This window comes from Thermococcus sp., assembly GCF_026991495.1.
GTDB lineage: Archaea > Methanobacteriota_B > Thermococci > Thermococcales > Thermococcaceae > Thermococcus.
In genome coordinates this window covers 1-53279 of the sequence record NZ_JALXBJ010000050.1, presented here as the reverse complement: position 1 = coordinate 53279, position 53279 = coordinate 1, and the positions used below count along the sequence as shown (strand labels likewise).

Annotated in this window: 69 protein-coding genes and 2 tRNA genes; 45 read left to right on the top strand and 26 right to left on the bottom strand. The window is 52.6% G+C overall.

Annotated features, from left to right (window positions below; all coding sequences use genetic code 11):
• The 19 genes from MVB78_RS06395 to MVB78_RS06305 all read left to right on the top strand — a co-directional run.
• Positions 1–380: hypothetical protein (locus MVB78_RS06395; protein WP_297489460.1), on the top strand; the 380-nt coding region annotated here is incomplete at its 5' end.
• 901 nt (positions 381–1281) lie between these two features.
• Positions 1282–1524, top strand: a complete 243-nt coding sequence (locus tag MVB78_RS06390) for a hypothetical protein (RefSeq protein ID WP_297489458.1) — start codon at positions 1282–1284, stop codon at positions 1522–1524.
• 115 nt (positions 1525–1639) lie between these two features.
• Positions 1640–1942, top strand: coding sequence for a hypothetical protein (locus tag MVB78_RS06385; protein ID WP_297489455.1), 303 nt, complete (start codon positions 1640–1642; stop codon positions 1940–1942).
• 5 nt (positions 1943–1947) lie between these two features.
• Positions 1948–2667, top strand: a complete 720-nt coding sequence (locus MVB78_RS06380) for a hypothetical protein (protein WP_297489452.1) — start codon at positions 1948–1950, stop codon at positions 2665–2667.
• 336 nt (positions 2668–3003) lie between these two features.
• A complete protein-coding gene (locus MVB78_RS06375; protein WP_297489449.1) occupies positions 3004–3915 on the top strand; it encodes an integrase in 912 nt (303 codons plus the stop codon).
• A 17-nt stretch (positions 3916–3932) separates the two neighbouring features.
• Positions 3933–4100, top strand: coding sequence for a hypothetical protein (locus tag MVB78_RS06370; RefSeq protein ID WP_297489446.1), 168 nt, complete (start codon positions 3933–3935; stop codon positions 4098–4100).
• Between the two features lie 220 nt (positions 4101–4320).
• Positions 4321–4470, top strand: a complete 150-nt coding sequence (locus MVB78_RS06365) for a hypothetical protein (protein WP_297489443.1) — start codon at positions 4321–4323, stop codon at positions 4468–4470.
• A complete protein-coding gene (locus tag MVB78_RS06360) occupies positions 4467–4826 on the top strand; it encodes a hypothetical protein (RefSeq protein ID WP_297489440.1) in 360 nt (119 codons plus the stop codon). The genes MVB78_RS06365 and MVB78_RS06360 overlap by 4 nt, the downstream gene beginning before the upstream one ends.
• 4 nt (positions 4827–4830) lie before the next feature.
• Positions 4831–6783 carry a hypothetical protein gene (locus MVB78_RS06355; protein ID WP_297489437.1) on the top strand — a complete coding sequence of 651 codons (1953 nt, stop codon included), beginning with the start codon at positions 4831–4833 and terminating at the stop codon, positions 6781–6783.
• A 4-nt stretch (positions 6784–6787) separates the two neighbouring features.
• The gene (locus tag MVB78_RS06350; protein ID WP_297489434.1) at positions 6788–9016 is read left to right on the top strand and encodes a hypothetical protein; all 2229 of its coding nucleotides are present in this window, start codon (positions 6788–6790) and stop codon (positions 9014–9016) included.
• Between the two features lie 12 nt (positions 9017–9028).
• Complete coding sequence (locus tag MVB78_RS06345) at positions 9029–9529, top strand: hypothetical protein (protein WP_297489431.1); 501 nt, start codon at positions 9029–9031, stop codon at positions 9527–9529.
• An 11-nt stretch (positions 9530–9540) separates the two neighbouring features.
• Positions 9541–9879 (top strand): hypothetical protein, encoded by a 339-nt coding sequence (locus MVB78_RS06340; RefSeq protein ID WP_297489428.1) that lies wholly within the window; start codon positions 9541–9543, stop codon positions 9877–9879.
• The gene (locus MVB78_RS06335) at positions 9879–10121 is read left to right on the top strand and encodes a t26-9p (RefSeq protein ID WP_297489425.1); all 243 of its coding nucleotides are present in this window, start codon (positions 9879–9881) and stop codon (positions 10119–10121) included. The genes MVB78_RS06340 and MVB78_RS06335 overlap by 1 nt, the downstream gene beginning before the upstream one ends.
• Before the next feature lie 3 nt (positions 10122–10124).
• Entirely contained in the window at positions 10125–10946 is an 822-nt protein-coding gene (locus tag MVB78_RS06330) for a hypothetical protein (protein ID WP_297489422.1), read from the top strand.
• A gap of 11 nt (positions 10947–10957) precedes the next feature.
• Positions 10958–11440 carry a hypothetical protein gene (locus MVB78_RS06325; RefSeq protein ID WP_297489419.1) on the top strand — a complete coding sequence of 161 codons (483 nt, stop codon included), beginning with the start codon at positions 10958–10960 and terminating at the stop codon, positions 11438–11440.
• Positions 11440–12600, top strand: coding sequence for a hypothetical protein (locus MVB78_RS06320; RefSeq protein ID WP_297489416.1), 1161 nt, complete (start codon positions 11440–11442; stop codon positions 12598–12600). Before MVB78_RS06325 ends, MVB78_RS06320 begins: the two co-directional genes overlap by 1 nt.
• A gap of 156 nt (positions 12601–12756) precedes the next feature.
• Positions 12757–14214, top strand: a complete 1458-nt coding sequence (locus tag MVB78_RS06315) for a hypothetical protein (protein ID WP_297489413.1) — start codon at positions 12757–12759, stop codon at positions 14212–14214.
• Between the two features lie 10 nt (positions 14215–14224).
• A complete protein-coding gene (locus tag MVB78_RS06310; protein WP_297489409.1) occupies positions 14225–14974 on the top strand; it encodes a hypothetical protein in 750 nt (249 codons plus the stop codon).
• Positions 14974–15249 carry a hypothetical protein gene (locus MVB78_RS06305; protein ID WP_297489405.1) on the top strand — a complete coding sequence of 92 codons (276 nt, stop codon included), beginning with the start codon at positions 14974–14976 and terminating at the stop codon, positions 15247–15249. The genes MVB78_RS06310 and MVB78_RS06305 overlap by 1 nt, the downstream gene beginning before the upstream one ends.
• A 209-nt stretch (positions 15250–15458) precedes the next feature.
• On the opposite strand, the gene MVB78_RS06300 is transcribed toward MVB78_RS06305, so the two are convergent.
• On the bottom strand, positions 15459–16301 hold the full coding sequence (locus MVB78_RS06300) for a hypothetical protein (RefSeq protein WP_297489402.1): 843 nt from the start codon (positions 16299–16301) through the stop codon (positions 15459–15461).
• A 185-nt stretch (positions 16302–16486) separates the two neighbouring features.
• Here MVB78_RS06300 and MVB78_RS06295 point away from each other — a divergent pair, with 185 nt between their 5' ends.
• From MVB78_RS06295 to MVB78_RS06230, 14 genes are all read left to right on the top strand, one after another.
• On the top strand, positions 16487–16873 hold the full coding sequence (locus tag MVB78_RS06295) for a hypothetical protein (RefSeq protein WP_297489400.1): 387 nt from the start codon (positions 16487–16489) through the stop codon (positions 16871–16873).
• Positions 16870–17151: a type II toxin-antitoxin system HicA family toxin gene (locus MVB78_RS06290; protein WP_297489397.1), complete on the top strand. Its 282-nt coding sequence runs from the start codon at positions 16870–16872 to the stop codon at positions 17149–17151. The genes MVB78_RS06295 and MVB78_RS06290 overlap by 4 nt, the downstream gene beginning before the upstream one ends.
• Positions 17152–17207: 56 nt before the next feature.
• Positions 17208–17801, top strand: a complete 594-nt coding sequence (locus MVB78_RS06285) for a hypothetical protein (protein WP_297489394.1) — start codon at positions 17208–17210, stop codon at positions 17799–17801.
• Positions 17798–18346: a hypothetical protein gene (locus tag MVB78_RS06280; protein ID WP_297489392.1), complete on the top strand. Its 549-nt coding sequence runs from the start codon at positions 17798–17800 to the stop codon at positions 18344–18346. The genes MVB78_RS06285 and MVB78_RS06280 overlap by 4 nt, the downstream gene beginning before the upstream one ends.
• Positions 18343–19605, top strand: coding sequence for a hypothetical protein (locus MVB78_RS06275; RefSeq protein WP_297489390.1), 1263 nt, complete (start codon positions 18343–18345; stop codon positions 19603–19605). Before MVB78_RS06280 ends, MVB78_RS06275 begins: the two co-directional genes overlap by 4 nt.
• 4 nt (positions 19606–19609) lie before the next feature.
• On the top strand, positions 19610–19984 hold the full coding sequence (locus MVB78_RS06270; RefSeq protein WP_297489387.1) for an AbrB family transcriptional regulator: 375 nt from the start codon (positions 19610–19612) through the stop codon (positions 19982–19984).
• Positions 19985–20378: 394 nt separating this feature from the next.
• Positions 20379–20549 carry a hypothetical protein gene (locus MVB78_RS06265; protein ID WP_297489384.1) on the top strand — a complete coding sequence of 57 codons (171 nt, stop codon included), beginning with the start codon at positions 20379–20381 and terminating at the stop codon, positions 20547–20549.
• An 11-nt stretch (positions 20550–20560) separates the two neighbouring features.
• Positions 20561–21586 (top strand): hypothetical protein, encoded by a 1026-nt coding sequence (locus MVB78_RS06260; protein ID WP_297489381.1) that lies wholly within the window; start codon positions 20561–20563, stop codon positions 21584–21586.
• The gene (locus tag MVB78_RS06255) at positions 21579–21824 is read left to right on the top strand and encodes a hypothetical protein (protein ID WP_297489378.1); all 246 of its coding nucleotides are present in this window, start codon (positions 21579–21581) and stop codon (positions 21822–21824) included. Before MVB78_RS06260 ends, MVB78_RS06255 begins: the two co-directional genes overlap by 8 nt.
• Positions 21821–22231, top strand: a complete 411-nt coding sequence (locus tag MVB78_RS06250) for a hypothetical protein (RefSeq protein WP_297489375.1) — start codon at positions 21821–21823, stop codon at positions 22229–22231. The genes MVB78_RS06255 and MVB78_RS06250 overlap by 4 nt, the downstream gene beginning before the upstream one ends.
• Positions 22228–22398: a hypothetical protein gene (locus MVB78_RS06245; protein ID WP_297489372.1), complete on the top strand. Its 171-nt coding sequence runs from the start codon at positions 22228–22230 to the stop codon at positions 22396–22398. Before MVB78_RS06250 ends, MVB78_RS06245 begins: the two co-directional genes overlap by 4 nt.
• The gene (locus MVB78_RS06240) at positions 22398–22946 is read left to right on the top strand and encodes a hypothetical protein (RefSeq protein ID WP_297489369.1); all 549 of its coding nucleotides are present in this window, start codon (positions 22398–22400) and stop codon (positions 22944–22946) included. The genes MVB78_RS06245 and MVB78_RS06240 overlap by 1 nt, the downstream gene beginning before the upstream one ends.
• A 47-nt stretch (positions 22947–22993) precedes the next feature.
• On the top strand, positions 22994–23155 hold the full coding sequence (locus tag MVB78_RS06235; protein WP_297489366.1) for a hypothetical protein: 162 nt from the start codon (positions 22994–22996) through the stop codon (positions 23153–23155).
• Positions 23156–23384: 229 nt separating this feature from the next.
• Positions 23385–23738: a hypothetical protein gene (locus tag MVB78_RS06230; protein ID WP_297489364.1), complete on the top strand. Its 354-nt coding sequence runs from the start codon at positions 23385–23387 to the stop codon at positions 23736–23738.
• A gap of 276 nt (positions 23739–24014) precedes the next feature.
• On the opposite strand, the gene MVB78_RS06225 is transcribed toward MVB78_RS06230, so the two are convergent.
• The 8 genes from MVB78_RS06225 to MVB78_RS06190 all read right to left on the bottom strand — a co-directional run bounded on the left by MVB78_RS06225 (position 24015) and on the right by MVB78_RS06190 (position 30015).
• Positions 24015–24092 (bottom strand) — tRNA-Glu (locus MVB78_RS06225).
• Positions 24093–24567: 475 nt separating this feature from the next.
• Positions 24568–24714 (bottom strand): hypothetical protein, encoded by a 147-nt coding sequence (locus MVB78_RS06220; RefSeq protein ID WP_297489361.1) that lies wholly within the window; start codon positions 24712–24714, stop codon positions 24568–24570.
• 131 nt (positions 24715–24845) lie between these two features.
• Complete coding sequence (locus MVB78_RS06215) at positions 24846–24995, bottom strand: hypothetical protein (protein WP_297489358.1); 150 nt, start codon at positions 24993–24995, stop codon at positions 24846–24848.
• Between the two features lie 55 nt (positions 24996–25050).
• The gene (locus MVB78_RS06210; protein WP_297489355.1) at positions 25051–27360 is read right to left on the bottom strand and encodes a TRAP transporter fused permease subunit; all 2310 of its coding nucleotides are present in this window, start codon (positions 27358–27360) and stop codon (positions 25051–25053) included.
• Between the two features lie 2 nt (positions 27361–27362).
• Entirely contained in the window at positions 27363–27818 is a 456-nt protein-coding gene (locus MVB78_RS06205; protein WP_297489352.1) for a DUF1850 domain-containing protein, read from the bottom strand.
• The gene (locus tag MVB78_RS06200; protein WP_297489348.1) at positions 27815–28819 is read right to left on the bottom strand and encodes a TAXI family TRAP transporter solute-binding subunit; all 1005 of its coding nucleotides are present in this window, start codon (positions 28817–28819) and stop codon (positions 27815–27817) included. The genes MVB78_RS06205 and MVB78_RS06200 overlap by 4 nt, the downstream gene beginning before the upstream one ends.
• Before the next feature lie 236 nt (positions 28820–29055).
• Positions 29056–29790 carry a molybdopterin-guanine dinucleotide biosynthesis protein MobB gene (locus MVB78_RS06195; RefSeq protein ID WP_297489344.1) on the bottom strand — a complete coding sequence of 245 codons (735 nt, stop codon included), beginning with the start codon at positions 29788–29790 and terminating at the stop codon, positions 29056–29058.
• 9 nt (positions 29791–29799) lie between these two features.
• A complete protein-coding gene (locus tag MVB78_RS06190; RefSeq protein ID WP_297489342.1) occupies positions 29800–30015 on the bottom strand; it encodes an LSm family protein in 216 nt (71 codons plus the stop codon).
• A gap of 60 nt (positions 30016–30075) precedes the next feature.
• Between MVB78_RS06190 and MVB78_RS06185 the strand changes: the two genes are divergently transcribed.
• A complete protein-coding gene (locus MVB78_RS06185) occupies positions 30076–30903 on the top strand; it encodes a hypothetical protein (protein ID WP_297489339.1) in 828 nt (275 codons plus the stop codon).
• A gap of 4 nt (positions 30904–30907) precedes the next feature.
• Here MVB78_RS06185 and MVB78_RS06180 read toward each other — a convergent pair.
• From MVB78_RS06180 to MVB78_RS06170, 3 genes are all read right to left on the bottom strand, one after another.
• Positions 30908–30995 (bottom strand) — tRNA-Leu (locus tag MVB78_RS06180).
• A 68-nt stretch (positions 30996–31063) separates the two neighbouring features.
• Positions 31064–32140, bottom strand: coding sequence for a Xaa-Pro peptidase family protein (locus MVB78_RS06175; RefSeq protein WP_297489336.1), 1077 nt, complete (start codon positions 32138–32140; stop codon positions 31064–31066).
• Between the two features lies 1 nt (position 32141).
• Positions 32142–33482 carry a DUF438 domain-containing protein gene (locus MVB78_RS06170; protein WP_297489333.1) on the bottom strand — a complete coding sequence of 447 codons (1341 nt, stop codon included), beginning with the start codon at positions 33480–33482 and terminating at the stop codon, positions 32142–32144.
• 105 nt (positions 33483–33587) lie between these two features.
• On the opposite strand from MVB78_RS06170, the gene MVB78_RS06165 reads away from it, so the two are divergent.
• Both MVB78_RS06165 and MVB78_RS06160 read left to right on the top strand, forming a co-directional pair.
• On the top strand, positions 33588–34064 hold the full coding sequence (locus tag MVB78_RS06165; RefSeq protein WP_297489481.1) for a DUF1858 domain-containing protein: 477 nt from the start codon (positions 33588–33590) through the stop codon (positions 34062–34064).
• 26 nt (positions 34065–34090) lie between these two features.
• On the top strand, positions 34091–34480 hold the full coding sequence (locus MVB78_RS06160) for a transcriptional regulator (RefSeq protein ID WP_297489330.1): 390 nt from the start codon (positions 34091–34093) through the stop codon (positions 34478–34480).
• Between the two features lie 39 nt (positions 34481–34519).
• Here the strand turns inward: MVB78_RS06160 and MVB78_RS06155 are convergent, their stop codons facing one another.
• On the bottom strand, positions 34520–35173 hold the full coding sequence (locus MVB78_RS06155) for a hypothetical protein (protein ID WP_297489478.1): 654 nt from the start codon (positions 35171–35173) through the stop codon (positions 34520–34522).
• A gap of 93 nt (positions 35174–35266) precedes the next feature.
• On the bottom strand, positions 35267–35725 hold the full coding sequence (locus tag MVB78_RS06150) for an Lrp/AsnC family transcriptional regulator (RefSeq protein ID WP_297489327.1): 459 nt from the start codon (positions 35723–35725) through the stop codon (positions 35267–35269).
• 127 nt (positions 35726–35852) lie between these two features.
• On the opposite strand from MVB78_RS06150, the gene MVB78_RS06145 reads away from it, so the two are divergent.
• Genes MVB78_RS06145 through MVB78_RS06135 form a run of 3 tightly spaced genes read left to right on the top strand, consistent with a single transcriptional unit; the run spans position 35853 to position 38158 of the window.
• Positions 35853–36911: a Clp1/GlmU family protein gene (locus tag MVB78_RS06145; RefSeq protein WP_297489324.1), complete on the top strand. Its 1059-nt coding sequence runs from the start codon at positions 35853–35855 to the stop codon at positions 36909–36911.
• Positions 36912–36939: 28 nt separating this feature from the next.
• Positions 36940–37773 (top strand): geranylgeranylglycerol-phosphate geranylgeranyltransferase, encoded by an 834-nt coding sequence (locus MVB78_RS06140; protein ID WP_297489322.1) that lies wholly within the window; start codon positions 36940–36942, stop codon positions 37771–37773.
• A gap of 4 nt (positions 37774–37777) precedes the next feature.
• A complete protein-coding gene (locus MVB78_RS06135) occupies positions 37778–38158 on the top strand; it encodes a ribonucleoside-triphosphate reductase (protein ID WP_297489318.1) in 381 nt (126 codons plus the stop codon).
• 20 nt (positions 38159–38178) lie between these two features.
• On the opposite strand, the gene MVB78_RS06130 is transcribed toward MVB78_RS06135, so the two are convergent.
• The 5 genes from MVB78_RS06130 to MVB78_RS06110 all read right to left on the bottom strand — a co-directional run bounded on the left by MVB78_RS06130 (position 38179) and on the right by MVB78_RS06110 (position 41868).
• The gene (locus tag MVB78_RS06130; protein WP_297489314.1) at positions 38179–38985 is read right to left on the bottom strand and encodes an OB-fold nucleic acid binding domain-containing protein; all 807 of its coding nucleotides are present in this window, start codon (positions 38983–38985) and stop codon (positions 38179–38181) included.
• A complete protein-coding gene (locus MVB78_RS06125) occupies positions 38982–39359 on the bottom strand; it encodes a replication protein RepA (RefSeq protein ID WP_297489311.1) in 378 nt (125 codons plus the stop codon). Before MVB78_RS06125 ends, MVB78_RS06130 begins: the two co-directional genes overlap by 4 nt.
• 1 nt (position 39360) lies before the next feature.
• Complete coding sequence (locus MVB78_RS06120; protein WP_297489475.1) at positions 39361–40440, bottom strand: OB-fold nucleic acid binding domain-containing protein; 1080 nt, start codon at positions 40438–40440, stop codon at positions 39361–39363.
• Positions 40441–40563: 123 nt separating this feature from the next.
• Complete coding sequence (scpB, locus tag MVB78_RS06115) at positions 40564–41151, bottom strand: SMC-Scp complex subunit ScpB (protein WP_297489472.1); 588 nt, start codon at positions 41149–41151, stop codon at positions 40564–40566.
• 78 nt (positions 41152–41229) lie between these two features.
• Positions 41230–41868, bottom strand: coding sequence for a CGP-CTERM sorting domain-containing protein (locus MVB78_RS06110; RefSeq protein ID WP_297489308.1), 639 nt, complete (start codon positions 41866–41868; stop codon positions 41230–41232).
• Between the two features lie 93 nt (positions 41869–41961).
• On the opposite strand from MVB78_RS06110, the gene MVB78_RS06105 reads away from it, so the two are divergent.
• On the top strand, positions 41962–42768 hold the full coding sequence (locus tag MVB78_RS06105) for a sugar phosphate isomerase/epimerase (protein ID WP_297489468.1): 807 nt from the start codon (positions 41962–41964) through the stop codon (positions 42766–42768).
• Positions 42769–42782: 14 nt separating this feature from the next.
• Here MVB78_RS06105 and ftsY read toward each other — a convergent pair whose 3' ends face one another.
• Positions 42783–43757, bottom strand: coding sequence for a signal recognition particle-docking protein FtsY (gene ftsY / locus MVB78_RS06100; RefSeq protein ID WP_297489305.1), 975 nt, complete (start codon positions 43755–43757; stop codon positions 42783–42785).
• A gap of 54 nt (positions 43758–43811) precedes the next feature.
• Entirely contained in the window at positions 43812–44261 is a 450-nt protein-coding gene (locus MVB78_RS06095; protein ID WP_297489466.1) for a hypothetical protein, read from the bottom strand.
• Positions 44262–44379: 118 nt separating this feature from the next.
• On the opposite strand from MVB78_RS06095, the gene MVB78_RS11320 reads away from it, so the two are divergent.
• The 4 genes from MVB78_RS11320 to MVB78_RS06070 are packed head-to-tail and all read left to right on the top strand — an operon-like array spanning position 44380 to position 49192.
• Positions 44380–45675 carry a BMP family ABC transporter substrate-binding protein gene (locus MVB78_RS11320; RefSeq protein ID WP_366940154.1) on the top strand — a complete coding sequence of 432 codons (1296 nt, stop codon included), beginning with the start codon at positions 44380–44382 and terminating at the stop codon, positions 45673–45675.
• 42 nt (positions 45676–45717) lie between these two features.
• Positions 45718–47244 carry an ABC transporter ATP-binding protein gene (locus tag MVB78_RS06080; RefSeq protein WP_297489301.1) on the top strand — a complete coding sequence of 509 codons (1527 nt, stop codon included), beginning with the start codon at positions 45718–45720 and terminating at the stop codon, positions 47242–47244.
• Positions 47241–48284 (top strand): ABC transporter permease, encoded by a 1044-nt coding sequence (locus MVB78_RS06075; protein ID WP_297489298.1) that lies wholly within the window; start codon positions 47241–47243, stop codon positions 48282–48284. The genes MVB78_RS06080 and MVB78_RS06075 overlap by 4 nt, the downstream gene beginning before the upstream one ends.
• Positions 48281–49192, top strand: a complete 912-nt coding sequence (locus MVB78_RS06070; protein ID WP_297489295.1) for an ABC transporter permease — start codon at positions 48281–48283, stop codon at positions 49190–49192. The genes MVB78_RS06075 and MVB78_RS06070 overlap by 4 nt, the downstream gene beginning before the upstream one ends.
• Here MVB78_RS06070 and MVB78_RS06065 read toward each other — a convergent pair whose 3' ends face one another.
• The 5 genes from MVB78_RS06065 to MVB78_RS06045 form a co-directional block, all read right to left on the bottom strand.
• The gene (locus MVB78_RS06065) at positions 49193–50176 is read right to left on the bottom strand and encodes a zinc ABC transporter substrate-binding protein (RefSeq protein ID WP_297489292.1); all 984 of its coding nucleotides are present in this window, start codon (positions 50174–50176) and stop codon (positions 49193–49195) included.
• Positions 50177–50249: 73 nt separating this feature from the next.
• Entirely contained in the window at positions 50250–50561 is a 312-nt protein-coding gene (locus MVB78_RS06060) for a hypothetical protein (RefSeq protein WP_297489289.1), read from the bottom strand.
• Between the two features lie 12 nt (positions 50562–50573).
• The gene (locus MVB78_RS06055; protein ID WP_297489286.1) at positions 50574–51221 is read right to left on the bottom strand and encodes a phosphoribosyltransferase; all 648 of its coding nucleotides are present in this window, start codon (positions 51219–51221) and stop codon (positions 50574–50576) included.
• 57 nt (positions 51222–51278) lie between these two features.
• Complete coding sequence (locus tag MVB78_RS06050) at positions 51279–51530, bottom strand: PQ-loop domain-containing transporter (RefSeq protein WP_297489282.1); 252 nt, start codon at positions 51528–51530, stop codon at positions 51279–51281.
• A 99-nt stretch (positions 51531–51629) separates the two neighbouring features.
• Positions 51630–52091, bottom strand: a complete 462-nt coding sequence (locus MVB78_RS06045; protein WP_297489279.1) for a hypothetical protein — start codon at positions 52089–52091, stop codon at positions 51630–51632.
• A gap of 94 nt (positions 52092–52185) precedes the next feature.
• On the opposite strand from MVB78_RS06045, the gene sppA reads away from it, so the two are divergent.
• Positions 52186–53154, top strand: coding sequence for a signal peptide peptidase SppA (gene sppA / locus MVB78_RS06040; RefSeq protein ID WP_297489276.1), 969 nt, complete (start codon positions 52186–52188; stop codon positions 53152–53154).
• Positions 53155–53279: the final 125 nt, after the last annotated feature.

Genomic DNA, 53279 nt, shown 5'->3' with positions numbered 1-53279 from the left:
ACTTTGGGTCATGGAGCGCTATCAGGACAATTGGGGGTTCTGCAGTGGCGTTTATGCTCATGTTATCAATCTGCTGGGCTGGTAGGCGGTTAAATTCTCAGAGTTGCAGGAACGATATAGTGAGATATATAATCGTGAGATATATAATCGGCTATACCAAGCTCTCAGGTGCCAAGGGTAAACCTCGGCAGCTGTTTGCCCTTTTCGTGGGCTATTTTGCCTTCAGCGGGTTGGCTAACCTCCCGCTGGTTGATGGTTCTACGAGGTTCTTCTTATCGCTGTTCCCTCTGGCGGTGGGTTTGGTGGGGGTGACTTATGGTTTGATAGAAAGGAACTGTCAAAAACATCTACCAACCGTTAAAGCCAAAGGGGTAGCGTAAGAACACTAAAGCAAAGTTGAAGTAAAGCCGATGAATGTAGTAAGACTTAGATCAGGAAGGTGTGGAGTTAATGATAACCTACAAAATATCCGACCTTCGGTTGAATCTGAAATTCAAACTTGGTTTTGACCAATGGGCGTTTGTTTGGAGTAGTTTCTTAAAGCCCTTATACTGGAGTACACATAAGAGAGGTGAGCAGAGTGGAGTTTCACTGGAGGTTTTTGTGGTTCACCTTGATCCTTTTCTCTTTACTGTCTCAGGGCATTTATTTTGGGGTGTTCCCTGCTATCAAAACCTCAGTTGGGGTCTCCTTGGGAGTGCTGGTGGTGTGGATTATATGCGCCACAGGAACAAAGATTAAAGCCTGACAAGTATGCCCGCTGGCTCATTTTGCATATAATGGGATATTATTATACCTCAGGCGCTAAGGGATTTGTTAGACAGCTGTTCGATCTGTTCGTCTGGTACTTTAGCTTGGGACTACTCCTAAATTATCCCCTAGTTACTGAGTCAGTTGAGTTTTCTCTCTCGGTATTTATCTTTGTGGTAGGATTAATCGGAATTACGATTCCGTGGGTGAGGATGGAGTGCCATGACGTTACACATCCCTAAATTTTGCCAATGCTGGGAGATAGAACATGCATGACCGGAGCTGCAGCGAGGGGTGTTATTGGAGGTACTCTGAGATTTATAATATGGGGTAGTGTGGCATGGAATATTAGGAAGACCATAGGGGGGAGATAACAAATGAAATGGAAAGGTGTTGCTGTTTACTCCGCGTCTCTTTTCCTTTTGTATTTCTCTTCAGGCATTGGGGTGACCCTTACTATAACCAGCGTAGGCCTCTCAGTGATGTACGTTTGGACGATGATCCTCTGGTTAATCAGACGGGGAGATAGAAATGCGTGGAAAATTGCAAACGGTTTTTCTCGCGGCCAACTTGGTTGCAATCCTCGCCAGCCTCATTGTCATCAAGCCTACCGCCGCAGCTTTGCTCCTGACAATCCTTCTCGTCCTCTCAGGTTTCATACTGCTCGTCGGTTATGGCCTTAGGAAGGGACCCGCAATAGAGAACGCTGATTCAAGGCTCAGATGGTTTGGAGTGCTCCTTTTGGGGTTCTTTTCGTTGGATCCTTTTATTTGAAGCATTTCAGCCCACAATTGGATTGAAGGAATTTCCACAGTGCTACTCGTGTGGGGTGGTTATCTAATGTTCGAGGAGGTGAGGACATCTATTCAAAGCAGGCAGAAGCATCACAATGAAGAAAAACAAAGTAAGGGACTACCGCAGAGATGATGGGCTTCGCGAAGTTTCAGAAGATCAGGGCGACCCATTAATTGTAAAGGCTGGAGGGGTTGTAGGGGGCATTCTTGGTGGTGTTATTACGGGTGCCGTCACGAGAAATCCCCAGGCAGCAATTGAAGGGGCTATTACAGGTTACGCTGTAGGGACAGCAACTACTTGGGCCGCGATTTCATTTTCATGGAAGGTGTATGCTATATACAGGGGTATTGATGGTATTCCCGGAGATGTAGACAATAATGCTGTGGTTGGCGGGTGATTTGAATGGAAAGGAATCATTCAAAAATTTTGGCAGTGGGTATGCTTTCGTGGTGTTTTTTCACATTTTTTATTATGTTGTTTTATCCTCAGGACATGGCGCTGGCAATTGAAGTGTCTTCAGCCTTAGTTAACCTCGTGTTGATTACAGTGATCTTGATAACCTTCAGGAAGTTTATCGGAATGGAGTACCTGTTGCTATACTCCTTGGTGCCATCCACAGGAATCTACCTTGCAGTTCTTAGGGGTAGTGGCGTGGCAGTGAGAACATTATATATGGTGTTCCCCTTCTACTGGTTGATGAGTGGAACGATTTTACTGAGCTTCCAGAAAAATGGAGATACCGGGTACTATCGGGCCCTTATGTACTTTCTGGTTATCATCCTAGTGGCTGTACTCACAAAAAACGGAGGGTTTCTGGCATTGGCCGTCATAAGTCTCCCCTTAATGGCGTTGCTATCTTCCAAGGGCATTATCTATGAAGCCATTGGTTTTAACGCGCTTTCCGCGGTTGCTGGTATCATTTCAGTCTTAGGACTTAACCTGATTCCAGCTTCCAAGCTTCCACTATCCACCCCGAAACCCTCACTGGGTGTTTTGTTAATCCTGCTTCAGCAGGCGGTATACTCCACAATTGGGTGGTACCTGTTTGAGAAAATTTGTAGCACACGATACAGATCGAGGCATGCTCCCGATAACAATGGGAACTCCGTAAATGAAGGGTGATACAATGTGGGCTAAAATGAGCAGGGTTGGCTTTTTGTTGTTGGCCCTCTCCTTGTCCCCCCCTTTTAGGGCTATTGTTAATGATCTCGGTTACACTGCCAAAAACCTATTTCCCTCTGGAAGCCCTTGCCCCTCGATCCTCCTTTGCGTGAAAAACGTTATAACCTCTGAGGCTGAACTTTTATACGTGCGGTATCCGGCCTTCATCAGCCGTGCACCCCCGCGGCCTCCGGCCGGGTGCCGCACATCACTTTCTAACCTCTAATTGGTGGTTTCCGCAGAAAGGCTCGACCGAATCAAGGGGTTGCCTCAAAGATTTAACAAAGTGCTATTCTGGTGCCCCGGCCGGGATTTGAACCCGGGGCGCGGGCTCGAAAGCGGGCCGGAGAAGCGTCCTCAAGCGAAATGGAGCTTAATACTCTTTGGTCTCAGCATAAGAAGGCGTTTGAGGAATGGCTCTCCACAAAGCTGGCCACAGAAGAGACTAAAGAACGCTACATGAGGTACCTCGAAAGGTTCTTTGGAAAGTACAGAATAACTGATAAGGCATCTCTCGACGAAGCTCTCGTTAAAGAACACTACAACAGAGGATTTGCAAAGTCTCTGAGGAACTTCATAACTTTCTTGAAGAACAGAGGCTACATCAGTCGCTCCGAGTACCTCGACCTCAAGGAGATCATCAAGCTCAAGCCCACAGGGGTAAGGAGAGTTTACATCACAGATGAACAGGTAAGGATGGCCTACGAGTATTACCTCCAAAAGGATCCGACTCTAGCTTTAATTTACGAAGCGCTTGTATATAGCGGGCAGAGACTTAAGCATATCGTTAGGATGCTAAACGAGTTCGATCCAGAGAAGCTCGTTTTCTATGGGGACAAGATAGCAAAATACCCAATGAGCGGCATTGGCAGAGGAACTAAACAGACGTTTTGGGCGTATTTCCCACGAGTGTTCGCAGAGAGGCTGGAGAGGCTCAACCTCAGATACACTCGCGTTCATGCAAGGATGAGGGTGAAGATCAGGAGTATTAGGAACACGGAAAAGAGCGTTATCTTCTCAGCCTCGGCGGTCAGGAAATGGTTTAGTGGTTTTCTGGCCCGACAGGGGGTTCCCATTGAGGTCATTGACTTCATTCAGGGCAGGGCTCCAAGAACTGTCATAGAACGCCACTACCTGAACCTTGAGATGTTAGCCGATGAGTGGTATCCGGAAGTTGTAGACGAACTGAAGAAGGTTTTGGGAAAATGAAAGGAGGTGAGCGAGGGATGGCCCGGGAAAAACTGAATGGTACCGGTGCCTTTGTGTGGGCGTTTAGCATCGATAAAGAGACTCATCACATGATTAAGGAGCTCTCGAAGAGTCTTGGCCTCAACAACGACTCAGCAGTAGTAAGAATGGCGGTAAGGAGACTCTATAAGGATATAAAGGTTTAATCCTCCCCAATCTTCTTTTATAGACTTTATAAACTCTCTATAAAGAGATTTTCTAATATTCTTAAATACCATCACCCTATTCTCTATTTTAGACCCTCCGGGCTACTCCTCCGCTCTAATCAGTTCTCTAATCAGGTTCATGAGAAGGCCGAGCCCGAACTCCGAGGGTGCCGATGAGATGAGGGAGGGCAATGAAGCCGAGTGCATATAGGTGGTCAAAATGCAGCGCGTGGAGGATGTTGCTTCCCTGAAGAGGAAGCTTGAGCGTGTTCGGAAGCGTATCACTGAACTCAAGCGCGAAGAAGCCCGCTTAATTCGGCAGCTCCAGCAGGCGAGGATAGCGAACATCAAGAGGAGGGCGATAACATGAAGCCCAAAAGCCTCGCTCAGCTGGTTCTCTTCGTCCTCATCGTGGCCTTCTGGCTCAAAGTGGCTTGGCCCATGATGACAAAGGAAGCCCTTGCTCTCGGCGCGGTTGGAGGAGTTCTCGTGCATTGGGCTTTCACTAACAAAGGCTCGCGGGCGGTCGCTCTCATCGAGCCCCTCACGAGCGGCTGGCGTGTCATGCTGTATGACATGATGCTGGTGGCTTTCCTGGTCGCGCTGGCTCAGCAGGCTGGCGATGTTACAGCTCTTCTCGAAGCTTTGAAGAACAGCGTTCAGGATTCGGCGCTTTTGCTCTCGCTCCTCGGAGGGATTGGGGTTGACTATGGTGTTAGGGGGTGAACGGATGAAAAGAGCTAGTATTTTGCTAGCTTTGCTTGTGCTTTTTGCTAGCGTTTCAATGACGCTTGTGAGAGCCGGAACAGCATCCATCTTCAGCGTTGACTTTTCGAGTGACACAAGTCTAGTAGACACGTATAGCTCATCATCCTGGTATACAGATAAAGACCTGCCACACTGGTACTTAGACTCAATCTGTCAGAGTGTGAAAGGTGGAATTGGATATGACTCAACAAAGAAGGCTGTATATCTTAAGTTGGACAGCTCTGGTAACACGGGACATTACAGGGCAAGAGTGGCAATTCTGAAAGAGAACATCACAATTGGCAATAACTTCACAGTCAGAATGACAATATATGCAACAACAAATAAAGGAGCAGCAGTTGGGGCGATCATTTTTGCAAAGAATGGGCTTGTATATTCAGTAATGCACTACGGGGGAGCGAATTGGGCAATTGGAACGGATTACGGATCAGAGACAATGGGTAAATTAGCGTGGGTAGACAATGACTATAGATTTAATGACCTCAACTGGACAGCAGTTCAGGCAGGATTTACAACCGTGACATTCTCCCCACTCGATGATCTAAAGAAAAAGGGAGTTCAGCTCTCTCCTGGAGACATTGACCACATAAATGTGTTCTTTGGGGGAATGATCTATAATGATGTTGTGCAGTATGTTTATTTGAAGAGTATTGAAGTGCTCGCTCCAAGCGGTTCTGTAACTTTCAGCATCAAAGACGCCCTCAGTGGCCAGGGTCTCACGGGCGTTACGGTCAAAGAAGGCTCTACAATTCTCGGCACTCTCGATGACGGGCAAAGCTTAGAGCTCACTAAGGGACAGCATACTTTGACTTTCGAGAAGCCTGGCTACTGGAGCGTCACGAAGACGATAGACGTTCAGGGGGATATGAGCGTTTCAGTTGAGCTCTACCCCTCTTCTGCAGCATTCAAGCTCGAAAACTTCCCCTCAAACATCAGCATTCCCGAGCACACTCTTTATACTCTCACCTTCACCCTAACTCCGATTGACACTTCCGCAACTTACAACACTTACCTGAGTCTCGCAGGCCTTTCTAACGTCCTCGAAGTCCGGAAGGATGGTTCCGTCATCAGTCCTGAGGGCGGAAAGTACTATCTCGGCGACATCTCCTCGCCGGTCCAGATTTCTATCAAGTTCAAGGCAACGAGTGTCGGCACATACGCGTTCTCCCTAACTCTCGAAAGCCACGATGCCTTCGGAACAAAGATGTACACCACAACAAAACAAGTCTCATACAAGGTTGACCCGCTGCCCTTCACGGTTGAAATGCCAAGCGAGTGGCAGGTGGGTGACAATCAGCTGAGGGTTTCCGAGGCAAGCGGCCAGAGCTACGCGATGGTTGTGGTTCTCACGGATTCGAGCGGGAGCCAGGTCTGGAGTGATAGTTATGCCTTCAACCCCTATGACGTGCACACCTTCACAGTGAATGTTCCGGAGGAGGGCACTTATACGCTTGAATTCCAGTGGAACGGGCAGACTGCGAGCTATACGATCAATGTGGGCACGGGTATTTCTCTGCTCACAAAATCAGTCAGCGTCAAGAAGGGCGGCGTTGGGACTGTTCAGGTGCAGCTCAAGAATCCGAGCGACAGCACGAAGTACTATACGATCAGGTTGGAGGGCGGCTTTCTTGATGTTCCGGTGAACCAGACTGTGGCAATCGCTCCCTCGTCGACCAAGACGGTCAGTATTTCGTTTGCCGTGCCGGATAAACTGACTTATGATGCTTACGACTTGACGATGAAGGTCCTTGAGGGAGATGCTGAGCGGTACAGTGGCACGGTGCATGTGATTATCACGGGTTCTGAGGCCGGCCTGCCGATTGGTTTGGGTGGCGGCTCTGGTTTGCCGCTCCTTGCTATCGGAGCCGCTGCTGCTCTTGGACTTGGGGCTGTTTTGGTCATGAGACGGAGGTGATGGCATGCTCCGCTCTCTGTTTTCAATTTTCCGACGGGAGAAGGTCAAGAGGAAGGAGCAGGATGAGCAAGAAAAGAAGGGGCTGAACAGGCGGAGGAAGGGTGTTGAGGAAGTTCGCAGAAGAAGGAGGAGATGTGTTTCATTTGTGTTGATGTTCGTTCTAGTAACCAATACGATCAATGCGGGGTACGTGGCGGCATGGAGTTTGAATCCCTTTGATGCCTTTGGGGTGGGAGGGAAGATAAAGGAGAAAGTTGGTGGTTTCCTCTCTGAGCATCGTGGTGCTATAGCAGCTGCAGCCGGAGCATTAACGTTTGCTGGTTGTGAGTTGGTAGTTGGAGCGTCTACTATGGGCGTGGGGGCGGTGCCTGGTGCAATGGCATGCGGAGCGGTCGCGGCAACAGTTGGTGGTACAGTTTACTCGCTGATTCCTGAGAAGAAGGAAAAAGCTCCATCATTGTTTGGTTCTGACAAGAACGCCACGACCGATGACCTCGCTAAGAATCGTGACTTATGGAGAAAGTATCAAATTGTCGATGATGCACAATCAAAAGCGTACAGCGAGCTGACAGAGCTTCTCGCCAAAATGGCAACGAGTTCGGTAGAGTACGACATCCAGCAGACGGGAGCAATTGGAAACATCCAGCTAAAGCTCTATGGGCCGGATCAAATCCTCGGCTTTTCAGCGTTTCCAGTCAAGTTGAGGATCTTCTTCTCAAGCGATCCGATCAAGCAGAACGTCATTCACCTGAATAAGGTCACCATGTACGTGGTCAGGGCCGATACTGGCACGGCCTACTACCGGTACACCAGGACCTTCTCGAACCTCACGTTCAACGGTGGGGCCTATGACATTAACACCTTCCTTAAGGTCCCGGACGATCTGGATTATGCCGTTGCCGACGCCATCAGGACCGGCCAGATCACGCCGGGCCTGATCGAGAAACTGAAGTCCGCAAAAACACCGCAGTTCGAGATTTACATCAAAATCGATGCTTACAAAGAGGACTGGAGCCTTGTGAATGGCACGTGGGTTCATGTGAGGGATATTCCGCTTTCGGTCGAGGCTGAAACCAGGAGTGTTTACCTGCACGTTACGAGCAGTACTGACGTGGTTCTCTTCCAGACCGGCCTTAACGCGTCCATGCCGGCTGATATGGCGAACCTCGTTATGGGTAAGTTTGCCCCGTTCATTGCGGAGCAGTGGGGTGCCGTCTCGGACGTTCTCATTAGGCCCTACGCGACGCCAGTGCACGTCCAGGATTCTGCCGCGACGTGGAAGTTCTTCGTTGCTCCGAACCACAAGTTCCTCACGATGTTTGATGAGCATCCAAAGATCTACGATGACTTTGAGGTCTTCGCTGTTAGGTTGCTCCAGAACGGGAACTTCGAGATGGCGGACAGGCGTTCAAACACGCTCGGAGACATGACTGATGGGATAAAAGAGGCGTACGGCATTACCAAGTACACGTTTGGGCCGGACATAGTGAATTACCGCGTCTACGGCCTCGGCTTGGTCTGGTTTGAGCGTGACGATGGCACGAAGATTCCGGTTTGGGTCCTCATTCAGCCACACATGAGCGTTCTTGACAGGGAGAAGCTGGCCCTGGATGACGCGAGGATTCAGAAGATCCTCCCGATCTTTGATGATGACAAGATCACGAAGACTGAGCTTGAGCTGTTGAAGGCGCAGCTTGAGTCCGTGAAACGGGACCTGCAGAATAAGATTCAGGCTGCGGAGCAGCTCAAGAAGATGGCCGAGGCTAACGGCAACAAGGAGGCCGCGCAGTATGCTGATCGGGCGATTAAGTACTACCAGCTTGAGCTTCAGATGCTTTCTCAGGCCACGCAGACGGATGATGCTCAACTGGCTCTAAACCACCTCAATGCGGCGAAGAAGTATGAGTATGCGGGTGATTTTGAGAAGCAGGCTGCAGACAGGGCGTATAAGGGTGATTCTGAGGGTGCTAAGATGCTTGATAGTCAGGCGCAGGAGTACAAGAAGGCCGGTGATGACTATGTTCTGCACATAAGCATTAGTGGCTTGGCAGATACTATCCTCGGGAATTTGAAGAACTGGAAGATGCTGGCACTGCTGGCGATTCTGCTCATTGGCGGCTACTATCTGCTTGGCAGGACTGGCGCTTTGACTGGATTGGGGATTTGGCTGGCTATTGTGATTGGTATTCCTGCACTCAAGGCCCTCGTGGCCTGGTTGGGAACAAAACTCTGAGGTGGTGGAAAGATGGAGAAAAAAGAAGTAATGGGCGGCTTGGCAAAAATCCTGCTTTCTGCAGGATTCCTTTCCGTTTTGTTTTGGTACGGCGGAGAACACAATATAACAATACAACAGAGCACTGAAACGCTAGCAAAGGTATCCTTGCTTTTCGTTGCCTTTATCGAGCTACTTGACCGCTACGCGGACATGGGGAAATTATATGGGAAGTTTGCGAAGGGTAGAAATGAGATACTTGGTGCACTGCTGTTCGGTGGTGTGGGCTTTGCCCTCGCGCTATGGGCCCTCACGGGCACACTAACTCTCTCCGGAGCATCGACCCCTGCAGCGCTCTTCGTTGCAGGCTTAACGAGCTTGTACATCTTCGCGCCAGACACCGGGAAAGACCCGTGGTACTTCATTGCCTGGCTCGGCGCAACACTCGCAACCCACTTCCAGTACCTTGCCATTTTGCCGCAGGGATACAATCCAATTGCCCACGTGATCTCTTGGCTGGTAGTGCTGCTCTGAGGTGATCTAAAATGCTCGGCAGGATTGCAGCGGCTCTCATTGTTTACCTCATTGTTGTCTTTCACTTCAACGGTGCAATGACTACAGTGGGCCAGCTTTTTGGCCTCAGTGGTTATTGGGCGCTCTTCATTCCGAGCGCCCTGGTGGGCCTGAGCGTTTACAGGATCGCGGATTTGGACAATTGGGGCCCGTGGGACGCAGCGGCTTTCGTGGTCATCGGAGGAATTGCTATGCTGGCAATCACTGGCGACCCGCAGGCCACTACCCTTGAACTCGTCAAGGGAGTCACCACATTTGGCCTCGCGGGAATCCTCGCGGGCCTGACAATGAGGGCCAGGAGGGGTGCATAATGGATGTGAACGGCCTCATTGGCCAGCTTCAAGGTCTCGCAGGATCCCACCCATACCTAGCGCTCGGTATAATTCTAATCCTGATTGGACTCCTGGCAAAGGGGAAAACAGCGCTCATATTCTACGCCCTCGGTACTCTTGCGCTCTTAAAGTCATTTGGCCTTACTGATACTTTCTTTTCTTTCATAAAGAGTGTTCCGGGTATGCTGAAAGATGCACTCGGAGGATTAGGAGGTGTTTGAAGAATGAGGAAGAAAGAAAGGCAGATCATAACAATCGGCCTGATAGCGCTGTTTGGCCTGGTAGCCTGGTGGGCCTACGCCGGGCACGGGGCCGGTGCGGGAGTGCTTCTGAACCTGGATAACCAGAGCAACGCGAGCGAGCAGACTACTTATCAGCTCGCTGTTTCAGACCTTCAGCCGACTGTTGACCAGACGACCGGGCACGCGATGGTTAGTTTTACTCTCGCGAATGAAGAGCACTTCAACATCAGCAGCGTCCAGGTCCTCTATGCCCTGAACGTCGCCGACCCGAACAACGCGACTTACACCGCCTTGAACGCTACTGAGACCAACGGCACCTACAAGGCCGAGATACCCTCAAAGTTCGGTGATGTGGTCTATTACAAGGTTAAGGTGGCTTACGACAGTGGAAAGGCCCTCATCAGCGATGTTAAGAGCATTACTGTGAGCGATACGACCGCTCCGACCCTTACGAGCGTTAGCCTCAACATTACCTCAACCTATAACAACGCCACCAACACGACTACTTACAACTTCGTCATCAACTTCAACGCCACTGATAATGACCAGATCGGTACCTATTATGTCTATTGGGCTGACCTAGGCACGAACAACACTGTAACCAACACCACCACCTTTACAGTCATAAACGCAACCACTGAACCGATTATCCTCAAGAACATCACGACAAACGACTACTACGCGTTCTACTTCGTAGTTCAGGATCTAAGCGGCAATAAGGCCACCCTCTACAACGAGACGGCCCCGTTCATTGTCCAGGCCAACACAAGTGCTACCTGGCCGGTTGAAGCCAAAGGGCCGTGAGGTGGGCTGAGATGTACGCCCACCGCTCCTCTCCTTCATTTTCAAAAGTGATTCTCCGCCTCTTTGCGATACTAGTGATAATTTTTTTGCTCTATTTCGGATACTCGACGTTTAACGAACACGATCTTCTCCGTGAGAGGCTTTACCATCTTGGGTACCCTGAAAGCGGCCATATAATCCAGGGAGACAAAATCCTCTGGAGCGATGGCCACTTAACAATCCTCCAAGGAGAATACGTCGAGAATTACCCAATTACTGCAGAGCAGGCTTACAACATCGTTCTCCAGTACCTTGCCAGTTACAACGCTAAGCTCAGGCAATATGGCTACAAGCTTGAACCGAAGAAGTCCAGCCTCACAGAGAAGGAAAAGAGCGGCCAGCTTTATTGGGTCTTCGAATTAAAACTCAAATCTGACAGAACTTCTATGTTCGCGGGCTTTGTGTGGGTGAACCGGAAGACCGGAACCGTGGAAATCAAAGGCATTTTGGGGTGATGATGGTGAGAAAGCTTCTGGCCATAGTATTCATGTATATCCTAATAGGAAGTCTCGGGCAGGCCCTAGCTGCGGAAACCTGCCAAACATACACATGGGAGGGGATCCTCAAGAATGGCCAGACCCTGTACATATCCGACAACTATCTCAATGCGAGCATTACAGTTCTAGTTCGGCCCGTGGCCCTCATCCAGGTGGGTAGTGTTCCTTACTTCCTTGCAAACGGGACGGTGATTATCGGCAAAATGAACGTGACTGTCGTTCTCCTAAATAGAACCACGATGTCTGTTCTCATTAAATCTAGTGAGCCGTTCTCAGCCACTTTCTGGCCTATTGTTAGGATTAAGACAGTGATCGTGAACCAAACAGTTATTGTAAACCAGACGAACGAAACTCTGATCAAAGAGCTCCGAGCGCTGGTTAATCAGCTCAATGAAACCATACAGGAAAAAGAGGCCCTGATTCAAAATCTAACTAAAGAACTCGAGCAGGCCCATGCCCTGAATAGTGAAAAAGAAGAAATGATCCAAAACCTTTCTCGTCGGTTGGGAAACCTCCTAGAGCAGATTAAGGATCTAGAACAGCAAAATGGACAACTCAAGGCCAACAACTCCTTGCTCCATGAGAGAGTAGCTAATCTCATCGAGGAACTAAATGCTAGCAGGACCATCATAGCGCAACTTAACTCCACCCTTCTAAAGAAGGACCTCGCCATTGAAAACCTCACCTCGCAAATACAGCAGAAGCTAAAACAAATCAACACTCTAACTTCAGAGAATAAAAAGCTAAAGAGCCAGGTTTCTGAGCTGGAACGCAAACTGAGATCCTCGAACCTCACAGCCCTTCAGGAGAGGCTCCTGAACCTCACGAAGGAGAATCGCGATCTCAAGGCCCAATTGGCAAATCTTACAATGAAGTACAACCAGCTCAAAGGGAAGGCCGATTTCTTGGAGCAGCAGAATAAAGAGTACCACGGAATAATAGAGCAAGTGATGAGCGAAGAGAATCAGCGGAGTAAACAGAGTTACATCGAGAAGGCGAAGAAGGAGCGGACGATTGGTTCAATTCTCTGGAAGAGCCTTATTGCGGCTTTGGTTGTTGCCGGCGTGATTGGTTATCTGCTCTACAGGAAAAAGAGGTCGTGGGAGTACCCGCTATGATGTCTGCTCCGAGGAGGAGCAGGCAGGCCGGGGGTGGTAACTGCACACGAAGGAACGAGCTCTATTGGAAGAACAGGGCCTGCTAATGGCCCCTAGAAAGTGTGCAGTGGAGGTATAATTTTTTGTTAAGAACAAACGAGAAGGAGGTTTGAGATAGTGGAGAGTACCGCACGCTCATGGTGGGTTCCCGAGGACTACCTCGCAAAACTGCAAAAAAGACTCAGTCCAGAGAAACTGGCCCAATACACCATAACCGACATACGCCAGGCCTATTACGGCCCGTATTTGGGCCTAAGGCTCGACGACGGCAGCAGGGCCCCACAGTTCCTACCCTACAAGACCGGCTTTGCCAACCACATCCTCTTCCTCGGCAGAAGCGGCTACGGGAAAACCAGCATCATGAGGGCCCTGGCGGAGGCCTTCTACGACTACTTCATGCTGAACGGAAGAAAGGCCCTAATCATCGTGATCGAGGCCAAATATGACAAACCAAAAGTCAAGAAGCTCGAAACCTTCAGAAACTACATCGTCGAGAACTTTGGCTACGACTACCTCCAGCAGAAATACCCCTTCATTGAAAGCTACCTCCAGGAGTACTACAAAAAACGACCCCTCCTCGGGAAGATCGGAGACTTCGCCTTTGGCTGGCCCAACGTCGAGGCCATGATGACGAAAGCTGATTCAAACCACAACCAGTTCCAGAGGCACCGGCTCCAGCCGGCCATCTATCCCTCAACTAGAATAGTCTTCCGGCCCACGAGGGACCTGGACCTAATCGCCAAAGACAACGGCAGGAACGTTCAAGTAGTCGAAGGAAAGCTCAGCTACGACCGCCTGGAAGTTCAGGACCTTATCAAGTTCATGTACGTGAACACTCAGACCAACTACATGCGCCTCCTCGACATCTATTGGGGCCAAAAGAGGATCAGAGACCCCGACCGCTTCTTGAGGGAAGTCATCAGGAACGAGTACCCGCCGAGGCCGGGCGAGACCGTTGAAGATGTCCTGAAGAACTCCCGCGACAGGACGATCGCCAACCTGAGAACCCTAATGACCAAACTGAAGAGCGACAGGCTCTTTACAAAAGACCCAAAAGAGGAGTTCGTCAGGAAGCTCACCCCTGACAGGATCAACGTGATAGACTTCTCGGCCAACTCGAAACTGAGCGACGAGGAAGAGGCCGTCATCTTCCACAACTTGGTTAACTACGTCACAGACGAGTTCCTCCTCAAGCACGACATGCCCGTCATCATCATCGCCGATGAGATCCAGAACCTGGCAAGGCACAGGCTCGGCCTCAGGGCTATAAACAAAATCTACCGCGAAGGCCGTTCCCTGGAGATCTCCCTCATCTCAGGCACGCAGTACCTTTCCGGCCTTAGCAAGGATCTGGTGAGAGGAGCCACCCACGTTGGAGTAGTGGGCCGGCTGGCCTCAGAGAAAGACGCTGAACTCCTAGAGGAGATCCTCGACGAGCGCTTTGACAACGGCAGGAAACCCCGCTCCCTTCAGGAGCTTTTCAGGATCAGAAAAGCCCGGCGCGGAAAGGGGAAGTTCTCGATAGATTGTGAATACACGTTTAGCGTTGAGTATCGCGTTCCTAAGACCTTGTGAGGTGGTGAAAATGGGGTTGTTTGAGAGGTTTAGGAAGAAAAAGCAGAAGGTGAACGTCCAGATTGGAGCTCTCGACCAGGTTGAAGTGGCCCCCATCGAAGAGGATGAAAATAAAAGCGTCCGGGAAGAAGTCCGAAAGGCCGTCATCCAGAGGCTTGAAGAGCAGAGAAGGCTAAATGAACAGCTCGCCCAAATCTACAACCTCGAGCAGAAGATTATCGTCTGGTTTGACGGCAAAGAGCCGAGGCCCAAAGGCTATCCTATAGCTATGCGCAAGGACCTCGACGAGTACGTCATACTCTATCAGGTCCGCCCGCCCGACTGGCTCGACAGCATCTGGTACTCCCTCGGAAGGATATTCGGTAAGAGACCGCCGCAGAAGCTCATCAGAGTCCACGAGAGCCAGGTCTGGTTCGGGCAGGAGATGATACTCATCCATGCCAGTGCCTTCGAAGTGAATCACATTGGGGAAGAAATCGCCCTACCGCTTGAGAGGGACGTTCTAAGGGTCGAGCTCTGGAAGGAGATGAAGGCTTCACGCGACGCCTGGAGGGCCGCGTACATGAACCTCGCCAGGCAGGTGGCAAAAGCAACCGACCTGGCTCTGAAGATCAACCCCAATGCAAAGCTCTACAACAAGACCAAGGCCGACATTTACGACAGGAGCGGGAAGAGGAAGATCATGAGCATTGACGACGCGAGCGGCTTAACGTGGGGCCTGTTGAAGAAGTCGGACTTTGAGAGCGAGTTCGAGGAGTGATGGGCATGGAGGTTGTTGAGGAACCGACGGGCCCGTTCACCGTTGACATGCCCGACGGAAGGGTCAAGAACAATCCGAAGGACAGTGAGGATCAGCACGAGGAGGATCTCAAGCGGGTAATCAACACGGAGATCTACAACAACATGAGGTTTTACATGAAGATGCTCTACGAGAACGCGGCCACTGAGACGGACGTGATACTCCTCAAGGCCCTCTGGAGGGAGATAAAGAGGATGATGAAGATCAACGGAATCGAGGTCGAGAAAAAAGAGTGATCGTCTTCGTCCCTTTTCATCTTCATCGGGCACGGTCGCTCATCGCCCGCACCCTCTCGGGACGCCAAAGCCCCTCTCACGGTGCATCCCCGGCTTCATGAGGATCTGCCAGGGCCACCACTCGAAGGGCCCGCTCACTCCGTCCCCAACGGGACTTCATGCCAGGCGGGCTCATCACAGGATACACCAACAAAATATATAAAGATTTCTCACGGCAACCGGCCGACCTCCTGGCCATCAACAAAAAATATCCACCCTCGTGCATTCCAACCGACTCTAACTGGCTTAATATTCACAACGCGATTCTCATTCTGTCCGGCTTTAAACTTAACCTCATGATCCAAGCGCTCATCCAGTTTATACCCATTTACTTTCAATTCCAATTTGTTCCATGCGACCAATTTTGCTTCAACTATGTCATCCTCAACGACCAACGTTGCCACCTTACGAGTCCCCGCCGCCACCAAAATCAAGCCGGGTATTATCAGGAAAAATATAGCTATGAAATATACGCCATCCTTATCGCTGGTGTCCTCCTTAAGAACATACACAGTTTGGACCACGCTAACCCTCTTCGAAGTTATTACGCTGAAGCTATTATCATAATAAATCTTATACACACCAGGGCCATACCTTGAGAGATTAAGCCTCAAATGGATCGGCGAGATAAGCTTCCCATAATCTACCCGGCCTTTAGGGGTATCCACATAAACCCTAAGGTCATTGCTACCTCCCACCACAGAGATGTTAATTTCAAAAAGCTCGTTTTCCACAGGCTCTCTAACCGTCCAGCTATTATGCCACACCTCTCCAGGGCCTATCGTCCAGGACTTGGACCAGTGATCCACTGGCTTCCAATAGTACTTAGGACTCATCGCTGCTGCGTATCCAATCACGAAGAATGATATGACAATAAGGACAACACCGGCCCACGCCGTCTTAAAGAGCCTCCACTTCTTAGAAAAACGAACTCCCTCTGGATAAATCTTAGGAACCCTGTCAACAGACCCTGACTTGACTACCTCATTTATGGAGGGAATATCCTCACTCATTTCAGGGCCCTCCTCCGCTCGTTTTTAGCCAATGCTGAACAAGTATTACGCCGGACTATAAAAAGCCTTCGCCAAAAGTTTCCACCACACCCGGGTAAAAACCCCACACACGGGAAAACTTCTCAAACCTTTTAAGGAAGAGCACAGTATTGACAAACATGAAACACTAATCCAGAGGTGAGCACATGAGCGAGAGCGTCCAAATCATCATTCACCGCATCGAGAGACTAGAAAAAGAACTCGAAGAACTCAAACACGAGCTCAACACCCTCAAAAAAATCCTCCCAAACCTCAAAACCATAGAACTCTCCGGAGAGCTCGCCGGTTACAAACTAAAAAAACCAATCACCCTCAAAATCGAGTACAACCACAAAACCAACACATGGTGCATCGAAAATCCAGACCTAGAACTCTACGGGTGCGGGCGAACCCTTGACGAAGCACTAAAAGACGCCGAAGAAGTCTTCGAAGCCCTAATCGAAGAGTACCTGTTAGAGGATGAAGACCTCCTCGATGACAAAGCCAAAGAATTGCGAGAAGCTCTCCTCCAACACGTGGAGGTGAACCCATGAAAGCCAAAGACATCCAAAAAGCCCTCACCAAAAAAGGATTCCAGAAAAAAGAAGGTGGAAAACACACCAAATACATCCTCTACGTGAACGGCAAGAAAACCCGAGTAATGACAGTATTCAGCAGAGGCAAAGACAAAAAAGAACTCGGAGACGACTTAGTGAGGAGAATACAAAAACAACTCCACCTCGAGGATCCCCAAAAGTTTGAAGACCTCATTAACTGCCCTCTCACATACCAGGCCTACATCACCCTCCTCCAACAAAAAGACATCATATAGAGGTGAGCCAATGACCGACCAAGAAGCTAAAATTATCGAACATTGGGGGTATGTTAATGGCGTGGAGTGATCTCACCCCCGAGGAGAGGGAGTTGTTGGTAGAGCAGTACATGATTCTTCTCATTGGAGTAGTTGATAATCCCGTTCCCACCAATTTGCATCTCCATAAAGAGTTCTTTATTCTTCGCAATGTGGCTCCAGACCTTTCAAAGATTATCAAGTTTGAGAAGCATAAGTATGGCCCATACTCACCCGACTTAAATGAAGCTCTAAAAAACCCGGTATATTATCCAGAGGCATTCGAATTTTACATTAGGGATCTTCCATTAGTGAATAGGATGATTGTGGAAATATCCCTAACACCAAAAGGTAAAGCCGCTTTTAGGAAGCTTCTCAAAGAATACTCTCATGAGGAATCTTTTAAGGAATTCCTCGCAATAGCAAAAGCTATCAGGTTTATGTACGATCAATTAAACGTTGAAGAGCTACTCCTATTAATATACTCAACCTTCAGAGACTGGACTAAGTACTCCTCAATCTACAATTCCTTAATGGCTCCTGCCCGTAGGAGGCATCTTGCATATGAATTGTATAAAAAAGGCATTATTAGTAAAAGCAAATATCAGGAACTCTTGGAGGCAACACTATGACAAAAGAGATTATAAGCGATTCAACATTTTATATTTGTTTTTTAGATGACATAAACCATCCAGAAGGCCTCAGAAAGATAATTAACAGCAGGAAATTCAAATTTGTTATTGGGCCTGTGGTAGAAAAAGAGATAGAGAATTCTCCAAACTATCGTTTTATTGAAGATGATCTCTCAAAAGTCAGAGAAAAGCCCCTATCATTCAATTATGGGGAAATTGTGAGGCCATTTTTAGGAATTAACGAGATTGAAAAGGGAGAACACGAGGTTATTGGTATCGCTATTGTATATCATCTAAAAGGAAGGGATTTTATCCTAATATTGGACGAAGACGGTCCCCGGAGAATCATTGAAAAAAAGTTATCAGGAATAAAATCAAAAATGACCGGAACAGTTGGATTCATTGCCCGCTGTTATTGTGAATACCATATCTACACCAAGGATGAAGCAGTAAATATTTTAGAAAGAATTAACAATTCTAAATTTAGAGTTCACTCACTCATAGTGGATAAGGCTCTCAACGAGATTGGGGGGTGCAACCAATGACAACCGCTCTCAATATCAAAGAAGCCATCCTTGACAAAAATTCTGAGTTCAACATTAAACGATTCAAATTGGGCGGTGTCTCAATAGATAGACCAATCAAAGTCCTAAATGTGAACAGTATAACACAGAAAACAGTTGAAGAACAAAGAAGAGCTCTTGAAGAGTACACTCTCTTTTACGAAATCTCGTCAACACTCCAAGAAAGCACAGTTAACGCCTTACTTGATGAAGACGAGAATGGAAAAATAACTCGCATTCTCAAATATAAAAGATGGGCATCTCCTTTAATCCTAACATATACATTGAGCTTCAACCCAATTAGACCTCAAATTTTAAAGGATTTAGAAGAACTTTCAGGGTTTCTTTCATACTACTACGCATACTCATCGATAGCTCTCTTAGTTCCCAACATGAAAGTCAAGAAGAGCATTCGCGTGGGAGAAGATGAAACTGGAAAACCAAAATACAAATCCATGCGGATTGCTAATTTAGAAGATTATATCAAATACGTAGATTGGAGTGTTGAAAAACTCAATAGCAGGAACAACAAGCCAATATTCGTACCTATCTCTCTTAAATTCGGAATGAGAGATCTTGTAAAACTAGCAGAGCATTACATTAAAAAAGAATATTTTAACATCTGGATAGACTTTGAAAGTGGCATACCCTCACCCCAAAACATTGGTAAAATCCGCCAGTTCCTCGAAGTATTCAGAGAAAAAGAACGGCTAGAGGATATTGTTATTTATGCCACTAACCTCAACAGAGAATTCCAATCAAGCCCCCAACTGCCTTTAACTCCTGGAACCGACCCTGTGACTACCCTAACAGGTGCTAACCTCGTTGGAGGTAACAAAGGAAAAGGAGTACCCGATGATAAATCCCCAAAACCAACAAAGCCAGGAGAACTCTTAGAATACAAAGCAAGACTCTTTGACCTTGATACTTACTACTACATCCATCCAAAGCTAATAAAAGATCCGAAACTCAGGGAAATCCTATTAATAAAAGAGTACAACATCATGCTCAATACACTAAGGATCAATGCAGAGCTCATAAACCAAACTGAGTACTTTCTAGAGAACCAAGAAATTCAACCATACGCAGAGCAAAAACGGATGCTCAAAGAATACAGAGAAGGAGACCTACTAAAAGCCCTATTCTCTCCAACCAAAAGAAGAGTTAGACCAAAATTCGCCAAACCTCCAGAGCCCCCAAAAGTCAACCTTCTCTCATTCCTACCCAAGAAAGAGAGGTGAGCCAATGAAAGAAACCAAAGAACCACTAGCAAAATTCCAAGCAAAGGTGAATAAAGACGGCAGGGTTAGTATTCCTAAACAGATCAAGGACGTATTAAGGCTGGAGCCAGATGACTACTTAAAAATCATAATAAGAAAGATACAAACTAACAAAGAAGAGGGAGTGATTTACGTTTATGGTCAAGCTTTTGTGGTTGTTAGAGTTGGAATCAGAGGATACATTGTTATTCCACAGAGAATTCGCAGAGATTTAACTCTCGGGACTAATGAGAGTATAGAAGTGGTTATCCTCGACTATTATCCATCAACCACAGATCCAAAAGAACTGGAGAAACTCACATCGTCTGCAAGATTCAAATATCTTTTTTTGGACGTTTAATATATACATATATATATTAATTCCCGAAAAAGAAGAGAAAAGAAAAGAGATAAGGCATGTTTTCTGCTCTCTGAAGGCTTCTTTTTTGAGGGTTGAATTTTTGGATACATAAATTTTAGTTGATTTAACTGAGAAAAGTAACACTCTTCTGGCAAAATCCAGCGTTTTTAGAGCTTTGCATCTTTGTACATTTAATTACTTTTAAAAGTTGCAAAATTGAGACCCTCAGATTATTACTGTATATAGTATTTCGGCCTAATTTATGTATCCAAAAATTACTTGGTAACAGTTTTGCCCAACGCTGAACTTTTCCAGCCACACAAACCTTTTAAACTTTCCTTCCGTATGGTTTATGTGTAATTTGCACATAATCAGGCAAATAGCACATAAGGTGGTGGCCAAGATGCCGAGAACTCGGAAGTATAATGCCGTTCGGCGCGTGGAATTCCTCCTTCCGCCTGAGAGAGTCGAGGAAATGGAGCAGGCCAAGGGACGAAAGCCTTGGGGTGAGTTCGTTTGGGAGCTTTGGGAGTTCTGGAAGGCTCATCACATGAACAGTTCCTAACGGTGTTATCAATGCCGAGGAGAAAGTACCAGCGACGCACAGCAGGCCCTGGACGGCCACGGAAATATGGCGAAGACCTGAAGAAGTTTCAGGCACCTACTCCAGAATCCACATACAATAGACTCTACGCTCTCAAAGAAAGGCTTGGTGTTCCATTCTCCGAGCTTCTTACTTGGCTTGTGGATCTCGCGGAAGGAAAAACTGATAAGATGGAACTAAAGGCCAAGGTTAAGCATCAAGAGGACTACATTAAGCAGTTGGAGCGGGAAAAAGCCTCTCTTCTTGAGACCCTTGAAAAAGAGCGGCAGGCCCGCGAGAGGGCTGAGAAAGAAGCAGAAGCCTGGAAGCAGAAGTACTATGAGCTCAAGGGCGAGAGGTCAGCTCATACCTACAACGAGGGCAAGCTTCTCCGCGCTCTCGCCGAGCACGCGAGGGAAGGCATCTCGTGGGCTGACCTCTGCGCGGAAGTCCTCGACCTGAGGGACGAGAAGAAGATGAAGCGCCTGATGCAGCTTGCCTTTGAAGTCAAGACGACCAAGAAGAACACCTATGCCACGAGGTTCTACCCGAAGAGAACTGCACCAGAGTTCAAGGGTTGGGTTCTCGTGCGCCCTGAAAAGAGTGATGGCCCGGTTCTGCTGATTGACTATGAACTCTACCGTGAGGACACACTCAAGGCCGCGAAGGGTCTCCTCGTTGGGGAGGCCGTCGCTAAGACTGTCCCACAGGTCCAGACCCTCAAGAGCGGGAAGACCGCTGAGCAGTACCTCTCTGCTGTTCTCGAGATTGCGTATGCTGAGTACGCCCGGCTCATTGAGCAGAGGAGGGGCAAGCAGGCCAAGGAGTTCGTTGAGACTGAAGTGAGCCGGCGGCTGGAGAAGGCCCTTGAACGGGTTGACCCGGCCGACAGGAGGAGGGCGGTTCTGGCAGTGATAGAGGAGCACGAGTCGGCTTGGAATGAGGCTTTCGTTTCTAACCTGCGGCGCGTTGCCATGCGCGCCTTAACGAAGAAGCTGGAGGTGAAGGCCGATGTCTGAGGTGGAGGATGAGTTTTGGAGTTGGGTTGCTCAGGAGAAGGCGAAGCTGGAGAGGGTGATTGAGCAGGTGGAGGAAGTGCCGGACCTCATCACGTGGCTCGAGCGGGAGATTCGCGAAGCGGAGGAAGAGGCCTTCAGCGCGAAGCTTCGCCGGGAGGATCCGACGTGGTGGGAGGGCTACGCTTCGGCCCTCCGCGACGTTCTGAACGCGATAAGGAGAAGGGAGGTGAGGGCATGAATAACAAGATTAACGAAGTATGGATCCTTGCAAGTGAATTGGGAATGTACTCTCATAAGGGGAACTCATATTGGGTCATCAGGAAGTACAAGCGCGGAACCGGCTACTCGGCGAGAGACGTTGAAAGGCTCTTCTCAGGCTACACGAACTCAGGAAAGACAGAGAAGTTTGAGAGTTTTGAGGAACTCGTGAAATTCCTCGCGGACGAGCACCCGACCAGGAAGAATTACGGGTTCTCGGTCTCGCCAGAGAGCCTCTTAGAGGCTCTTGAAAAAGCTCCGGAGGAAAAGCGCAAGTTCTGGAGTGAGGAGATTGCCTATCTCAAAAAACTCCTTGAGGGGGAGGAGCGCTCCAGGCCCGAGGTTAAACCCACTCTCCAGATCTCCCTTCTGGAGGTGTTCTCATGAGTTTTCAGACGGCTCTTGAACTGTACTCGGAGAACGAGCGGAGGGAGCGCAGGAGAATCCTCGCGGCGGCTAAGGGGCTGAAGAAGCGCGTTCAAGCCTTCCAGCGGACGTACAGGAAGGACATCATGCGAGATGTTATTGCCGTCCTCCTTGGGGGTGAGGAGTGATGGTTGCGGCTCGGGCGGAGATGGTTTATACTAACGTTCGGGCCGGGCCGAATTATTACGACCCGGCTTTTGATTACATGGAGCGGCTCGTCAGGGACGGGAGGAACAGGATGAAGTTCAGCCGACTCATCGAGTATCTTTTCAACAACCAGTACAGGATGACGGACGTTGATTCGATCCTCTACCTGCCGGTTTATGATAAGTTCGGGCGTTACAGGGGGGAGGACTTCAGGGCGGCTTTTGAACTGAAGTACAAGAGCGAGAGAACGTTCAATGGGTTCGAGTTGGAGCTGAATGGGCATCAATTCTTGAGGATCCGGCGCCTGGCGCAGTTGCTCAGTATTCCGGTGTACTACTTCGTGAACATCGGGAACAGGAAGTTCATCATGTTTGACGTGCTTCACGTTAGGCCGAGGTTTGAGAAGCGGTACGAGGGGAAGAAGCGGGATTATTACGCTATCCTGGACGTGGATGAGTTGATCGTCTCGGATGGTTTGGAGGAACTCAGGACGGATTTAGAGCTACTCCTCAAAGGGGGGAGGGGATGATGCCTCGTAGGTACAAGTTCACGATTTGTAAGGTCGATGGTGAGTGGATGGATCTGGATGACGTGATAGCAGAGGATGGGTTTGAGGGCGTGGATGAGACGGAGGAATGCTTTGATGTTGAAGTGTGGGCTGAGAACTGGAAGGATGCTCGGGAAAAGATTCTGATTGCCGCAGAAGCCTTGCAAATATATAGAAGGGGGCGCGGGTGATGGCTGAGGTTCGGATGAAGACTTTCGAGGAGTTGTATAAGAACTTTATGAATACTAACACTCCCTGTATAGTATCATTCTTTTTCCAGAACCTTTCCCGTATGACCAACTTCATTAGTTGGAAAAGCCGGCATAATATACACCACCTGTACCTATTCCCCACAACTCCCGAAGCGTCCTGGCGCCTGAAAAATATAAGCACTGTTAATGAAGTAACAGAGGTGGTATAATGCCCCGCAGGAGAAAGTTTCCAGACTATATCGAGATAAGAGTTCCAGTCTACCAACCACCCTCCAGCACCCTCGAACTCCTATTCGAGGGCAAAACCCTCGAAATAGCCAAGAGGCTCGTTGAGTACATGAAAAAGAACGGAGGCCTCTTCAAAGACGAGTACCAAGAGGCACTCGGCATTGATGGAGCGGATAAGGTCCTCTACTTCAGGGTCTTGAAGAAACTTCTCGCCCTCGGCATGGTTTACGAGGATAGGGGAATGTACAAACTCTCCGACCGCTTCTCTGAGAGAATGGAGAACCTGGCCAAGATGTGGAAGTTCGAGATCGGCAAAGTCGCCGAGCTGTGGTGATCCTCATGACCGCAACATCTATATCCTTGGGGCGCCAAGCTTTTCTATATGGCTACACATGGCCACGTGTGGCCACACAAAAAGAGGCCTGGAGAGTGCGTTACATGCCTCAAAGAAGACCGAGAAGGCGTAGAATTCCAGTGCATGTTACTTTGGATCCAGAGGTCCTCAAACTCTTGGACAGCGCAACTTATAACAGGTCTCGTTTCATTGAAGACGCCATTTTAGAGCGGCTCTCAACAATAGAAGGATGTATAGCTGAGAGAAACGCCGTTCTGGTGCCCCGGCCGGGATTTGAACCCGGGGCGCGGGCTCGAAAGGCCCGCATGTTTGACCGGGCTACACCACCGGGGCCCGATATTAGGGGAAGGAGAGCGTTTAAAAACCTTTCGCACTCGCAACCCGCCTGAGGGGAGCGCTTTCAGTTAGCTGCGGCACTGTGGGACTACCCCACCCATTCCTTTTTAAGCACGTTGGCCAACTTAACGATGCCCCCGCGCGAGGACCCCGGGGAGAATGAACCGGGGGGCGATGCGGGGGCCACAGCCCGGTCTCAGCGAGGTCCCCGTGGGAGGGCTTTCCGCGTTACGGAGCGCGATGACCGCGGGAAACCCAGACCGGGTACAAGCCCGCCTGGGTTAACCCGTCTGATTCTGCCGTCTGGCTGGGATGAAGGCGGGGGTTACGGGCGGGCCACACTTCTTGAGAACAGCGCCCGCTCTAAGCTTCTCCAAAAGGAGAATGGAATCACGCTTTCAGTGGCAGGAGTGACTTAGAACTGGCTTTAAGACGTCATTCCCCTTACAAACCATAAATTGAGAAGAGAACGTTAGATGAGTTCGACTTCGTAGGAGACCGCGTTGAACTCCCTCATCCTTTCCCTCGCTATCCTGTCGGCCTTCTTGAAATCGTTTGCGGGTACTACGATCTCCCACGGCATCTCCCTTTCCCGATAGTAGAGTATTCTCGCCAGCATTCAATCACCCCCAATGTATCACCTTGAGTGATAGACATGAGTTCCTTTTTAAAAGCTTTACTGTCCTTAAAAATGCTCTAATGAACAAAAAACAGCGAGCAGAAACGGGCAATGGAGAACATAAAAGGGCCTCAGCCAAGTATCTCAAGCTCAAAGACCATTGCGTTCCTCTTCTTCATCTCTTGGATGGCTCTTCGCCTTGCCTCATCGGAGTTCTCAGCCTCGAAGACGATGTGCTCTCCGTGGTGCTTTCCGCCGTGGAGTGTCAGCCCCCACTTCATCCTATCACCGGCAACCCATCCATCATTGGGAAAATTTAAAAAGTTAATGGACCCCTCAGCTGCTCACGACCCACTTCTCCGGGAGGAACCGGAAGAGCAAAACTAAGGCCACGCCGCTTCCTACGGCTATCGGGTTGAGCGTTGCCGAGACAATGCCTACAAGTCCGGCAAGGCTCCTCCACTCAAGCCTCAGGTGCTTTCTGAACCAGCCCGTGAACGAGATGGCGAGCAGGTACATGACGAGCAGTGTCCCGAAGAGGTCGTAGAGGACTTGTCCCGTTGTCAGGAGTGTCCAGTGCTTAACCGTTATTATGAACATCTCAGGGTGGGTGAAGTAGATGTAGGGCCCTATGTAGCCGGCCACTGCATAGCGGACCGCGTTTAAGGCAGTCTTCCAGAAGTCGCCGCCGGCAAGCGCTGAACCCGCATAGCTCGCGAGGGCAACCGGCGGGGTTATATCGGCCAGTATCCCGAAGTAGAAGACGAAGAAGTGGGCAGCTAAGAGGGCGATGAACGTCCCAAAGCCCGGAACGAGCTGGTTGTAGGGGGCTATATTGTGCACCGCCTGGTATATCGCGGGCGCCATGACGAGTGAGGTTATGATATAGTTTGCGGTCGTTGGAACGCCCATTCCGAGGATCAGGCTGAATATCATCGTGACTATTAAGAGGAGCCAGAGGTTTCCGCCGGTGATGGCCGCCATTTTGTAACCGAGGGAGTTCGCGAGGCCGGTTATCGTTAGGGAGCCCTGGATCAGGCCCGCACTCGCCGCCGCAAGCATAACAGCTGTGCTCGTCTTGCCGGCTTCTATCATGGACTCGTAGGTGGCTGAGTACATGCTCCTTCCACCCGGGCTCTTCGAGATGAGGCCGACTATGAGTGAGAATATTATTCCAAAGATTCCCGTCAGGAAGAGGAGGTTCTCCTTGCTCATCCCGATGGCCTGGCCGAATGCTATGAAGAGCAGGAAGAGCAGGGTTATGTAGAGCTTCTCGTTGAACTCCGCCCATTTCTTTACGGCCGCGAGCCCTATCATGACGAGCGATGTCGCGAGGAGGATCTGCCATCCGTATCCGAGGAACATCAGTGTGGTGCCGAGTAACACCACTCCAACGTACAGCGCTTCGTTTCCTTTTATCTCATCTTTGGAGACCCATGCGACCCAGATGGCAACTCCGAGTGAGGATATTGCCGAGATGTGGGCGGGGATTCCCCAGACGAGGGCGACCGTGATGACGACTATCGGAAGGAGTATGTAGCTCTTCCGGATGAAGTAGTTGAGCGGTTTGAAGTGCTCCCTGGGCATGCCCTTAAGACCTAACCTCTTGGTCTCCCTGTCTATGAAGAGATAGACCCCGGAGTAGTAAACGAGCGCCGGGATGACGGCCGCGATTATGATCTTGTTGTAGGGGACGCCCAAGAACTCGGCCATTATGAATGCTGCAGCGCCCATTATCGGGGGCATCAGCTGTCCGCCTGTTGAGGACACGGGCTCAACGGCTCCGGCTATCTCCGGCGGGTAGCCGGCCTTCTTCATGAGGGGTATCGTGAAAGTCCCAGTAGTGAGGACGTTTGCCACGCTCGACCCGCTCACCGTTCCCATCAGACCGCTTGCTATGACGGCGGCCTTTGCGGGCCCACCGGGCCTTGAACCGAATAGACTTATCATGAACTCGGTTATGTAGTCGCTGATGCCTATCTTCAGCAGGAACGCCCCGAAGAATATGAAGGCGAAAACGTAGATGGTCATGACGTAGAGCGGAGTCGCAAAGAGCCCCTCGCTCGCTAAGTACATGTGCTCCGTGAACATCTTCCAGTTGAACCCTACGTTATGTATGGCGTAGACGAGAAAGACCAGGACAACTGCAGGCAAGACCCATCCAATCACGCGTCTCGTCGCCTCCAGGACGATCCCTATGGCGAGGAGGCCGAATATAATGTCGTACCAGTAAACGTCCGCCGTTCTCGCGTATGCAGGATACCTGAAGAACAGGTAGAACATTGCTATCAGACTTAGAGCTATGAGCGTGTAATCCAGTAAGCTGACCCTGTTCATGTACTTCTTGGAGCGCTTGAGGGGGTAGAGGAGGAAAGCTATGACGAGTATCATGGCCAGGACGAAGGCCTCACCCTGTTCGCTCTGGAGTGCGTAGAGAAGGAAGGAGAGCTTTATGCCGACCCTTGAGAGCATGTCGTAGAAGGCGCCGTTGAAGTTGAATATGAAGAGGATTTCGTAGATACCGATGAGAACCGCGGCGATCGTCACGATTCTCTCCAATGAAGGCGGCAGCTTTCTCGTCCTGCTTATGACCTCCTCAACCTTTTCCACATTTATTCCTTCGTTTTTTTCAACGATCTCACTCATTCTTAGCACCTCCCCAGCATTACAAGCAGGAGCGGGCATCTCTCAACCCGTATGTGGACGAGTTCCGGACCCTTAGGGGTCAGCACGGTCCTGTTGTTCACGCTTATTTTAGCCCTGTTGAAGGGTATGAACCAGTAGTCAAGGCTCTTCCCGAGGGGCTGATCGATCTTCTTGTAGTAGTAGCCGTCTTTGAGGCCCTGGATGTCCTCTGGGAGACCTGCCCCGAAATCACTCCAGAGCATCTCCCTCACGAACATCCCACTGGAGTTCACCTCTATGATCTCGATGACCTCGCTGTGCTCAACGCTGTGGTTGTACTCTATCCTCATCCAGAGATCCCCCACGGGAGCCACGTATGAATTGTTAGAATCGGTAATCACGAGGGCGTTGACGGGGAAGACGAGAAGAACGGAAACCGCCAACAAAAGAAAGAGAAAGGCCCTGCGCAAGGCGTTCACCCACTGGGCGGTTTGATCTTGTCGGGTACGGTTATCCCCTTGTCCTGATAGTACTTGTAGGCGCCCGGATGGAGCGGAATGCTCATTCCGTCGAGGGCTGTGTTGAGGCTTATGAAGCGGGCCTTCTGGTGGACGGCCCTGAGCTGGTCGACGTTGTCAAAGAGCACCTTGGCCATGTTGTAGACAACACTGTCTGGGAGGTCCGCGCTGGCAACGAGAATTGCCTTAACTGCCACCGTCGGAGTGTCCTCCGTCATTCCCTTGTAGGTGTCCTTCGGGAGGTTCTGCCTGACGTAGAAGATGTAGCCCTCGCTCTTGAGCTTATTGAGGATGTCGTCCGGGATCGGGATGACCCTGACGGGTGTCGTAACCGCTATCTGGGTGATTGCCGGGGTTGGTGCGCCCGAGACTATAACGGCCGCGTCTATCTGGCCGAGCTTGAGGGCCTGGGCGGCCTCGCTGAACTTCTGGTTGACCTTCTGGATGCTGTCCCAAACGCCCGCTGCCTTGAGTATCTGCTCGGCCGCGACTGCGGTTCCGCTTCCAGGGGCACCTATGGCGACCTTCTTACCCTTGAGGTCCTGGAGGGTCTTTATGTTGCTGTCTGCTTTAACAACGAACTGAACCGTCTCAGGGTAGAGCGCGGCGACGCCGCGGAGCTTCTTTATGGCTTTGCCCTGGAACATGTAGAGGCCGTTGTAGGCGTAGTAGGCAACGTCGTTCTGCATTATTGCAGCCTGGGCATCCCCGTTTCCGATTGCCTTGGCGTTTGAGACGCTCGCGCCGCTGGTCACTGCCTTGGCCTTAATGCCGGCCTTGTTGAGCAGCTCGGCGTATTTTGAACCGAGCGGATAGTAAACACCGCTGGTTCCGCCGGTGTAGAGTGTTATGGTTCCCGAGTAGGTGGAACTTGTTGAGCTGGTGCCTCCGCCGCCAAGACAGCCGCTGGCGACGAGTGCAAAAACCAAAATTGCAACGATTCCAATGGCTTTCCACTTCATGTTCATTCACCCCAATCATGTCCCCCTGGGTGTAACGTTAGGGACACTTCAGAACATCTCTAAGCACGTGCCCGGTTATATACTTTGCGGTCGTAAAGTTTTACAACGGTGTTAACCAAAAGATACCCACAACATCCAGGTTAGTCAAAAAATTATACAGTATATGAACAGAAAGTGCGAAAATATTGCATAAACATCCGGATTACTCGACCAGAATACTTTACAAAAGTAAACATTCACTCTTCCCTTATCACAATCTCGATCTTCCTGCCCTCGCGGTAACCTTTCATGGCCGAGAGCATGCCCTTTACCGTCTTCTCAACGAGCTCCTGAACCCAGTCCCTCATGGGGAGAACCCGGCCGTCTATCTTCACGGTGACTTTAGGCTTTGAACTGAGCACAACGCAGTCCTTCAGGGCTTTCTCGCCCTTAACTATCATCCTCGCCATCTCAGCGCAGCTGAAGCCGCAGAGACCGCAGTCTATGTTGGGGAGCATAAAAGCCCGTCTCTCGACGAGGTCTGCTAACTTCTCCGGCTCCTTCGTGCCGTCTATAACCGGGAGGCCGTCTACCTTTTCGATGCCACTCCCGGCTATGACCCCGCTGACCGCTATGGCAAGGCCGTCGTTGAGCTCCCCAACCTCTTCCCTGCTCCTCGCACATATAACTTTGGGAACGTGCTGGATCGACTTGAAGCCCTCTAAAAGGAGGAAGTCAGCTGAGACCATTGAGAGGAGGGCGTTAACGTCTTTGGCCCTGAAGAGGAGTGCATCAGTGTCCTCAGCCCTCACCACCACCTCGTCGGCAACCCGCGAAAAGCGCCATGTGTCGCTGTTCTCCCTGTCAAAGCTCGCATGCATGCTCTTCGCTATCGCGACCCGGTAGCCTCTCTCCCTGAGAACCTTTGCAACGGCTTCGACTGTAGTTGTCTTCCCGCTCTTCTTAAAGCCCACGAAAGCCACTGCCCTCATGCTACCACCCTAAAGGAGGGTTATCCAGTTGAGGTCGTCTATCTTGACCATCAGCTCCCTCGCCTTGTTGCCAGCGTAGTCCGTGACGTCCCTGAGGAGGATCACTTCCTCGTCGAAGTCCTCTAAGACGCCGGAAAAGCTCGCGTCGCTTCCTATTCCAACCGCTATCCTCTTCCCCTTCCAGCTCCCCAAGGTTTTATCGAGGAGGTACTGCTTCTCGCCCATCCTTTCACCCAAGAACCAAAGGTCTATAAGGCTTTTTAGCCTTTTCTCGACGGTGGTGTTATGAGGCTCGTAACTAAAAGCGAGAAAGTCAAGGAAAGGCTGTCGGCGGAGTTCAGGGAGAAGGGGGTCTCCTTCGAGGTTAAAACTCACGCGGGAAGCGAGAGCTTCATAGGCTACGTTATTGAGGGAACCCTGGATGGGATAAAAGCCGCGATAGAGAAAATGGAAGGCGTGGATAGGGATAGGCTTGTGGAAGGCTACACCAGCTTTAAGGAGAGCGTGGAACACGTTGTGGAGCACCTCAAGGGCGGTGAAAACGTTGAAGCCCTGCTCTCGGAGGGGCCCTGGGTCGGCGAAGTCCTCGACCAGCTCATGAGGGCCAGTGTTATTGAGTACTCCGATGGCACAGTTCGGCTTAAGGATGGTGCGGATGTGGAGGGGGTGAAGTTCCAGTTCAAGTTCCCCTACGACCTCGTTGAAAACCCCGAGGCCGTTGAGAAAGCGGCCAAGCAGTTCGTTTTCACGGATCTAACGATGGAGTACGAGTTCGACATCGGGGAGCTGGACATGGGGAGGATAAACGAGGCAGTGACGATAGCTGGGAAGTACTTTGAAGAGGGCCCGCTGCTCAGGGTGTACTTCGGTCTGATAAGCAGGGCCATAGTGGCGAGGGAGCTGTTGAAGGCCCTTGGGAACGGAAGAGTGGAAGCTGAGAGGTTCGTTAAGCTGTTCACCGGAGCCCTGCCGGTTGAGATACCCACTGAGAAGGGCAGCCTCGTTATAAACTCGTCGAGGGAGTTCATCTGGGAGCTCCTCCGCTTACTTGAGAGGAGGGGGTACGTTAGAATAAAGGGCGGAACGATCAGAAAGCTCAGGGACATCGATTGACTGCTGGTGCGGGGGACGGGATTCGAACCCGCGAACCCCTGCGGGACGGGACCCTAAATCCCGCGCCTTTGACCAGACTCGGCAACCCCCGCGCGCTCCCGGATTACCCCGCGACCTTTAAAAATTTTGGGCTTGCGGTGGAGGGAGAGGAATGGGAGACTCATGTAGCCCTCTTCAGCCCGTCTTTTTTCACAATGTACGTATCCTCGTGCTTTATCGCGCCCTCGGGGATCATCAGCGGTGCGTGGATAATGCTGAGCACCATGTTCTCCTCAACCTTCGCCGCCCTCGTCGGGACGACAATGGTGGGCATCGGGAGTTCTTCTATCAAGAGGCCAACGCCGTGTGTGTAGCCGGCGATGTAGGCATCACCAAAGCCCCTCCCCTTGAAAAAGCCCGCAAGCTTCCTCTCAACGGCGTTGAGCGTGACTCCGACCCTTGTTTCCTCAAGGGCGAGCGTGAGGGCCTCTTCCTTAACTGCTACGGCATCCCTAACCCTCTCTCCGGGTTCTCCGACCACGAAAGTCCTCGCGGTGTTGGCGTAGTAGTGGTTCCAGTCAGTTCCTATGACCACCGTAACGACGCCGTTCTCCTTCACCCTCAGGTCTCTGAAGGGCTCTGCGTGTGCCCGTGGAGTAGTTGAGACGTAGACCTTTGGGTCCTCGCTCCCACTGAGCATGAGCTCCCTCAGGACTTCGGCGGCAATCTCAAGCTCGCTCTTCCCAGGTTTTATGGCCTCTTCCGCGACGGCCATGCCCCTCTGTGCTATCTTTCCAGCTTTTCTGATGTTGTTGAGTTCCCAGTCGTCCTTTATCATCCTCAGCCTCATCGTCAGGTCGAGTATATCAACGACCTCGACCGTCGGGTTGAGCCTCTGGAACAGCTTGTAGAAGAGCAGGTAGGAGTCCCTCTCCACACTGAACTCAAGGCCGACCCTCTGGAAGCCGTTCGTGTGTATCCAGGTCACTACTCCAGCCATGAGGTCCTCAACGCGCTGGAACTCAACGACGTTCTCTATCCAACTCCTCTCCCTGAAGAGCTCCGCCTCGCCCTTGACGACGTAGACTACGGGCTCTCCCTCTGCCGGGATCAAAAGGCTCGGGCGGAGCCACTTCGTGCCCGTGAAGTAGATGAAGCTCGAAAGCGTCCTTATGACGGCCCCGTCTATGTCGTTCTCCTGAAGGAGCTCCTGGAAGCGCTCAAGCCTCCCCCTGAATGTCCTTTCGCTTCCCCTCATATCAATCCCTCCAGTCGAGCAGCCTCTTTTCTCCCTCTATCCTTTTATACGGTTTGATGTCCATCGTCATCTCAAGCGTCCCGAGATAATCCCCGTTCCCGTCGAAGAGGGGCAAGTATCTGATGTAGACGTACTTCTCTCCAAGCCTGAGCCAAAAGGTGGCCTCCTTCTTCCTGCCCTCCTTGAAGGCCTTGAGGATCTTGTTCACGATGTGGACGCTCTTCGGCGGGTGGCAGAGCTGGACGGGCCTTCCGAGGACGGAAAAGGTTCTGTCGAATATCCTCTCGCCAGGAGAGAAGAACCTAACCCTGTCGTCCCTGTCTATGAAGGTCACATCAACCGGAAGGGCCTCGAAGATGGCCTTCAGCTCCTCAACGCCCACGTAGCCCGTTCCAAGGTCTATGTCGCCATCCCGCTTGAGTTCGCTTTTATCAAACTCCAGCGGCTGGCCTTTAAGGGCCTCCTGGACCTCCTTTGGAAGGTTCAAAAGCTCCTCAACGCTCAGTTCCGGGTTAATTTCCCACGGGTGAAGCGGCCTGACGCCATCATCCGGATCCCAGGCCGGCGGGTCAACCTTGTAGAAGCCTATCTCTTCCTCCTGCATTCTAATTGCCATCCACTCGCCCTCGCTGAGTAAAGCTCTAAGCGTCGGATAGTAGATGTTGTTCTCGCGGAAGACCATGTCGCTGAGAGCGAAGGAAGCTTCGCTTGCCTTGTTCTTAAAGCGCTCAACGAACTCCTCCCAGGGCATCTCGTCCCTCTTCCTCAAAAGGCCGGCGAGGTGCCTCACCATGAACCTTATCTCGTCGTGCTTAGTCCAGAGGACGGTCGCTATGGCAGTTAAACCTCTCCGCTCGATGTAGGGGAATGTGAGCATCTCCTCGCGGTTGTAGTGGGTGAAACCGACCTTTCTCAAATCCTTCACTATATCCTCAAGGACGCCGAGGATTTCCTCCCTCATGCGCCCGCCCTTTGTAGTCGCTAAAGTCCTCGCGTAGAGGTTGAGCATCTCCGCATCTTTCATTATCTCCTTGTTCTCCTGATAGAGGGTCTTGAGCGGGTGGCCGTCCGGCAAATCCTTCTCCTCAAGCTCGTCAGTACCTTTGACCGCCTCGCGGAAGAGCTCGACGTGTAAATCGCACATCTTTGCTATGTCTTTCGCCGAGATCCCTTCCTTCACGAGCTCCTGTTCCATGAGGGGAATCTCAAGGGGCGATATACCGCTTAAAACCTGTCTAAACTCATCTTTGAGTGTTTCAACGTTTTCTCCCCTGTGAATCTTAAGTAGAAGCCTCTTGAGCTGCTCCTTTTTGTACTCGCGAGTGTTGAGCAGTTCGGTCATTTTTGCACCTCATGACGAGTGTCATGCAGCGCTTATAAGCATTTTTGGACAAATTTGTCCAATAAAGTTTATATTCCGTGCGTCATAAATAGGACGGTGGAAAAGATGCTGTTGGACGTGCGCGGTCTTAAAGCTCCGCAACCGGCCTTGATGATAATCGAGGCCCTGGAGAAGCTCGGAACTGGAGAAACACTCGAAGTAATCGGCGACAAACCCTTCGTGGATATACTGCCCAAGCTTGGGGGAGCGGGCTATGATGTCGAGATCAAAGAAGCGGCCGGTTTCTTCGTGCTGAGAGTGACTAAAACCGAAAGCTCGAAGGAGCTCAGCATGGAGGTCAAGGAGTGCGACGAGAGGCTTGAGGAGATAACGGAAGACACCAATGTGGCCAAACTGCTGAAGGCATATCCGGAGTCCCTCAGAATCCTTGTGAAGTACGGCTTCTCCCCGCTTGAGAACCCGATGATGAGGAAAACCCTCGCGAAGACGATAACCCTGAAGGGCGCGAAGAGGCTCATCGGAATGAGCAATGAAAAGTTTAGGGAGATGATGGCAGAACTTAAGGCCCTTGAAAAGCCTTAAATATTCCGCCCGTCATATGAAAAACCATGAGAACCAGCGCCTTTGAAGTCGCCTCACGCTACGTTTATCCCGCCCTGAGGGGGAGGCTCGTTAAAATCCTTAGGGAGAAGGGCCTCAGGCAGGCGGAGGTGGCAGAACTCCTCCACATAACCCAGCCGGCGGTCTCGCGGTACCTGCGAAAGGAGAGGGGAGCCCTGGTTGAGCTCTCTTCATTCCCCGACCTTGAGGAGAGACTGCGCTCCCTCGCGTCCGAGATAATCGAGAGGAGGCCAGATGAATACTGGATACACGCCCGGCTCGTTGAGATAACACTCTACGGGCTTGGTAGGGGCTACTTCTGTCGGTTCCATGCCCTGATCGACCCGGAGCTTAATCCCGATGAGTGCAGGGTGTGCCTCGAGCTCTTCGGACGATAACCCCCACTCTCATCCAACCGCTTGAAAAGAGGGCCCCCATTAGAGGAAGCCCGTCTTTTTAAGGCCCCTTGCATTTAATTCCTCGTCTATTACACCCCTGACTGTACTCTCGAGGGCCTCCGAGACGAGTTTGTCGAGGAGTTCTTTCATGCTGTCTATATCGTGCCTCATGCCCTCCAAGAGTTTTATGTACTCCCTCGCCATCTCAAGCTGCCCCTCCTGCCTGACGATCTGCTCCTTCAGGTGTTCGAAGTCCTCCTTCATGACCTCACAGCGCCTCAGCTCCCTGTTGGCGTCGTCGAGCTGGAGCCTCAGCTGCGAGTTCTCCTCCTTCAGCTCCTTTATCAGGCTTTCCTTTTCCCTGAGCTGTGACTGGAGGCTCTCGTACTCCTCGCTGACCTGAACGAGCCTTTCGATCTCCCTGAGGGGCGGAACCTGCCCGTCGCCGAGGACTATCACGTCGGGCCCGACGTTCACGATATCCCTGGGCTCGATCCTGAGCTTTGTCTCGTTGGAGAATATGCCCTGCCCCTTTCCGAGGTTCTCGACGACTTTCATCTTGAGGATGAAGAAGAACTTCGGCCCCTCGACCTCGACGTTTATGTCCGTAACGTACCCGAGTATCTTCCCCCTCGTTAGGGAAACCGCGAACTTGTTGACGAGCTGATTCGCCCGATCCCCACCCGATGCCAAAGACACCACCTGTAATATAGGTGGAGAGGATGTACTTAACCTTTCCGCAGGTTGTTTCTTGGCGACTTCACATGCCTTTCAAAAGTTAAAAGATCAGAACGCTTCGAGGACAACGTGGGTGTTGGTTTCCTTTACCCCATCCATGGAGGCTATCTCCTCAAGTATTTCGTCGAGCTGGCTCTTGTCGGCCTCTATGATGAGATCAACGTCGCCGGTGACGCGGTAGACCCTCTTTATCCTTAGGCCCTTTATCCTCTCATAGATCCCCTTCCTCTTCGTCGGCTCTATGCGCACGAACACGAAGACGTCTCCCCTCCTTTCGCCGAGCAGCTCAAGGCCCTTCTCCGTTAGGTCTATGAAACCCCTTCCCGTCCTTATGTAGCCGAGCTCCTTGAGTACCTTGAGATGGTTGCTCAGGGCCTGCCTTGTTATGCCGAGCTCCTCCGCCAGCTCGTCCTGCGTCTTCTCAACGGTGTGAACCTCTATCGTTTTCCCCTCATCGTAAAGCTTCCTCAGCAGTCTCATCTGCTTTGGGGTTAACTGGTTCTGCATTGGCCCACCCCCATCCCTGTTACTATCTTGCTATTTTAAACCTTTGCCTTGGGTTTTGTAAAGCGGATGAAGGGCTGGAACGGAGAGGTTTATAAGGCTGTCCGGTTTTCATATCTGGGGTGAGGGGGTGCAGGCGGTTAACAAAGCTGACTACACCGAGGACGTCCCCCGCGATAGGATCGAGCTCGTAGAGCGCTTGGCAGCCCTGCATGGTGGGACGGTGATGTTTGTGGGGAACGTGGACAGCGGAAAGACCACGGCAGTGAAGTTCGTGGCGAGATCCCTCTGGGAGCTCGGCCGTTCCGTAGCCGTTGTTGACAGCGACATAGGCCAGAAGAGCCTGCTCCCTCCAGCAACGGTAAGCCTGGCACTTGTGGATGGGTCCAGTGGCTCAGTTGAACCCAAACCCTTAGCCCACTACTTCATAGGAACCACAACCCCTTCACAGCACCTGGCCGAGATGGTTGTTGGGGTCGGAAGGCTCTGGGAGATCGGCTCTAAGGTTGCTGATTACATCCTGATAGACACCACGGGCTACGTAAGGGGCGCCGGGGCGGAGCTCAAGCGGCTCAAGATGGAGCTCATCAAGCCAGACGTCGTTGCAATAGTTGGGGATGACAACGGTCTCGCGGCCCTCGCGGCCCGCTTCAGTGACGTCGTAGTCCTTGAGAGGAGCCCAAGGGCTAAGAGACATAGCCCTGGAGAGAGGAGGGAGATCAGAAAGGCCAAGTGGAGGGAGTACTTCTCCCCTTCGAGGTACGTGGAGGTGGACGTTCACGAGATGAGGATCAGCGGAACCAGCCTCTTCTCTGGGAGGGCCATTACGAAGGAGGAAGCGGAACTGCTCTCAAGGCTCTGCGACTGGGTCGTCCTCGCGGGGTGGGAGTCCGATGGGGTCTACACTGTGGTGAAGGCAGGGGAAGATAGAAAGCCCTGCAGTCGGTCGGTTCTCAGGGCGGTCGATTTTGAAACACTGAGCAACCTTCTCGTTGGCTTTATTGATGGGAACGGCCTCTGTCTCGGGCTCGGCATAATAAAGTGGCCCCGCCTAAGCGAGGGGAAGCTTGAGATCCTGACCCCCCTATCAGAAGATGAGCTCTCTAAGGCGGAGGAGCTTCGCTTCGGCAGGATCAGGGTCACCGAGGGGGGAGAGGAGTTGGGGCTCATCCGGAGGGAGGAGCTTTAAAAGACTGTTGAGGGCAAAGGTGAGTCAAATGGAAGTGAAGGCCTTCATTGAGATAACGAGACCCCACAACTGCACGCTCGCCGGGGTGGTTGGGATACTCGGCTCGGTGGTGGCTGTGGGCCACCTGCCCGGACTTCTAAGGACAGTCCTCGTGTTCCTCGTGGTTGCCCTTGGCTGCGGCGGGGGCAACACGATAAACGACTACTTCGACTACGAGATAGACAAGATAAACCGGCCGGAGAGACCGCTGCCCCGGGGCGCTATGGAGAGACGAGTTGCTCTCTACTACTCAGTTTTCCTCCTATCGGTGGGCCTCTCACTCGCCCTCCTAATAAACCTGCCCGCCTTCCTCCTCGCGGTTCTCGCGTACGTGACGATGGTGCTGTACGCGTGGAAGCTGAAGCCCCTCCCGTTCGTCGGGAACCTCGCGGTTGCGGCCCTCACCGGGGCGACCCCCCTCTACGGTGCGGTGGCGGTGGGCAGGATAGGGCTCGCCGGAACCCTCGCCCTCTGCGCCTTCCTCGTGAACGTTGCGAGGGAGGTGATAAAAGACGTGGAGGACTTCGAGGGCGACTCCCTCAAGGGGGCGAGGACGCTCCCCATACTCCTCGGAAAGAGGAGGGCCTCGGTAGTGGGTTCTGCCTTTGGCATCGCAACAGTTATAGCATCGTTCCTTCCGATAAAAAGTGGGGTCGGCTTAGGCTACTACTCGATGCTGCCAGTGGACGCGCTGATCCTCTACGCCTCACTGATAATCCTCCGCTCCCAGGACAGGAAGACCGCCCACCGCTCCCAGATACTCTTAAAGGTCAGCATATTCCTCGCCGTACTGGCGTTCCTTACGGCTGCACTCGTGAGGTGATAGGATGAACTTCAAGGATGAGCTCGTCAGGAAACTTGAAGGGGAAGGCCTCTGGACTGTGGTGACCTTCAAAACCCCCCACGGACCGGGAAGAACCCTCCGGGACATTGAGGAGGCGGTTAAAGACGCTGGATGGAGGGTGACCTTCCGGGCCAACTGGTGGACCGCTGACATTCCCTATGGCCTCCTCAGGATAGACCTGAGGAAAGACGGAAGGGAGAAGATAGTCCTCGGGAAGTGGATACTCGGAGAGGAGTACAGGCTGATAAGGATAGAGAACATGGATTTAGAAAAGGGGAGGGACGAGTTCTTCAGGATGGTGGACAGCATAACCTCGACCCTCATTCACGACCCGGTCATAAGGACAATGAGGGAGCAGTACTGAGGGGAAATAAAATACAAAGGTCAGAGGGGCTCGTAGTAGCCAGTCTCCGGCTCGTAGATCTCCCCCTCTGCGAGCAGCCTCGTTATCGCGTCCTCAAGGGTCTCCTCGTCGAAGCCCTCCCTCGAAAGCTTCTTTATTATGAACTTGTGGGAGAGCGGCTTCCCCTTTTCCTTCAGGAGGTCGAGAACGGCTTTCTTGGCCTTCTCAAGCTCTGGGTTCTCTTCCACTTCTTCTGCGGCTTCGAGCTCCTCTTCAGGGAACTCTTCCTCGTAGGCCTTGCGTTCGAGCATTATCGCGTACAGCTCGTCTATCGTCACTAAGAGATCCTCGTCAATGCCCTTGTTCTTGGCTATGACCTTGGCCTTTGCCGTTATGCCGTAGCGGTTGTATATGTCGAAGGCTGTCCTCGCCTTAATGGCGTGCTCGGCCTTCTCCTTTAGGGTTTCAAAGCGGTGGAGGATCATCATGTTGGGGTGGACCTTTGAAACTCCCTCCACGAGGATCTGCTTGTCGTCGCGCCATTCCGCGACCTTCCCTATAACCTGGACTATGTCGCCCTTGCTCACGAGCTTCACGAACCTCGTATCGTCCCTGAAGCCGAGAACCCATATCGTCCCGGTCCCATCGTCTATCTGGAACCTCCCATAGGTCTCGTCGTCGCTCAGGAAAGGCTCCCTCACGACAGTGGCCACGACCTTTACGCGGTATACCTTCCTCGCGTCCTGGGTTATGAGGTAGTTGGGTTCGAGATCGCCCTCACTTTTCACGTAGTAGCCCGTGAGGATGTCATCTATGTAAACCCTGCTCGCTGGGAGGCGCTTTTTCATTCCTCCTCACCTCCAAAGAAAGAGGCTGCGGCCTTTATCAGGGGCAGGTACTTTCTCTCAAGCTCCCTTATCTCCTCAAGGGCATCGAGGTCAACCCCTGTGAAGTCCTGCACTACTTCACCGTAGATGTGGATGCTCTCCTCGTCGCGTATGACCCTCCCGATGACCCTGACGAGCTGGCCCTCCTTCGGGAGCACGTTTTCCTCGCTCTCCACGAGTATGACGCCGGTTCCATCGTCCACCCAGAAGGTGTAGTCCATCTTGTCTATCTTGAAGGCCTTCCCGATCACGGCCACCCGGGTGTCGTTCTCGGCTATCTCCCCGATCTTCCTCTCGACGGCGGGCTTCCTTCTCCTGAACTTGACTTCCTCCATCTCACATCCCCCCAGCCTCAAACTTCCTGAGGATGGCCTTCAGTTCACCCCTGATCATTCCGATTTCCCTGTGCGGGTCGACGTCATCCCAGGAGGATGCCCTGAGCACCGTGCCGAAGAACTTGTCCTCGATGACGTTTCCCCTGACGAGTATCTCCCTTCCGAGAAGCCTGTAGAACTCCTCCTCCGCGAGCTTTCTGCTGGCCTCCTTCGGTGTCAGGCCCTCCTCCGTGTAGGATTTGATCTTCTCCTCGATTTCGTCCGGTTCGACCCCGAGGAGGTTAGCTGCGTCGTCCCCGAAGAGGGTCACCCTGATGTACCCTGAGCCGTCGTCGAGGCCGAAGTCAACGATAGTTATCTTCACAGGGGTTACCTCCCCGTGCTCGGGGCATATCCACGCGCCGCTGCTCGGGTCGTAGTCCACCTTCCTCCTGCACTCGGGGCAGGCGTTGTAGACTGTGACGCGGTAGACCTTGGCCACGGTGCCCCTGAGCTCGACGAACCTCTCGCCGCCCTGGAGATCGCGTATCTTCGTTCTCCTGTAAGAATAGCTCCTGACCTCCTCAAGGGGGGGTATTTCGCTGACGCGCGGGTCGTCGGTGGGGTTTGCTATCAGCCTGCTCCTGAAGTTCACGTGGAGCTCCACACCGTTTCTCCCTTCCCTCACCGAGGGGTCTATGACCTTCACAACGTCACCGGGCTTGAGCTCGTTGAAGTACTTCCCGACCTGGGAGTCCCAGAGGACGAGCCTCGCCTTTCCGGTCGCGTCGTAGATTATGAGGTTCGCGACGACGCCCCTTCCCCCGTCCTTCCTCGTGTACTCCCTTGGCGGGTACTTCCTCAGGATTCTGCCCACAACGTTGACCCTGCTCATCCCCGGGACGAGGTCGGCTATGTGGAGGGGCTCTTCCTCCCCTTCAATGCTTATTCCCAACTCCTCCGCGAGAAGGAGGGCCGCCGCGTGCTCTCCAATCCCTTCCCGGCGCATTATGTCCCTGACCCTCTTCTCCAGCTCCTTCTCACCCATCCCGGTCTTCGACCGGATGAGCCTCAGGATCTGCTCCTTCGTAAGCACGGCCATAAAACTCACCTAAATGGTAATCACAACCTCCGTATTTAAACTTTTCTCTTCTCACCCCGTGGGTAGATAGGGGGGTGAATTCGTTTTGATGTCGGAAAAATCGGTGGCGAAGGACGTTAAAGTCTAAGAAGATTCCTCTCCTTCCTTTTCAATTTCAGGTTCCTTACCTTCGAGCTTGGCGATTATATCTGAGTACTCGGCGTGCACGACCTTCCTGAAGGCCTCCTTTATCACCGCCGGATCGTTCTCTGGAAAGCCGTACAGTTCGGCGAACTTCTGGGTCGTTCCAAGGAGCTTCGTCCTCTCGTAGGGCTCCGCGTAGATCAGTCCCATATCGAGCAGCCTCTTCACGTGCTCGTAGGCCTGGCTCCCGCGGAGCTTTACAACCTTGCTCTGCTCTATCGGCTGGAGGTACGCTATAAGTGCGAGCGTCTTGAGCTCACCGGTTCTTAAGTCCGGCCTGGGCATCAGGTGAATGACCCTCTGGCTGTACTCCTGCTTGACCTGCATGACGTACTTATCCCCTAAAACTCGAACGACTTCTATCGCGCTCTTCCTCTCCGTGTACTCTGCTGCTATGAGCTCTATGAGCTTTTCAAGGTAGTCGAGGGATTTTATTCCTAAGGCCTTTGATAGCTCCTTTAAACTCAGCGGCCTCCCAGAAACGAACAGCGCAGCCTCAACGAGTGCCTTGTCTTCGAGCAGTCCCATGATTTCCACCCAGGAAAAATTGGGGGTTCGGCAAATAAAGTTTGCTGGAACAAAATAAACAAGCGAAAAGACAAAAGGTCACCTTCTTCTCCTGAGGAGGAGCGGAACTGCAGCCAGTCCAACTACCGCCGCCGGCCCACAGATGCCTTTATTCTTGCTACTCGAGGGGGCCGATGAGGAGCCGCCCGAAGGGGAAGGAGTTGATGAGCTTGAAGTGCTCGTCGTGAGCGTTGTTGGCTCCCCGGCCTTCACAAAGATGTAGTAGAGCTCCCGATAGACCTTCATGGATTCCGTGCTGTTGTGGGGCAGAATGTAGGTTCTCCCGCCCACGAATAGCAGTGTGCCGTTGTTCTTGAGGGCCGCCTTCACTATCTCCGGGGTCGCCGAGACGTTGTACTCCCCCTCGATAACCGCAACGAGCGTTCCGTTGTAGACTATACCTATGGCTGGAACACCCGTTATGCCGGTTAAGCTGGAGAGGTTTCGGAAGAGGGCGTCGTTGTGCTTGTTGTTCAGGAGCTCGTAGTAAGTGAAGCTGCCGTAGCCGTACTCCGCTGGGATAAGCTCCTTCATGTGCCTGCAGTGGGGGCAGGTGGCGAGGCCGTACATATAGAAGTGGACGCTCGACTTGTCGAACTTCCAGTCCGAAGCTGAAACTGCCGGGAAGATGATCAGGAAGCCTACAATGAGTGCGAAGATTAATATCCGACCTTTCATACCACCACCGTAGTCCGTAGCCCGCTGGGGTTATAACCTTTCCTCCACCAGATTTTTATACTAAGCGGGCGTGCATTAATCAAGGTGAAGGGTATGGAGATAGGGGTCACGGTGTACCCTCAGTTCATAACAAAGGACAAGACCCTCGCCTCGATACTGGCGGACGTCAAGATAAAGGACTACGACTTCGTTTCAATATTCCCGCACTCCCTCGGCCTCATAGTCAACGGGCAGGTGATGGAGAAGAAGCTCAGAAACATCGAGAACACCCTCAGGGGGGTTGGGATAGACTACATACTCAGGATGCCCACTTCCATGAACCTCCGCGATCACATCTACCACACGAGGCACTTCCGCGTTGCCAAGGCCACCGCTGACGTCGCCATAAAACTCGGGGCGAAGGTCATAGTAATGCAGAGCGGGAAGACGGGGAGGCTGGATCTTGAGATAGAGGCCATCCAGCAGCTCGCAGACATGCTGAAGCCCTTCGACATAAAGATAGCGCTTGAGAACACGTACAGCGTTAAGGACACGCTCTACGTTGTGGACAACGTTGACAGGGACAACGTCGGCTTCGCCCTCGATGTTGCCCACGCCTTCCTGAGCGCCCAGGGAGACGACAACAAGCTCCTCGAAGACGTCAAACTCGGAACCGACAAGACGATAATCCTCATGGTGCACGACAACTTCGGCAAGCTCTTCCCTCAGGTTGAGCCCGAGGACGCTTTGGCCTACGGCGTTGGCGACCTGCACCTCCTGCCCGGTGAGGGGGAGATTCCCTTCGGGAAGGTCCTCAAACTCTTCGGGGACGTGCCGATACTCCTGAAGGTCAAAGACCCGGACAAGTTTTCGAGGATACCGAACAGGAAGGGCCTCATAGAGTGCCTGACAGGTCTGTGATCTAAATCGGGGGCTTATTCGCCCCCGAAGATAAGTTCCACAAACCAGTTCTCGTCGAAGGGCCTCAGGTCGTCGTAGCCCTGACCGACGCCGACGAAGAGTATTGGGGCCCCTATCGCGTGGCTTATGCTGAGGGCCGCCCCTCCCCTTGAGTCAGCGTCGAGCTTCGTCAGGATTACCCCGTCTATTCTAACGGCCTCGTTGAACTGCCTCGCCTGATCCACTATCGAGTTGCCGGCGAGGCTGTCGCCGACGAAGATAACCAGGTCGGGCTTGGTAACGCGGACTATCTTCTTCATCTCGTCCATGAGGTTCCTGTTGAGCTCGTTTCTTCCGGCGGTGTCTATCAAAACAACGTCTATCTTCCTTGCTTTCGCGTGCTGGATCGCGTCGTATGCCACTGCCGCTGGATCGGCCCCGTAGGAGTGTTTTATAACCCTGACCCCCACGCGTCTCGCGTGCTCCTCAAGCTGCTCTATGGCCCCAGCCCGGAAAGTGTCGCTCGCCGCTATCACCGCTGAGAGTCCGTTCTTCCTCAACCAGTGGGCGAGCTTTGCTATCGTCGTCGTCTTTCCGCTCCCGTTGAAACCCACGAAGGCTATAACGAAGGGCTTCTCCTCTTTCCGCTTTATCATCTCTATGAGGTCTATCCTCCTCTCTGGAGTCAGGATTTCGAGGACGGCCTCTTTCACGGCCTCTTCGATGATCTTCGCCTTATCGGTGCCCACCCTTACCTTCCGCCCCACGAGCTTCTCCTTTATCCTCTCCCGGAGCTCGTCAACAACTTCGAGCGCGACGTCCGCCTCCAAGAGCTCAAGTTCGAGATCATCGAGGGCCTTCTCAACGTCCCTCTCCTTTATCTCAACCTGAAGGAGCCTCTCAAGGATGCCCCTTTTCTGCTTCTCCTCGGCCTTCTTCTCCTCCTCTTCCACGTTCTCCTCGACCTTTTTAACGAAGTCCTTGAGCTTCTCCCTTAGCTTTCCAAACATCCACACCACCGCCTGAAGCACTCCCTCAACGTATTTATGGATATCGGATTAAACTTAAACCCTCCTGACGAGAACCTTCGACTCCTCGATCTTCCCGTCCCTGAGCCTCCCGAGAAGCACCGTCTCCATTTCGACGGTCTCCCTCCTGTAAGCCACGATGTAGTCGAGGAACTTCCTTATACGGTATCTGCTTATAGAGGCCCCCACGTACCTCTCCTCGTACAGAAGGACAACCCCCGGTCTCTCCTCTAAGAGGGGGTAGAGTTCCTCCCTCCTCCGGGATATCGGGTTGAAGAAGACGTAAACGTCAAAGCCCCTGACTGAGAGGGGGTCTCCTATGAAGACGTCGCCGTCGAATCCACCCACTGGGAAGGGAGGCTCCTCCATTATTATCCTCCTGCCACCATTAGACCACGCAGCCAAAAAGGCCCGGGCAAGCCTCAGGGGATTTCCTGACATCAGGATGTTGGCCCGCTCCACGTTGAGGAGGTCTGTGAGCTTCATGGAGGACACCCACCGGCTATTCCCGCGCCCCACTTAAAATTTTTCACCCCCTTCGGCACCACAAAATATATATTACCCGTTCATTCAAAATGTCCTGAAAAATCTCAGAGGTGTTCCCATGAAGAAAGGTGCATTTGCACTGTTTTTGATCGGCCTCTTGGCCGTAAGCGTCGTTGCCAGCGGTTGCATCAGCGGCGGCAATAAGAAGACGGTGAACCAGATTAAAATCCTCTACACCTACACCGGGTCATTCAGCGACCCCGCAAAGGGCAAGCAGGCCGCCCAGGCGCAGCTCCAGCAGGGTGCATGGGTTGTCTACCAGGTCGCCGGCGGAACCGGGCTGGGCGTCTTTGAGGCTGTTTCCGACTACTTAAAGGCCAACAAGAAGAAGATGGGCCCGCCCTTTGCGATAGGCGTTGACTCAGCCCAGGACTGGATCAAGCCCGGCGTTATAATAGCGAGCATGATGAAGCGCGTTGACGTCGGTGTCTACAACGCGGTAAAGCAGGCAGAGGAGAACAAGTTCAAGGGCGGTGTCGTTGAGCTCGGTCTGAAGGAGAACGGTGTAAAGCTGAGCAGCCTCCAGGATGTCAAGGCAATGTTTGACTCCCTCCCGGCGGACGTGAGGCAGAAGAAGCTCAAAGAGCTCGGTTTCCAGAGCGAGGATCAGCTCATCCAGTTCCTCAACAAGACGAGGCAGCAGGTTCCGGACTGGATATGGAAGGCCGTTGACCAGCTCCAGCAGGACATAGTGAGCGGTAAGATAGTCGTTCCGATGGCCATAAACAAAGACGAGATAACCCAGATCAGGAACGCCAAGAACCTCAGCGCTATGGAGAAGCTCGGAAGGGAGTGGGCCAAGAGCAACCCCGAGCCGCAGACGTACTTCAACCAGAGCCTCAACGAGAGGCAGAACACGAAGGAGATAGCGATAGTCTTTGACGTCGGTGGAAGGGGAGACCTGAGCTTCAACGACATGGCCTACATGGGCGCGGAGAGGGCCGTTAAGGACTTCGGCCTGAAGCTCACCCAACTCCAGAGCAACAGCCCGAACGACTACTACCCCAACCTCCAGACGCTCGCCAAGAGCGGTAAGTACGATATCATAATCGCAGTCGGCTTCATGATGACCGACGCCGTCAAGAAGGTTGCCCAGGAGTACCCGAAGCAGCGCTTCGTCCTCATAGACGGCTACGACCCGAACATGCCCCACAACGTCCAGATGGTCCTCTTCAAGGAGAACGAGGGTTCAGCGCTGGCAGGTGCCCTGGCTTCACTCATAGCCCTCAACGACGGCAAGGACACGATAGGCATCGTTTTAGGCATGGAGATACCGGTTCTCTACAAGTTCGAGGGTGGTTACCGCTTCGGAGCCTACTGGGGCCTGAACTACTTCAAGAACCACAAGAAGTGACCCCTCTCTTTTCTTTAAACTATTTCTTCCGGAGGTGAGGGCATGGAAGAGAGGACTCCAGTGCTTGAGATGAGGGACATAGTGAAGGTCTACTCCGATGGGACGAGGGCCCTCAACGGGGTCACCATAAAGGTTTACAAGGGCGAGATATTCGGCCTTCTCGGCGAGAACGGCGCCGGAAAAACGACCCTTATGAAAATCCTGTTCGGAATGCTGAAACCGACCGCTGGAAAGATATTTTTCCAGGGGAGCGAGGTTCACTTCAAAAGCCCGGCCGATGCCATAGCGAGGGGCATTGGGATGGTGCACCAGCACTTCACGCTCGTTGAGGTTTTCACCGCCTTAGAGAACATAATCCTCGGAAAAGAGGGTCATGGGCTCTTCTCAAAGATAGACGTTAAAAACGCTAAGAAGAAGCTCCAAACCCTCATGGACGAGCTGAACTTCCAGGTTCCGCTTGACGTTCCGGTTGAAAACCTCCCCGTTGGAATCCAGCAGAGGATAGAGATACTGAAAATGCTCTACCGAAACGTCGACGTTCTAATCTTAGACGAGCCAACTGCAGTTCTCACCCCCATCGAGGTGAAGGAGCTCTTTGACGTCCTTAGGAAGCTGAAGGCCCAGGGCAAGACGATAATATTCATCAGCCACAAGCTCAACGAGGTCATGGAGATAACGGACAGGGTGACCGTTATAAGGAAGGGCAAGGTCATAGGAACGGTCAACACGAGCGATGCAACCCCCCAGCTCCTCGCGAGGATGATGGTGGGCAGGGACGTCGTGCTGAGGATACAGAAGAAGCCCCACAAGCCCGGGAAGACTGTTTTCAGGGTCGAGGACCTGTGGGTAAAGGGGGACAGGGGGGAGGACGCTGTAAGGGGCCTCTCCTTTGAGGTAAAGGCGGGTGAGATCTTCGGCATAGCTGGCGTCGAGGGCAACGGGCAGAGCGAACTCATTGAGGCCATAGCGGGTTTGAGGGATGTGGAGAAGGGAAGGGTCTACCTGATGGGGAAGGACATAACCGGGAAGAAGCCGAGGGAGCTCTACGACATGGGAATAGCCCACATACCTGAGGACAGAACCCACATGGGACTAATCCTTGAAATGAGCGTCATGGAGAACGCTATCCTCGGAATGTACTGGAGGAGGGAGTTCTCAAACGGCTGGAGGCTGATAGACTGGGGAAAGGTCGAGGGGCACGCAAAGGAGCTGATAGACGAGTTTGAGATAGTCGCTCCCGGCACGAGGCGCCCGGTAAAGAGCCTGAGCGGCGGGAACCAGCAGAAGCTCATCGTCGCGAGGGAGGTCAGCAAAAGGCCGGAGTTCATCATAGCGGCCCAGCCGACGAGGGGAGTGGATGTAGCCTCGACCGAGTACATACGGAACTACCTTGTGAAGCTGAGGGACGAGGACAAGGCCGTTCTCCTGGTCTCAGCGGACCTCGACGAGGTTCTCCAGCTCAGCGACAGGATGGCCATAATGTACGAAGGCCAGTTCATGGGAGTTGTGAAGCCCGATGAGGTCACGGAGGAGCAGATAGGCCTCATGATGGGGGGTGTGAGCCAATGAACCTCTCCCAGTCCCTTAGGGGCTATCTGAAGCCCTTCACCGAAAGTGTCCTTGCAATACTCATAGGAGTGCTCGTCGGGGCGATAGTCCTCTGGGCGAGCGGATACGACGCAATAGCCGCCTATAAAGCGCTCGTCGTCGGTTCAGTCAGCAGTTTAACGAACTTCGCCCAAACTTTAAGTCAATCAACGCCCCTGATACTCACTGCGCTTACCTTCGCCGTTGGCTCCAGGACAGGCCTTTTCAACATCGGTGCCGAGGGAACCGTCTACTTCGGGGCAATAGCGGCCGTGGGGATCAGCCAGGCCATCCCGAACCCCCTGAGCGGCATAATAGCCGGGATACTGGTGGGGGCCCTGTGGGCGCTTCCGGCGGCCCTGCTCAAGGTGTACCGCGGTGTGCACGAGGTCATCTCCACGATAATGCTCAACTGGATAGCCTTTTACCTCGCAGTATGGCTGGCCCTCAGCGTCTTCGTCAGCCCAAGCAACGCCAACAGGACCGTCGCTATACCACCTTCTGCGAGGCTGCCGCTCCTCATGCGGAACACCACGCTCTCCTGGGGCTTTGTGGTTGCAGTGCTCACGGCCATCGTTGTTTACGTGATTATGTGGCACACGAAGCTCGGATACGAGATGAGGGCGAACGGCTACAACCCCCGCGCGGCCGAGTACGGGGGCATAAACCCGAAGGCCGCGGCCATATGGTCATTTGTCATCGGCGGCATGACGGCGGGTCTCGCCGGGGCCGTTCAGGTGATGGGAGTTCCACCGAGCTACGCCATCAGCCAGGGGCTCGCAAACGTCTACGGCTACGGTTTCGATGGGATAGGCGTGTCCCTCGTTGGAAGGGATCACCCGATAGGCATTATCTTCTCCGGCATACTCTTTGGAGCCCTCGGTGCCGGAGCTACGAAGATGCAACAGGCGGGCGTTCCCCTTGAGATGGTCAAGGTTATAGAGGGCATAATCATCGTCGCAGTCGCGATCCCTGGGCTCCTCGACCTGATCAACAGGATGTTCAGGAGGGGGAGGGTATGAACACGGGCATGATACTCGGCCTCACCTTAGGTTCGCTCGCGGCCATGGTTCCGATAGTCCTGACGAGTGTGGGCGCGGCCATAAGCGAGCGTGCCGGCGTGGTCAACATCGGCTACGAGGGCATACTGATGCTCTCGGCCTTCTTTGGGACTATAACAGCTGAACTCGCCCACAACGGCTGGGTAGGTCTCTTGGGGGGAGCTTTAACCGGCATCGCAATAGGGATCGTCCACGGCGTGATAACTGTCTACCTTAAAGGAGACCACGTCATCCCGGGCATAGGCATAAACCTCATAGGCTACGGCGGCGTTGCCTTTGGGATACTCGCGTACTGGGGAACCGCCGGCCAGCACCAGGTGGCTCCAAACGCCCAGATAAAGCCCCTCTGGATGGACGCCTTTGGAAACTCTCTGAGCCCGATGGTGGTAATAACCATAGCGGTGGCCTTCATAGCCTGGTGGGTTCTCTTCAAGACGCCCTTCGGCCTGAGGATAAGGGCAGTCGGTGAAAACCCGGAGGCGGCCGACGCCCTCGGTGTGAACGTCGAACTCTACCGCTTCACCGCGGTTCTCATAGCCTCAGCCCTGAGCGGGATCGCGGGGGCGTACCTCAGCGTTGACTGGCTTGGCACCGTGACGAAGACGATAGCGGCTGGAAGGGGCTTCATAGCCCTCGCCAACATGGTGTTCAGCGGCTGGGACCCCATACTGTCCCTCGTTGGGGGTCTGATATTCGGCTTCTTCGACAATCTTGCCATATACATTCAGAACAACCCATGGCTGGCCGGGACCATACCCTGGCAGTTCATAGCTACGCTGCCCTACCTCGTGACCCTGCTCGTCGTCGCCGGCATAATAGGAAGGGCGCGGGCCCCGAAGTGGGACGGAATACCCTACAAGAGGGAGTGATTACCTCCGGAGTATGTACCCGAGGGCCATGCCGAGGGACAGACCCGCGAAGAGCGCTGAGATGGCGTAGGGGAGCGGGGACTTGCCCGCCTCCACCTTTACTATTTTCCTACCACCGGAGAATGCCTTTATGATCGAGATGCTGTTCTTCAGGAGCACCTTCGTGTAGGGCTCGTTCCCCCAGAAGACGACCACCCCTGCTAAAGGTCTGCCGCTCTTGGAGGCCAGCTCCGAGGCCGCGTTCTTCAGCTGTGACGATCCCTGGAGGTTGTAGACTATGAGGTCGCTTTCTTTGGCTTTTCCAACGAGCTCGTCCACCGGCAGGGCTGGAACCTCCTCCTCGGGTTTTATCGCCGCGATCGGTTTTACTCCAAGCCACGCTACTGCGTACTGAACGGGGGGCATGTCTATGACCGCCGTCGAGTTCTCCGGCACGGAATCCCTGAGGGCCTCCTCTATCGCCCCAACCTTTTCCTTGAAGACCTCGAAATCCTTTCTGTACAGAGCGGCGTCGGCCGGGTCCACCTCCTGAAGAGCCCTTTCAGTCGCTCCCGCGATTGCTATGGCGTTAGTTGGATCGAGCCAGACACCGTGGGGGTTGTCCTTTCCTCCGTACCACCTTTCCTTCAGGTACCTGAAGCCCTGTTTTTTGTAGTCGTCCAAGAAGAGGGCCCTCCCCTTCAGCTGTCCCTCATCACTGAGCTCCTTGATCCTCGCCTCAATCGGCAGATGGCCGCCGGTGGTGACTATAACGCTGGCTTCCTTGAGTAGGGTAACCTGCTCGGCCGTCAGCTGGTACTCGTGGGGATCGGCGCTCGGGGGGATGAGGTAGATAACCCTCACATCGGGGAAGGCCTCCCCGACTATCGAGGCGAGGGGCGAGACAGTGGTCACGACGAGGGGGCCGGTTCCAGTCGAGCCCACCTGCTGGGAGGAAAGCAGCAGACCGGCGAGGATGAGTAGGAGGAGTGCGAGCCTTTTCATACTACCACCGGATTAAAATTCCATGTGAGGCTTTAAAATGTGTCGAAGGCCGCAGAAGGGAGCTGTAAAGAACTCAGCCGGAGCCTTCCTTGGCTTCGTCCCCTTCGCCTCCATCGTTGCTTTTGATGTGGGGCTTCCCGATAGCTATCGTGAACCCCTTGAAGGAATCGTCCTTTCTGTTGAACTCTATGGCCAGGGGAAGGCCGTTGTCCTCGTTGAAGACGATCCTCACTATCCTGGCCCTCGAATGATCGTTCAGGTAGTTCTCCTTGAGGGACTCGTAGTTGTCGATGACCTCGTCTATGCTCTCGCTGTGCATCTCGTATATCTCGTTGGCGTAGACGCTGTGGTTCTTTATCTCCTCTACCTTCTCTTTTCTGTTCAAGCTACCACTCCCTCAGGCCCTGCGCCACTTCCCCTCCCTGAACTTAAAAACCTTCCTGTGCTCTGCCATGGCGAGGGCTTCCTCAAGCCGGCCCTTGGGCACGTCTGTTCCGTGGAGCTCTCTGAACAGCTCTATGATCTCGTCGGTGCTGACGGCTTCCCTCTCATCGAGTATGTTGCCGACGAGGTTTATGACGTCCTCAACGAAGTTCCAGGGGAAGACTATCCAGGCCCAGTCGATCTCCTCCCCGTAGTAATCCGGCCTGAAGCGGGAGCCCTTGATGGTCAGCAGCGTGGCAGTCCGAACTTCGGCCGGCCCCTTCTCCTCGACGTAGTTCTTGGCGAGGGTCAGGCTCTCCCCGGTATCGCTTATGTCGTCAACGACCAGGGCCTTCTTTCCGCTCAGATCGTAGTTGCTGCCGTACCTGATCCTGGCCTTTCCATCGGGCGTTGCAGTGATGCCCCAGTGCTCCACCTTGACGCTTATCAGGTCTTTGACCCCGAGGTAGTCGCAGTAGAGCCTTGCGGCGACCCAGCCGCCTCTGGCGAGCCCCACGATGACATCTGGCTTCCATCCTTCATCGATAACCTTCCAGGCCCCCTCCTTGGCCCACTTCTCTATATCGTCCCAAGAAGCGATGTAAACCGGGAACTTCTTCATTGGATTTCCCTTAAGAAACCGGGGGGCACACCTATTTAACTCTTCCGTTCCTTCCCCTCAGCCGTGAACGAGCTTTACGTAGAGGTTGACACCACTCTGGAAAGCGGCGAGGCCGTTGAGGGTTATGAAGATCCAGTCCCGCAGGTAGTAGGCGTAAACCGTCAGAAGGGAGGAGGCGATGAAGTAGATGAGTATGAACTCAAGGTTCAGGGGGCACTTCCTCCTTTTTAGTGTCTCCCAGGTCTGGGGAACCCATGAGCCCACGAGCAGGAGCATCCCCGCGAGTCCTAAGATCTCCGCGACGTTCATCGTTCCACCCCTCCCCCTGAAAAAACTGGGGCTAAAAAGATTGTGGATGGAAACGGCTCAAAAAATAAAGGTAATGCAGCGACTTTAATCAGAAAAAGCTCAAACCGTCGTGGCCATCCTTGACATCGCCCACGTTTTTACGTCCTCGTCCATTATGTCCTCTATGATCCTCATGGCCTCCGCCGTTTTGCCATCCCGTGCGAGCTTCAGCGCCACCTCAGCCTGTATCTTGGAGCGGCTCGAAAGGTCGGTTATGTAGTCTGCCACCCTGAGGGCCTCCTCCTCCCTTCCGAGGCGGAGGAAGTCAAAGGCCATGCCCATCAGTATCTTCGTCCCGTCGTTCCCGGTCAGGTCGCTTGCGGCGTTTATGGCGCTCTCCAGTACTTCGGAGTAGTCTTTTCCCCTCTCGGCCAGTCTAAGGGCTATCTTTGAAAGGGCCATCGCCCTAACCCTGTCGTCCGGGATACCCTGGGCTATCCCGAGGGCCTCCTGATACCTTCCTGATTTCAGGAGCCTCATCACCGTGTCGTAAAGGGCCCGCGAGCGGTACCAAACCTGCATGGTCTTCCCCCAGCTAAGTACGACGTAGAAGATTTAAACCTCCCGGTGGGCAAATTTAAAAGAGGTGGCATAGATATCACCTTGGAGTGAGACCATGAAGAACGACGTGTGGAAGTACTTATCCTTCATGTTAGCACTGGTTCTCAGCGTCTTCGTTATGAGCACCGCCCTCCTCTACCTTCAGGTTCAGACCCCAGTTTACCAGCCCTGCAACGGAACCCACTTCGTCATCACGGTGAACTCGACCAACGACACCTTCCTGAAGGCGAGGGTAGCCGAGCTCGAAGCAGCGATCAGGGCAGTTGAAATGGAGAGAAAGCGTGTGAACGCTTCCAACACGACCATAGCCGTCGTTCCGATATTCGGGATCATCGATGAAGAAACGGCCCTTAGCGTGGTCCCGACCCTTGAGAAGGTAGCCAAGGACGGCTCAATCGGCGGGGTTCTCCTCTGGATCGAGAGCCCTGGAGGGGACGTTGGAGCGGTCCGCGATATCTACAACGAAGTGGTAACGCTAAAGGCCCTCAAGCCCGTCGTTGCCTACACGGGCGGTCTGGCCGCATCGGGCGGCTACTACATAGCCGTCGGCAGCGATGAGATAGTGGCGGATCCCCTCGCGGAGGTTGGGAGCATAGGTGTCCTCTACGTGCACTACAACTACGCCAAGAACTACGCGATGAACGGCATAAACGTCACCGTCTTCAAAACTGGAAAGCACAAAGACATGGGCGCCGAGTGGAGGGCGCTGACCCCAGACGAGAGGCAGATAATCTCGAACATGATAAACACGTACTTCAACGCCTTCCTGCAGGCGGTGAGCATGGGGCGCAACATGACTGTGAACGAGACCAGGAAGTACGCGAACGGCCTGACTTGGTTCGCGGTTAACGTGAACGGGACGCTCGTTGACAGAACAGGGAACTTCAAGACCGCCCTGGCGGAGCTCGAAAGGCTCATGGGGGTTAGATCCGCCGAGATCAAGGTGCTCCAGTCCCCCGTTTCAAGCTATTCGATCGGGACCTTCGGCTACATGTACCTCGACCCGCGCTACTTGGGGAGGTGAGCCCTTTCAATCCCTCTTGAGGTGTGTTAAAGGATGGAGATGAAAACAGAGGGGCTGATCTGGGCAGGGGTCTCGGTACTTATCCTGTACCTCATCTGGCTGGTTATAAAGCCCGTTCTCTCCCC

Coding starts and splice junctions, on each gene's coding strand:
- MVB78_RS06390 (WP_297489458.1), top strand. CDS start 1,282: ATGCGTGGAAAATTGCAAACGGTTTTTCTCGCGGCCAACTTGGTTGCA.
- MVB78_RS06385 (WP_297489455.1), top strand. CDS start 1,640: ATGAAGAAAAACAAAGTAAGGGACTACCGCAGAGATGATGGGCTTCGC.
- MVB78_RS06380 (WP_297489452.1), top strand. CDS start 1,948: ATGGAAAGGAATCATTCAAAAATTTTGGCAGTGGGTATGCTTTCGTGG.
- MVB78_RS06370 (WP_297489446.1), top strand. CDS start 3,933: ATGGCCCGGGAAAAACTGAATGGTACCGGTGCCTTTGTGTGGGCGTTT.
- MVB78_RS06365 (WP_297489443.1), top strand. CDS start 4,321: ATGCAGCGCGTGGAGGATGTTGCTTCCCTGAAGAGGAAGCTTGAGCGT.
- MVB78_RS06360 (WP_297489440.1), top strand. CDS start 4,467: ATGAAGCCCAAAAGCCTCGCTCAGCTGGTTCTCTTCGTCCTCATCGTG.
- MVB78_RS06355 (WP_297489437.1), top strand. CDS start 4,831: ATGAAAAGAGCTAGTATTTTGCTAGCTTTGCTTGTGCTTTTTGCTAGC.
- MVB78_RS06350 (WP_297489434.1), top strand. CDS start 6,788: ATGCTCCGCTCTCTGTTTTCAATTTTCCGACGGGAGAAGGTCAAGAGG.
- MVB78_RS06345 (WP_297489431.1), top strand. CDS start 9,029: ATGGAGAAAAAAGAAGTAATGGGCGGCTTGGCAAAAATCCTGCTTTCT.
- MVB78_RS06340 (WP_297489428.1), top strand. CDS start 9,541: ATGCTCGGCAGGATTGCAGCGGCTCTCATTGTTTACCTCATTGTTGTC.
- MVB78_RS06335 (WP_297489425.1), top strand. CDS start 9,879: ATGGATGTGAACGGCCTCATTGGCCAGCTTCAAGGTCTCGCAGGATCC.
- MVB78_RS06330 (WP_297489422.1), top strand. CDS start 10,125: ATGAGGAAGAAAGAAAGGCAGATCATAACAATCGGCCTGATAGCGCTG.
- MVB78_RS06325 (WP_297489419.1), top strand. CDS start 10,958: ATGTACGCCCACCGCTCCTCTCCTTCATTTTCAAAAGTGATTCTCCGC.
- MVB78_RS06320 (WP_297489416.1), top strand. CDS start 11,440: ATGATGGTGAGAAAGCTTCTGGCCATAGTATTCATGTATATCCTAATA.
- MVB78_RS06310 (WP_297489409.1), top strand. CDS start 14,225: ATGGGGTTGTTTGAGAGGTTTAGGAAGAAAAAGCAGAAGGTGAACGTC.
- MVB78_RS06305 (WP_297489405.1), top strand. CDS start 14,974: ATGGGCATGGAGGTTGTTGAGGAACCGACGGGCCCGTTCACCGTTGAC.
- MVB78_RS06300 (WP_297489402.1), bottom strand. CDS start 16,301: ATGAGTGAGGATATTCCCTCCATAAATGAGGTAGTCAAGTCAGGGTCT.
- MVB78_RS06295 (WP_297489400.1), top strand. CDS start 16,487: ATGAGCGAGAGCGTCCAAATCATCATTCACCGCATCGAGAGACTAGAA.
- MVB78_RS06290 (WP_297489397.1), top strand. CDS start 16,870: ATGAAAGCCAAAGACATCCAAAAAGCCCTCACCAAAAAAGGATTCCAG.
- MVB78_RS06285 (WP_297489394.1), top strand. CDS start 17,208: ATGGCGTGGAGTGATCTCACCCCCGAGGAGAGGGAGTTGTTGGTAGAG.
- MVB78_RS06280 (WP_297489392.1), top strand. CDS start 17,798: ATGACAAAAGAGATTATAAGCGATTCAACATTTTATATTTGTTTTTTA.
- MVB78_RS06275 (WP_297489390.1), top strand. CDS start 18,343: ATGACAACCGCTCTCAATATCAAAGAAGCCATCCTTGACAAAAATTCT.
- MVB78_RS06270 (WP_297489387.1), top strand. CDS start 19,610: ATGAAAGAAACCAAAGAACCACTAGCAAAATTCCAAGCAAAGGTGAAT.
- MVB78_RS06260 (WP_297489381.1), top strand. CDS start 20,561: ATGCCGAGGAGAAAGTACCAGCGACGCACAGCAGGCCCTGGACGGCCA.
- MVB78_RS06255 (WP_297489378.1), top strand. CDS start 21,579: ATGTCTGAGGTGGAGGATGAGTTTTGGAGTTGGGTTGCTCAGGAGAAG.
- MVB78_RS06250 (WP_297489375.1), top strand. CDS start 21,821: ATGAATAACAAGATTAACGAAGTATGGATCCTTGCAAGTGAATTGGGA.
- MVB78_RS06245 (WP_297489372.1), top strand. CDS start 22,228: ATGAGTTTTCAGACGGCTCTTGAACTGTACTCGGAGAACGAGCGGAGG.
- MVB78_RS06240 (WP_297489369.1), top strand. CDS start 22,398: ATGGTTGCGGCTCGGGCGGAGATGGTTTATACTAACGTTCGGGCCGGG.
- MVB78_RS06235 (WP_297489366.1), top strand. CDS start 22,994: ATGGATCTGGATGACGTGATAGCAGAGGATGGGTTTGAGGGCGTGGAT.
- MVB78_RS06230 (WP_297489364.1), top strand. CDS start 23,385: ATGCCCCGCAGGAGAAAGTTTCCAGACTATATCGAGATAAGAGTTCCA.
- MVB78_RS06220 (WP_297489361.1), bottom strand. CDS start 24,714: ATGCTGGCGAGAATACTCTACTATCGGGAAAGGGAGATGCCGTGGGAG.
- MVB78_RS06215 (WP_297489358.1), bottom strand. CDS start 24,995: ATGAAGTGGGGGCTGACACTCCACGGCGGAAAGCACCACGGAGAGCAC.
- MVB78_RS06210 (WP_297489355.1), bottom strand. CDS start 27,360: ATGAGTGAGATCGTTGAAAAAAACGAAGGAATAAATGTGGAAAAGGTT.
- MVB78_RS06200 (WP_297489348.1), bottom strand. CDS start 28,819: ATGAAGTGGAAAGCCATTGGAATCGTTGCAATTTTGGTTTTTGCACTC.
- MVB78_RS06195 (WP_297489344.1), bottom strand. CDS start 29,790: ATGAGGGCAGTGGCTTTCGTGGGCTTTAAGAAGAGCGGGAAGACAACT.
- MVB78_RS06190 (WP_297489342.1), bottom strand. CDS start 30,015: ATGGGCGAGAAGCAGTACCTCCTCGATAAAACCTTGGGGAGCTGGAAG.
- MVB78_RS06185 (WP_297489339.1), top strand. CDS start 30,076: ATGAGGCTCGTAACTAAAAGCGAGAAAGTCAAGGAAAGGCTGTCGGCG.
- MVB78_RS06175 (WP_297489336.1), bottom strand. CDS start 32,140: ATGAGGGGAAGCGAAAGGACATTCAGGGGGAGGCTTGAGCGCTTCCAG.
- MVB78_RS06170 (WP_297489333.1), bottom strand. CDS start 33,482: ATGACCGAACTGCTCAACACTCGCGAGTACAAAAAGGAGCAGCTCAAG.
- MVB78_RS06165 (WP_297489481.1), top strand. CDS start 33,588: ATGCTGTTGGACGTGCGCGGTCTTAAAGCTCCGCAACCGGCCTTGATG.
- MVB78_RS06160 (WP_297489330.1), top strand. CDS start 34,091: ATGAGAACCAGCGCCTTTGAAGTCGCCTCACGCTACGTTTATCCCGCC.
- MVB78_RS06150 (WP_297489327.1), bottom strand. CDS start 35,725: ATGCAGAACCAGTTAACCCCAAAGCAGATGAGACTGCTGAGGAAGCTT.
- MVB78_RS06140 (WP_297489322.1), top strand. CDS start 36,940: ATGGAAGTGAAGGCCTTCATTGAGATAACGAGACCCCACAACTGCACG.
- MVB78_RS06135 (WP_297489318.1), top strand. CDS start 37,778: ATGAACTTCAAGGATGAGCTCGTCAGGAAACTTGAAGGGGAAGGCCTC.
- MVB78_RS06130 (WP_297489314.1), bottom strand. CDS start 38,985: ATGAAAAAGCGCCTCCCAGCGAGCAGGGTTTACATAGATGACATCCTC.
- MVB78_RS06125 (WP_297489311.1), bottom strand. CDS start 39,359: ATGGAGGAAGTCAAGTTCAGGAGAAGGAAGCCCGCCGTCGAGAGGAAG.
- MVB78_RS06120 (WP_297489475.1), bottom strand. CDS start 40,440: ATGGCCGTGCTTACGAAGGAGCAGATCCTGAGGCTCATCCGGTCGAAG.
- scpB (WP_297489472.1), bottom strand. CDS start 41,151: ATGGGACTGCTCGAAGACAAGGCACTCGTTGAGGCTGCGCTGTTCGTT.
- MVB78_RS06110 (WP_297489308.1), bottom strand. CDS start 41,868: ATGAAAGGTCGGATATTAATCTTCGCACTCATTGTAGGCTTCCTGATC.
- MVB78_RS06105 (WP_297489468.1), top strand. CDS start 41,962: ATGGAGATAGGGGTCACGGTGTACCCTCAGTTCATAACAAAGGACAAG.
- ftsY (WP_297489305.1), bottom strand. CDS start 43,757: ATGTTTGGAAAGCTAAGGGAGAAGCTCAAGGACTTCGTTAAAAAGGTC.
- MVB78_RS06095 (WP_297489466.1), bottom strand. CDS start 44,261: ATGAAGCTCACAGACCTCCTCAACGTGGAGCGGGCCAACATCCTGATG.
- MVB78_RS11320 (WP_366940154.1), top strand. CDS start 44,380: ATGAAGAAAGGTGCATTTGCACTGTTTTTGATCGGCCTCTTGGCCGTA.
- MVB78_RS06080 (WP_297489301.1), top strand. CDS start 45,718: ATGGAAGAGAGGACTCCAGTGCTTGAGATGAGGGACATAGTGAAGGTC.
- MVB78_RS06075 (WP_297489298.1), top strand. CDS start 47,241: ATGAACCTCTCCCAGTCCCTTAGGGGCTATCTGAAGCCCTTCACCGAA.
- MVB78_RS06070 (WP_297489295.1), top strand. CDS start 48,281: ATGAACACGGGCATGATACTCGGCCTCACCTTAGGTTCGCTCGCGGCC.
- MVB78_RS06065 (WP_297489292.1), bottom strand. CDS start 50,176: ATGAAAAGGCTCGCACTCCTCCTACTCATCCTCGCCGGTCTGCTGCTT.
- MVB78_RS06055 (WP_297489286.1), bottom strand. CDS start 51,221: ATGAAGAAGTTCCCGGTTTACATCGCTTCTTGGGACGATATAGAGAAG.
- MVB78_RS06050 (WP_297489282.1), bottom strand. CDS start 51,530: ATGAACGTCGCGGAGATCTTAGGACTCGCGGGGATGCTCCTGCTCGTG.
- MVB78_RS06045 (WP_297489279.1), bottom strand. CDS start 52,091: ATGCAGGTTTGGTACCGCTCGCGGGCCCTTTACGACACGGTGATGAGG.
- sppA (WP_297489276.1), top strand. CDS start 52,186: ATGAAGAACGACGTGTGGAAGTACTTATCCTTCATGTTAGCACTGGTT.